Source organism: Streptomyces sp. TSRI0281, from assembly GCF_001905125.1.
In the GTDB taxonomy this organism is placed as follows: Bacteria; Actinomycetota; Actinomycetes; order Streptomycetales; family Streptomycetaceae; genus Streptomyces.
Window position 1 is genome coordinate 1,326,647 of record NZ_LWLE01000001.1, and the last position, 57,671, is coordinate 1,384,317.

At 70.1% G+C, this 57,671-nt stretch carries 38 protein-coding genes, 3 pseudogenes and 1 riboswitch (1 of these 42 cut by a window edge); of the genes and pseudogenes, 30 read left to right on the forward strand and 11 right to left on the reverse strand.

What is annotated here, in order from left to right:
* A protein-coding gene (locus tag A6A29_RS06240) for a serine/threonine-protein kinase (RefSeq protein WP_073718835.1) crosses the window boundary here: on the forward strand, positions 1-1,268 show its 3' portion. Its footprint begins 976 nt before the window's first position; only the last 1,268 of its 2,244 coding nucleotides appear in the window; its start codon lies off the left edge, out of view; the stop codon is at positions 1,266-1,268.
* Positions 1,269-1,353: 85 nt separating this feature from the next.
* Here A6A29_RS06240 and A6A29_RS06245 read toward each other — a convergent pair whose 3' ends face one another.
* Positions 1,354-1,914 (reverse strand): hypothetical protein, encoded by a 561-nt coding sequence (locus A6A29_RS06245; RefSeq protein ID WP_073718836.1) that lies wholly within the window; start codon positions 1,912-1,914, stop codon positions 1,354-1,356.
* A 292-nt stretch (positions 1,915-2,206) separates the two neighbouring features.
* On the opposite strand from A6A29_RS06245, the gene A6A29_RS06250 reads away from it, so the two are divergent.
* A complete protein-coding gene (locus A6A29_RS06250; RefSeq protein WP_073718837.1) occupies positions 2,207-4,978 on the forward strand; it encodes a SpoIIE family protein phosphatase/ATP-binding protein in 2,772 nt (923 codons plus the stop codon).
* Between the two features lie 168 nt (positions 4,979-5,146).
* Here A6A29_RS06250 and A6A29_RS06255 read toward each other — a convergent pair whose 3' ends face one another.
* The 4 genes from A6A29_RS06255 to A6A29_RS06270 form a co-directional block, all read right to left on the reverse strand.
* Positions 5,147-6,679 carry an ADP-ribosylglycohydrolase family protein gene (locus A6A29_RS06255; RefSeq protein WP_143196951.1) on the reverse strand — a complete coding sequence of 511 codons (1,533 nt, stop codon included), beginning with the start codon at positions 6,677-6,679 and terminating at the stop codon, positions 5,147-5,149.
* Complete coding sequence (locus tag A6A29_RS06260) at positions 6,640-9,120, reverse strand: glycoside hydrolase family 2 protein (protein WP_107468132.1); 2,481 nt, start codon at positions 9,118-9,120, stop codon at positions 6,640-6,642. The genes A6A29_RS06255 and A6A29_RS06260 overlap by 40 nt, the downstream gene beginning before the upstream one ends.
* Complete coding sequence (locus tag A6A29_RS06265; RefSeq protein ID WP_198953011.1) at positions 9,117-10,697, reverse strand: FAD-dependent oxidoreductase; 1,581 nt, start codon at positions 10,695-10,697, stop codon at positions 9,117-9,119. Before A6A29_RS06265 ends, A6A29_RS06260 begins: the two co-directional genes overlap by 4 nt.
* A 756-nt stretch (positions 10,698-11,453) precedes the next feature.
* Positions 11,454-12,545, reverse strand: a complete 1,092-nt coding sequence (locus A6A29_RS06270) for a substrate-binding domain-containing protein (protein ID WP_079182588.1) — start codon at positions 12,543-12,545, stop codon at positions 11,454-11,456.
* Between the two features lie 186 nt (positions 12,546-12,731).
* On the opposite strand from A6A29_RS06270, the gene A6A29_RS06275 reads away from it, so the two are divergent.
* From A6A29_RS06275 to A6A29_RS06300, 6 genes are all read left to right on the forward strand, one after another.
* The gene (locus A6A29_RS06275) at positions 12,732-13,733 is read left to right on the forward strand and encodes a carbohydrate ABC transporter permease (protein WP_143196952.1); all 1,002 of its coding nucleotides are present in this window, start codon (positions 12,732-12,734) and stop codon (positions 13,731-13,733) included.
* Entirely contained in the window at positions 13,730-14,581 is an 852-nt protein-coding gene (locus tag A6A29_RS06280) for a carbohydrate ABC transporter permease (protein WP_073718842.1), read from the forward strand. The genes A6A29_RS06275 and A6A29_RS06280 overlap by 4 nt, the downstream gene beginning before the upstream one ends.
* Positions 14,578-15,201: a hypothetical protein gene (locus A6A29_RS45170; protein WP_073718843.1), complete on the forward strand. Its 624-nt coding sequence runs from the start codon at positions 14,578-14,580 to the stop codon at positions 15,199-15,201. Before A6A29_RS06280 ends, A6A29_RS45170 begins: the two co-directional genes overlap by 4 nt.
* 74 nt (positions 15,202-15,275) lie before the next feature.
* Positions 15,276-16,559, forward strand: a complete 1,284-nt coding sequence (locus A6A29_RS06290) for an ABC transporter substrate-binding protein (RefSeq protein ID WP_206745366.1) — start codon at positions 15,276-15,278, stop codon at positions 16,557-16,559.
* A 411-nt stretch (positions 16,560-16,970) separates the two neighbouring features.
* Positions 16,971-20,321 carry a fibronectin type III domain-containing protein gene (locus tag A6A29_RS06295; protein WP_079182590.1) on the forward strand — a complete coding sequence of 1,117 codons (3,351 nt, stop codon included), beginning with the start codon at positions 16,971-16,973 and terminating at the stop codon, positions 20,319-20,321.
* Entirely contained in the window at positions 20,318-21,310 is a 993-nt protein-coding gene (locus tag A6A29_RS06300) for an acetylxylan esterase (protein WP_073718846.1), read from the forward strand. The genes A6A29_RS06295 and A6A29_RS06300 overlap by 4 nt, the downstream gene beginning before the upstream one ends.
* A gap of 161 nt (positions 21,311-21,471) precedes the next feature.
* Here A6A29_RS06300 and A6A29_RS06305 read toward each other — a convergent pair whose 3' ends face one another.
* The gene (locus A6A29_RS06305) at positions 21,472-23,280 is read right to left on the reverse strand and encodes a flavin-containing monooxygenase (RefSeq protein WP_073718847.1); all 1,809 of its coding nucleotides are present in this window, start codon (positions 23,278-23,280) and stop codon (positions 21,472-21,474) included.
* Positions 23,281-23,482: 202 nt separating this feature from the next.
* Between A6A29_RS06305 and A6A29_RS06310 the strand changes: the two genes are divergently transcribed.
* The gene (locus A6A29_RS06310; protein WP_073718848.1) at positions 23,483-24,502 is read left to right on the forward strand and encodes an SMP-30/gluconolactonase/LRE family protein; all 1,020 of its coding nucleotides are present in this window, start codon (positions 23,483-23,485) and stop codon (positions 24,500-24,502) included.
* Between the two features lie 14 nt (positions 24,503-24,516).
* Here the strand turns inward: A6A29_RS06310 and A6A29_RS06315 are convergent, their stop codons facing one another.
* Both A6A29_RS06315 and A6A29_RS06320 read right to left on the reverse strand, forming a co-directional pair.
* Positions 24,517-25,107 (reverse strand): TetR/AcrR family transcriptional regulator, encoded by a 591-nt coding sequence (locus A6A29_RS06315; RefSeq protein WP_073718849.1) that lies wholly within the window; start codon positions 25,105-25,107, stop codon positions 24,517-24,519.
* Positions 25,108-25,138: 31 nt separating this feature from the next.
* Positions 25,139-25,885 (reverse strand): SDR family NAD(P)-dependent oxidoreductase, encoded by a 747-nt coding sequence (locus tag A6A29_RS06320; protein WP_073718850.1) that lies wholly within the window; start codon positions 25,883-25,885, stop codon positions 25,139-25,141.
* 145 nt (positions 25,886-26,030) lie between these two features.
* Between A6A29_RS06320 and A6A29_RS06325 the strand changes: the two genes are divergently transcribed.
* On the forward strand, positions 26,031-26,444 hold the full coding sequence (locus A6A29_RS06325) for a winged helix-turn-helix transcriptional regulator (RefSeq protein WP_079182592.1): 414 nt from the start codon (positions 26,031-26,033) through the stop codon (positions 26,442-26,444).
* Between the two features lie 114 nt (positions 26,445-26,558).
* Here the strand turns inward: A6A29_RS06325 and metE are convergent, their stop codons facing one another.
* Positions 26,559-28,877, reverse strand: coding sequence for a 5-methyltetrahydropteroyltriglutamate--homocysteine S-methyltransferase (metE, locus tag A6A29_RS06330; protein ID WP_073718852.1), 2,319 nt, complete (start codon positions 28,875-28,877; stop codon positions 26,559-26,561).
* 163 nt (positions 28,878-29,040) lie between these two features.
* Positions 29,041-29,257, reverse strand: a riboswitch (cobalamin riboswitch).
* A 221-nt stretch (positions 29,258-29,478) separates the two neighbouring features.
* Between metE and tsaD the strand changes: the two genes are divergently transcribed.
* The 5 genes and pseudogenes from tsaD (at position 29,479) to A6A29_RS06355 (ending at position 32,664) form a co-directional block, all read left to right on the forward strand.
* On the forward strand, positions 29,479-30,543 hold the full coding sequence (tsaD, locus tag A6A29_RS06335) for a tRNA (adenosine(37)-N6)-threonylcarbamoyltransferase complex transferase subunit TsaD (RefSeq protein WP_073719040.1): 1,065 nt from the start codon (positions 29,479-29,481) through the stop codon (positions 30,541-30,543).
* A gap of 80 nt (positions 30,544-30,623) precedes the next feature.
* Positions 30,624-30,866, forward strand: a pseudogene (locus A6A29_RS06340) (CoA-acylating methylmalonate-semialdehyde dehydrogenase); the annotation flags it as partial.
* A 5-nt stretch (positions 30,867-30,871) separates the two neighbouring features.
* A pseudogene (locus A6A29_RS06345) lies at positions 30,872-31,469 on the forward strand (acyl-CoA dehydrogenase family protein); the annotation flags it as partial.
* Positions 31,468-31,879 (forward strand): annotated as a pseudogene (locus A6A29_RS06350) (NAD-binding protein); the annotation flags it as partial. The pseudogenes A6A29_RS06345 and A6A29_RS06350, both read left to right, overlap by 2 nt.
* Before the next feature lie 26 nt (positions 31,880-31,905).
* Complete coding sequence (locus A6A29_RS06355) at positions 31,906-32,664, forward strand: enoyl-CoA hydratase (RefSeq protein ID WP_073719041.1); 759 nt, start codon at positions 31,906-31,908, stop codon at positions 32,662-32,664.
* A 111-nt stretch (positions 32,665-32,775) separates the two neighbouring features.
* Here A6A29_RS06355 and A6A29_RS06360 read toward each other — a convergent pair whose 3' ends face one another.
* Together A6A29_RS06360 and A6A29_RS06365 are read right to left on the reverse strand one after the other, a co-directional pair.
* Positions 32,776-33,234 (reverse strand): hypothetical protein, encoded by a 459-nt coding sequence (locus tag A6A29_RS06360; RefSeq protein ID WP_073718853.1) that lies wholly within the window; start codon positions 33,232-33,234, stop codon positions 32,776-32,778.
* Positions 33,235-33,567: 333 nt separating this feature from the next.
* A complete protein-coding gene (locus A6A29_RS06365) occupies positions 33,568-34,122 on the reverse strand; it encodes a hypothetical protein (protein WP_143196953.1) in 555 nt (184 codons plus the stop codon).
* Between the two features lie 388 nt (positions 34,123-34,510).
* On the opposite strand from A6A29_RS06365, the gene A6A29_RS44670 reads away from it, so the two are divergent.
* The 15 genes from A6A29_RS44670 (at position 34,511) to A6A29_RS06440 (ending at position 57,602) form a co-directional block, all read left to right on the forward strand.
* Positions 34,511-34,738 carry a hypothetical protein gene (locus A6A29_RS44670; protein ID WP_143196954.1) on the forward strand — a complete coding sequence of 76 codons (228 nt, stop codon included), beginning with the start codon at positions 34,511-34,513 and terminating at the stop codon, positions 34,736-34,738.
* Positions 34,739-34,958: 220 nt separating this feature from the next.
* Complete coding sequence (locus tag A6A29_RS06375) at positions 34,959-35,198, forward strand: phosphopantetheine-binding protein (RefSeq protein WP_073719042.1); 240 nt, start codon at positions 34,959-34,961, stop codon at positions 35,196-35,198.
* Positions 35,195-36,046 carry a siderophore-interacting protein gene (locus A6A29_RS06380; RefSeq protein WP_073718856.1) on the forward strand — a complete coding sequence of 284 codons (852 nt, stop codon included), beginning with the start codon at positions 35,195-35,197 and terminating at the stop codon, positions 36,044-36,046. Before A6A29_RS06375 ends, A6A29_RS06380 begins: the two co-directional genes overlap by 4 nt.
* Before the next feature lie 104 nt (positions 36,047-36,150).
* The gene (locus tag A6A29_RS06385) at positions 36,151-37,149 is read left to right on the forward strand and encodes an ABC transporter substrate-binding protein (protein WP_073718857.1); all 999 of its coding nucleotides are present in this window, start codon (positions 36,151-36,153) and stop codon (positions 37,147-37,149) included.
* Entirely contained in the window at positions 37,146-38,168 is a 1,023-nt protein-coding gene (locus A6A29_RS06390; RefSeq protein ID WP_073718858.1) for a FecCD family ABC transporter permease, read from the forward strand. The genes A6A29_RS06385 and A6A29_RS06390 overlap by 4 nt, the downstream gene beginning before the upstream one ends.
* Positions 38,169-38,230: 62 nt before the next feature.
* Positions 38,231-39,160 carry a FecCD family ABC transporter permease gene (locus A6A29_RS06395; protein WP_241838357.1) on the forward strand — a complete coding sequence of 310 codons (930 nt, stop codon included), beginning with the start codon at positions 38,231-38,233 and terminating at the stop codon, positions 39,158-39,160.
* The gene (locus tag A6A29_RS06400) at positions 39,157-39,942 is read left to right on the forward strand and encodes an ABC transporter ATP-binding protein (protein WP_073718860.1); all 786 of its coding nucleotides are present in this window, start codon (positions 39,157-39,159) and stop codon (positions 39,940-39,942) included. The genes A6A29_RS06395 and A6A29_RS06400 overlap by 4 nt, the downstream gene beginning before the upstream one ends.
* A 1-nt stretch (position 39,943) precedes the next feature.
* A complete protein-coding gene (locus A6A29_RS06405) occupies positions 39,944-49,918 on the forward strand; it encodes a non-ribosomal peptide synthetase (RefSeq protein WP_073718861.1) in 9,975 nt (3,324 codons plus the stop codon).
* The gene (locus A6A29_RS06410) at positions 49,915-51,336 is read left to right on the forward strand and encodes an MDR family MFS transporter (protein ID WP_073718862.1); all 1,422 of its coding nucleotides are present in this window, start codon (positions 49,915-49,917) and stop codon (positions 51,334-51,336) included. The genes A6A29_RS06405 and A6A29_RS06410 overlap by 4 nt, the downstream gene beginning before the upstream one ends.
* A gap of 125 nt (positions 51,337-51,461) precedes the next feature.
* Positions 51,462-51,890 carry a hypothetical protein gene (locus tag A6A29_RS06415; RefSeq protein ID WP_241838331.1) on the forward strand — a complete coding sequence of 143 codons (429 nt, stop codon included), beginning with the start codon at positions 51,462-51,464 and terminating at the stop codon, positions 51,888-51,890.
* 254 nt (positions 51,891-52,144) lie between these two features.
* On the forward strand, positions 52,145-54,169 hold the full coding sequence (locus A6A29_RS06420; protein ID WP_073718864.1) for a CocE/NonD family hydrolase: 2,025 nt from the start codon (positions 52,145-52,147) through the stop codon (positions 54,167-54,169).
* Positions 54,166-55,161 carry an ABC transporter substrate-binding protein gene (locus A6A29_RS06425; RefSeq protein ID WP_241838332.1) on the forward strand — a complete coding sequence of 332 codons (996 nt, stop codon included), beginning with the start codon at positions 54,166-54,168 and terminating at the stop codon, positions 55,159-55,161. The genes A6A29_RS06420 and A6A29_RS06425 overlap by 4 nt, the downstream gene beginning before the upstream one ends.
* Before the next feature lie 80 nt (positions 55,162-55,241).
* Complete coding sequence (locus A6A29_RS06430; protein WP_073718865.1) at positions 55,242-56,240, forward strand: ABC transporter ATP-binding protein; 999 nt, start codon at positions 55,242-55,244, stop codon at positions 56,238-56,240.
* A complete protein-coding gene (locus A6A29_RS06435) occupies positions 56,237-56,944 on the forward strand; it encodes an ABC transporter permease (RefSeq protein ID WP_107468134.1) in 708 nt (235 codons plus the stop codon). The genes A6A29_RS06430 and A6A29_RS06435 overlap by 4 nt, the downstream gene beginning before the upstream one ends.
* 4 nt (positions 56,945-56,948) lie before the next feature.
* Positions 56,949-57,602, forward strand: a complete 654-nt coding sequence (locus A6A29_RS06440; protein WP_073718867.1) for an ABC transporter permease — start codon at positions 56,949-56,951, stop codon at positions 57,600-57,602.
* Positions 57,603-57,671: the final 69 nt, after the last annotated feature.

Here is a 57,671-nt window from a genome sequence, read left to right on the forward strand (position 1 = left end):
GATGGCGGCCCGTGCTCGCGGCCGCGGTCGCGGTGGCAGCGATCGGCGGCGGAGTCGCCGCGGTGACGGCCGACGGCTTCGGGGGCAACAGCGGCGTCGACAAGGACAACGGCGTTGCGGCGCCGGGTGCCGCACTTCCGGCCGGTTTCGCACCGTGGCGCAAGATCGTGCCGGGGGGCCGCGAGGACATCCCCGACGAGCTGCGCTGCGTCGCGCACGGCGACGCGCTGTTCTGCGGGGGCGGCGGAGTCGTGGCGACCCGTATCAGGGCCCAGGACGGCTCGCGGGTGTGGACGGCGAAGAGTCCGGGCGTCCCCGTCCAGGGCATGCACCTGGTGGGCGCCACCGACGACACGGTGCTCGGTTACCGCTTCGCCGACCAGGACGCCCCGCAGGGCCCTCCCAGTGAGGTGGTGGCCATCGACGCGAACACAGGCCGGGAGCTGTGGTCCGTGCCGTCCGGCGCTCAGTCGACGGCTGTGACGGGTCGGACTCAGGACGCCGTGGTGGTCGGCTCCGCCGTCGTGACGGTGGACTCCTCCAACTCCCGCTTCGAGGCCCGGGACGCGCACAGCGGCAAGGTGGCCTGGAGGACGCGGTTTCCCGCGGGCCAGCGGTGCGCCCCCGTTCCGGCGGGCGCTCAGCTCTACGCGATGTGCGCGACGGACACGGAGATGGATGCCTTGGAGGTTCGCCGCCCCACCCTGCACACGGTCGACCGCGCCTCGGGGACACTGGGCAGGCCCATCGCGGTCAACGGCCCCGCCGTGCCGATGGGTGCCGCCGACGGCAGGCTCGTACTCCTTCAGAGGCACATGGAGGGAACGGCACTGACCGGCTACGACGGCGTGGCGCGGGTCGACCCGGCCTCGCGAAAGGTCACGTACTCCCGGCTGGCCACGACATACGCGGGGACGCCCGGTATGGCGGACGGCACCGTCTACGTGAGCGGGCAGACCGGTCTCGTCACGGCGCTCGACCCCGCGACCGGCCGGAAGAAGTGGTCCCGGCAGACGGGAGTGGAGGGCGCGTCGGGCCCCGTGGCGGGAGCCGGCGCGGTGTATTTCAGCTCGGCCACCGGCCGGGTGGTCGCGCTGTCGCCGCGCGACGGCGAACCTCTGTGGACAACGGATCCGCAGGCCGATGGTCTGACGGGCGAGCAGGGCGCGAGCCCGCGCGTGACCGTCGCGGGGCGTGCGCTGTTCGTCGCCGCGGCCACGAACACCCTCTTCGCCTTCGACACACAGAAGCCGCCGAAGTCGGGCTGACCCCGGCGGAACCGGCCGTCGGCCGCCTTCCTTGCCGTGCCGACTCGTGAACAAGGCCATCGGCGGCTCGGGGCGAGCGGGGCCGCTATCCGGGGAACGGGGCGACCGTCCGACCGCCGGCCAGCGCGTCGAGCCGTCCGGCCGCGTCGTCGTCGAGGAAGAAGAGCGTCATGGCCTGGCCGTTGTGCCGGACATGGAAGCGCCGGTTGCCCTGTTCCAACTCGTCGATGAGATAGCCGACCACCATCAGGTCGGCCCAGTCGTCCCTGACATCGATGGGCCAGTTGACCCGCCGGCCGTCGGCCGTGTACTCGATCCACGCCTCCTCCGTGCCGAGGTCGACGTGGTCCCGCACACCGGACAGGGCGTCCGGCCGGCCGGCGATCCGGCACAGTTGCCGGGCGATCGCCACGTACGAACCGGGCCCGCGGACGCACTCGGTGTCGAAGTGCCACGCCCGGTCGCAGAACCACCGCTCCCACGGCTCTTCCTCGACCGCGCACCCCAGCGCGAACAGCACCAGGTCGAACGGCTTGAGTTCGTACTCCTCACGCGGCCACGAGTGCAGCAGCTCCTCCACGGTGCGGCCGGTCGCGAGCGGCAGCCCCAGTTCCGCCAATATGTCGAGCTGATCTTCAAGACGCATGGCCGGGATCGTAGCCGCCACCTCGGACAGGGCCGAAGCACACCGTTACGGCGGGTGACGCGGTCCCACCACGCCCCTCTCACCCCGCCGAGGCCGCCGCGCCCGCCGCGGCCCAGGGCTCCCTCGGCCGAAGGCGTGACCGGAGTCCCGATGATCGCCCGGCCGCGGCGTGGCCTCGCCGAGACTCCTTCGTCAGCTCGTTGACCAGCCCAAACGCTCAAATAGGGTGAGGCAGTGCCCTTAGGGGGATCATTGCTTCCACACCGGTATTCCCAAGCCGTACGGAGACGGCATGAGGCACCCCAGAGCGACCCCCGGCTCCGGTTCAGGGCTGCGCCGTCTCCTGGACCTGCGCACTGCCGCCGGACAGGTGTTCGTGCTCCAGGTCGTGATCGTGGTGCTGCTGGTGGCGGCCGCTGTGGCGGCGCAGGTGGTCCAGGCCTCGCGGGACGCTACGCGGGAGGCCCGGCACCAGTCGGTGTCGGTGGCCGAGACATTCGCCAACGCTCCGGGTACGGCCGCGGCCCTGAAGAGCCGGAATCCGACGGCAATCCTGCAGCCGCGCGCCGAAGCGGCCCGGAAGAAGGCCGGTGTCGACTTCATTGTCGTCCTGAACACGAAGGGGATCCGCTATACCCACCCCGACCCGGGCCGGATCGGGAAGAAGTTCATCGGCACCATCGGGCCGTCGCTGGACGGCCGTACCACCGTGGAGAAAGTCAGCGGAAACCTCCAGCCCGACAAATGGGTGACGGTCGTCCAGGCGGTGGTCCCGGTGATCGGCGCCGACGGTTCGGTCGTCGGTGCGGTGTCCGTCGGGCTCACGGTCATGAACGTGACCGGCGTGTCCGATCAGCAGCTGCCGATCATCTTCGGCACCGGTGCCGCCGCGCTCGTGTTGTCCACCGCCGGGACGGCACTGGTGTCGAGGCGGTTGCGCCGGCAGACGCACGGGCTGGGCCCGGCCGAGATGACGCGGATGTACGAGCACCACGACGCGGTGCTGCACGCGGTGCGGGAGGGCGTGCTGATCATCGATGCCGACGGACGGCTGCTGCTGGCCAACGACGAGGCGCAGCGGCTGCTGAACCTCCCGAAGGACGTGGGGCGGCGGCAGGTGACGGACCTCGGTCTGGACGGGGACACCATGCGGCTGCTGGCGTCGGGTGAGCCGGTCACGGATGTCGTGCATCCGGCCGGGGACCGCCTTCTCGCCGTGAACAAGCGCCCCACCGCCCCGTACGGAGGACCGGCCGGCAGCGTGGTGACATTGAGGGACACCACGGAGCTGGCGGCGGTCACCGGGCGGGCGGAGGTGGCACGGGAGCGGCTGAAGCTGCTGTACGACGCCGGGGTGCGGATCGGGACGACACTGGATGTGGTGATTACGGCCCAGGAGCTGGCGGAGGTGGCGGTGCCGCGGTTCGCCGACTCCGCCGTCGTGGATCTGCTGGACGCGGTGACACGGGGGCAGGAGCCGGTGCGGGAGTCCTGGGGGCGTATGCGCCGCACGGCGATCAGCGGGGACCGGGAGGCGTCGCCGCTGTACCCGGTGGGGGAGCTGATCACGATGGTGCCGGCGACCCCGCAGATGCGGGCGCTGGCGTCGGGGCGGGCGGTGCTGGAGGCGGATCTCACCCGGGCGGAGGGGTGGCGGGAGCAAGATCCTGACCGGGCACGGAGGGCGCTGGCGTACGGGTTGCATTCGCTGGTGACCGTGCCGTTGCGGGCGCGCGGTGTGGTCCTGGGGATCGTGACCTTCTGGCGGGCGGATGATTCTCCGGCATTCAACGAAGAGGACCTTTCGTTCGCGGAGGAACTGGCGGCTCGGGCGGCGGTGGCCATCGACAACGCGCGGCGGTTCACGAGGGAGCACGCGATGGCGGTGACGCTGCAGCGGAGTCTGCTGCCACGGGTGCTGCCGGAGCAGGACGCGTTGGAGGTGGCATCGCGCTATCTGCCGGCCCGGGCGGGGGTGGGCGGGGACTGGTTCGATGTCATCCCGCTTCCCGGCGCCCGGGTGGCGCTCGTCGTCGGCGACGTGGTCGGCCATGGTCTGCACGCGGCCGCGACGATGGGCCGACTGCGCACCGCCGTGCGCAACTTCTCCGCCCTCGACCTGCCGCCCGACGAGCTGCTCTGGCACGTCGATGAGCTGGTCGCCCAGATCGACGGCGAGGAGAGCAGTGCCAACGGTCCGGCGGACGGGGAGAGCGAGGGGGTGACCGGTGCGACGTGTCTGTACGCGATCTACGACCCGGTGACGGGCGTGTGTACGGTTGCGCGGGCCGGACACCTGTGCCCGGCCGTGGCGTATCCGGACGGGAGCGTCACCTATCCGGATGTTCCGGCCTCCCCTCCGCTGGGCCTGGGCGGCCATCCCTTCGAAACGCTTGAGCTGCTTCTGCCGGCGGGGTCACAACTGGTGCTGTTCACGGACGGGCTGGTGGAGCGCCGGGACCGGGATATCGATGTCGGGCTGGATGCGCTGCGGGCGGCGTTGGCGGACGGAACGGACCGTACTCCGGAGGAGACCTGTCAGGCGGTGATCGACGCGACGATGCCGGAACACCCGGCCGACGACATCGCCCTGCTGGTCGCGCGCACCCGGCTGCTCGCGCCGTCGAGGGTCGCGGAGTGGGACGTACCGGCGGACCCGGCGGCCGTGGCGCCTGTACGAGCGGAGTGCGGCGCACGGCTGCGGGAATGGGGGCTGGAGGAGATCGGGTTCAGCACGGAGCTGATCCTCAGTGAGCTGATCACCAACGCGATCCGGTACGGGTCGCCGCCGATCAGGGTGCGGCTGCTGCACGACCGCACGCTGATCTGCGAGGTTTCGGACGGCAGCAGCACGTCCCCGCACATGCGACGGGCGGCGACCACGGACGAGGGCGGGCGCGGACTGTTCCTGGTGGCGCAGTTCGCGCACCGGTGGGGAACGCGTTATGTGCCGGGCGGCAAGATCATCTGGACCGAACAACCCCTCCACGACGGAGCGGTTGTCGACACGACGAGTGCCACATCGGCTGACATCCTCCTCGACCGGTTCGACGACCCCCTCTGATCAGCCAAGGGCTGTCCCGTAGTCTTTGGTGGATCAGCGCGCGGCGTCGGATGCGGTGCATCGCAAGGCGGCGGGACGTCTGCATACGGGGTGTATTCGGGCGTTCCGACAACGCCGCGAGATGCCGTAGCTGCCGTCCCGCGCCCGCCAAGGATTACGGGGCAGCCCTTAGACCGCACCCTTTTCCGGAGGAACGCGCAACGCGTCCGGGATCCACTCCTTCGTTCGGGAATCCGCGATCGCCACGACCCACTCACCCACGTGGCCGGCCTCCGGACGGTGAAGCACCACTGTCAGCTCATGGGGCCCTGCACCGAGTTCGACGTCGGCGAAGGTGTTCATGCGCGGCATGTGCGGGGCCGGGAACATCGCGCCGCCATCACGGCCGAACAGCCAGTCGCCGTCCAGCCAGACGCGAACCAGAAGATTGCTCGCGACCATCACGCGCACGTGCTGAACCCCTTGGGCGTCCAGCGGGTAGCGAAGGAGCATCAGGTCATTCTCGAAGCTCTCGGCAGGCAACTGCGACCAGGTGCCTTCGAGCTCCACGTCGGCGCTCTCGCCGGTCGACACAGGCGCCGGTGCGTGAGAGGGGGGCATGAACCAGTCGTTCAGTGCACCGAGTTCACCCGCGCGCGTCGACCAGCTCCGGGTGACCCGCACAGCCTTCGAGCGCGGATCCCAGTCGTGTTGTGCTTCGCGAGGTACGAAGGTGACGCGTTCGCGCAGCCGGAGAACGAGATCGGTGAACTCCTCGATCGTCGCCGGAGCGTCGAGGTTCACGATTCCCGGGCTGAGTACGAGATCCGAGCCGATGGGCGCGAGCCATTCTCCCGGGATCGACGTCGGCGAGAGAATTCCGAGCGTCGCACCGACCGACGCGGCCGAGCTGTCCGTGTCCTTTCCGCAGTTCGACGTGATGAGGATCGACCTCGCGAAATCACCGCGCCCCGCCAGGAGACCCAGCACGACGAAGCCGGTGTTCATGAGCACATCGGTGAAGTCCTGCGACGCGAACCGGCTCAGGATCCGCGACCGGACGTCTCGCCAGTCCGGGAACTCCTCGCACCATGCGCGCGTGGCGATGACCACCCGGCCTATTCCGGAATCGCGGGGAATGACGCCGAGACCCGCGTCGAGCAGATCATCGACGGTGCCTCCCGAGAAGGCCCTGCTCTGCAGTGCCGCCAAGAACATGGGAGCGATGATGCCGTCGCCGGCGTGATCGACGCAGGCGTCCCGGTAGGCGTACTCGGCGGCTGTCGCCGGGTCGGACGGTGCCAGACAGGCCCAGATCTCACTGCGAATGGCCGCGCCCTCACCCTTGGTGAACCAATTGTCGAACGAGCCGCTGAACGGGGGGAGAATTCCCTCGCGAAGGTTGCGCTTGGCGACCCCGTACTCGTTGAAGGGGAACTCGACGTGTGCCGTCCACGCCGCTGCCAGCGCACTTGAGGTGACCGATGGCTCCGCCTGCCCGGCGAGAACGCACGCCCAGACGACCTGCAGATCGAGATCGTCGTTCGGCACCATCCCGGTCGGTACGGGCTCGTAGAACGTCGCGGCCAGCGGACCGTCGAGGCCCTCGAAGGGCTGACCGAGTGTTCCTCCGATCGCTTTGCCGAGCCAGCATCCGAGAACGGCTTCGCGGCTGATTGCATTCATGCTTTCCCCTGCTTGCTTCTGAGGTCGTTCGCGCAACGCAATTGCGGCGAAACGGCAAAGTCATCGGGGTTGCCCGAGAACTCCGTGGTGATCGAAATGGATGCCCTCTCGCCCGGAAGCAGAGTGAGGAGCATGTCGTCGGCGACAGCCGCGGGATCGATTCGATCCGCGAAGAGCGAAACGTCCCGCAGCAAGCTCTTCGCTTCGATGTCTACGCGGTAGCCGTTCGGTTCGGCGACGACGGCCGCCGAGTAGACGGGATCCGGGTACGCAAGGTTCTTGTCGGCGTCGAAGAACCAGGTGGCCCGGCATCCATCGGCGTCCGCGACAATGAGTTCGCGGGTGGGGTTCACCGCCTTGCTGACGGTCGGCTCAAGTGCGAGACGGACGACCGATCTGGCCTCGACCGTGAAATCGGCGTACTGCGCGGCCGATTCGACTCCGTCGAAGCTCATCCGACGCACGCTGGTCGATACATGCCATGGCTCGTCGCGCTCGTTGACCGCCACCAGTTGAAGCGCCTCGTCGAGCGGCTGCACGGTGAGAAGCCGGTCGGCGTACGCATTCCGCAGCGCGTACCACGACGGCTTGAGCCGGGATGCGCTGTCGATGACGGACCACGACAGCGCCGGCCAGCAGTCATTGAGCTGCCACAGCACTGTCCCCGCACACAGCGGTGCCAGCGACCGGAAATGCTCGACACCTGTGGTGATGGCCCTCGCCTGGTTGAGCTGTGTGGCGAACAACCAGTCGTCGAACGTGTCCGGATCGCCGAAGTGGGCGTCGAGTCCCCTCCGCAGCTTGAGGTCGCCGTCCGCGGCCTTCTGGTGATGCTGCAGTGTTGCCGAGTGCCGGCTCAGTTCGGCCTCTCCGACCGAATCGAGGAGTGTGCGGTACGCGGCGGGTGCCTGATAGCCGAACTCCGCCACGAACCGTGGTCGGAGATCGCGATAGGCGAGGTAATCCTGGGAGTTCCATACCTCCCAGGCGTGCGACGTGCCGTGTGCCGGATCGTTCGGGTGCACGTCGGGGCTGCCGGAGTACGGGCTGTTCGGCCAGTACGGCCGAGTCGGGTCGAGCTCATCCAGCCACTGCGGGAGGAGCTCCATCCAGTACCGCTCGCCCCAGTCGCGATCGCCGAGCACCGGCTTCCATTCCCAGTCCTGGTAGCCCCAGAGGGTCTCATTGCCACCGAACCAGAGCGCCAGGCTCGGATGTGAGGCGAGGCGCACGACGTTCTCGCGCACCTCCGAATCGACCTCCCCGATGAGCTCGGGGGTCTCGGGGTAGGCGGCGCACGCGAACAAGAAATCTTGAGCGATCAGGAGGCCCAACTGATCGGCGACATCGTAGAACTCCTCCGCCTCGTAGGTGCCTCCGCCCCACACGCGCACGAAATTGACGTTCGCCGCCGCCGCTTGCTCCAGGCGCTCGCGGTACTCCCGTCGGCCCACCCTGGTGGGAAAGCAGTCGTCGGGAATCCAGTTGACACCGCGCGCGAAGACACGCACACCGTTCACCACGATCGTGAACGGAGACCCTTCGGCGTCCGGCTCCGACTCGATCTCGACGGTGCGGAAGCCGATCTTCCTCTCCCAGCGGTCCAGCGGTCGGCCCGACCGGTCCACGAGGGTGATGGCGAGGTCATGGCGCGTGGCCTCGCCGTATCCACGTGGCCACCACAGCTCGGGCGAAGCGACCTCCGCCCGCACGGTGACCGCGTTCTCTACATCGTCCACCGGGAACGACAGAACGCTCCCGCCGATCTCCAGCAGGAGACTGAGTCCGGCAGAGTCGGCGCCCGGCCGCCGACGCAGCTCCACCTGCGCGGCGACCGCGCCGACGCCGTCCTCGACGGTGACGGCGGGAACGACCGTTCCGATCCGCGCCGCGCTCCAGATCTCCATGGTGACGGGCTTCCAGATTCCTGCGGTGACGAGCGTCGGGCCCCAATCCCAGCCGAAGTTGCTCGCGGTCTTCCTGATGAACGGGTACGGCTCGTCGTAGGGATTCGGCAGCGGCCCGATCTCGTCGCAGCGCGCGAGCGCTCGCGCGTAGGGTGACTCGAAGCGCACCTCCAGCAGGTCCGCGTCGCCCGTGAGCCTGTTCGTCACATCGATGCGCAAGCTCGTGAACATCGATGTCGTCCCGCCGACCACGGAGCCGTTCAGCCGCACTTCGGCGAAGGTGTCGAGCCCCTGGAAGTGCAGCTCGACGCACTCGTTGTCCGCGGTCACCGCAGGCAGCTCGCACCGGTAGATCCAGTTGCTGCGCCCGATCCAGTCGGTCAGGCGCTCGTTGTCGCCGATGTACGGGTCGGCGATGAGCCCGGCCGCGAGCAAGTCGGTGTGTACGGAGCCGGGAACGGTGGCGGGGACGTCGTTGACATCGATGCCGGCTCCCGACCGGGTCGCTGGTTCCCTGCTCATCGTCCAGGAGTCCGAGAGGGGAATCGTCGTGCGCATGCCTTCCGTCATCGTGTGTTCCTCGTTCTGATGTCATCCGGCCACGCGAGCGGAATGCCGAGCCGGGTGCTGAGCAGGGACTGGAAGTCGGCGAGATGACTCTCGCTCGATCTCACCGCGCTCGGCGTCAGGCCACTGATGAGGCAATGGGCGAGCAGGGCGCCGGCGGCCTCGCCGATGCTCCATTCGACAGGGTGGAGGCGGTATGCCCCGTTCGTTACGTGCGTCGTGCCGATGTTCTTGTTCGCAGCGAGCAGGTTGCGCACCCGCACCGGGATCAACGCGCCCATCGGTATCTGGAAGGGATGGCAGGCGACATCCACATAGCTGCGGCCGGCGGCTGTCGGATGCAGGTCGATTCTGTATCCCCCGATTCCCACCGTGTCGTGGAAGACCGCGGAACCCCGCCCTTCGGTGGCGTCGAGCCCGATGTGCTGCTCCAGGACCGTGAACTCAGCGGTGATCCGCCGTGATTCGCGAACGTAGATGGCCTTGGCCAGCCCGTCGCCTGTGCCCATGATGTCCGGGCGGAGGCGCAACTCGGGATAGCCGGTCTCACCGTCGTGCCGAGGCGCCTCCGTTTGCAGCCAGTACAGGAACGACAACGACAGCTCTTTCGACCGCTCCAGCACTGTCGGATCGACGGCCGAGTCACTCGTGATGAGCGGGGCTTCCCAGTAGTCGGTCTGGGGCCAGTTGACGAGCGTCACGTCGTTGCCGGTGAACGACGTATCGAACTGCCTCTTGGCGAGGATCCGGCGATAGCGCCAGAGGTCCTTCTGCGAATCGTCGTCGGGGTCGCCGTCGAAGATGCGTCGGACGCGTGGTTCGAGGGTCTGAGGATCGAGATCTGTCCACGAGAGCTGCGGGCCGGGCCAGAACGCATCATGGTGGCGTTTCCAGTGCTCGAAACGCTCCGGACGATCCACGGTGTGGTCCTCACCCGGTCGGTACTCAAGCGCGAAACACCATGACGGTGCCTGCTGGTCACGGTGGTCGGCGTGCTCCGACGCGTTCGGCTCACCGGTGTCGTCGCGGCTCTCGGCCCCGATCACGTGCTCGATCCCGGAAAGGGGGAGCAGATCGCCGAGTTCCGTCGCGTCGATGAAGTAGGGGGCGCGAATGACGACCTTGTTCCCGCCCGGATCCGCCACGGTCGCCGAGAGCACGCGGTCGCGGTCGCCCTCGACTGCGACGGGTGCGTGGTGGAGGAGCACGGTGAGGAGCCCTGCGGCTCGCGCGGGGGCCAGCAACTCGTCGATCGCGGCGACGGCGACTCTCGGCTCATGGCAGAGGTCGCTGACGAAGCCCAGACCGGGGTTCAGAAGCGGGTCTTCGGCCACGTTCGCCCGCAACGGGTAGGCCCGCTTGTAGTAGGCGCGGATTCGGTTGCGAAGGGTGCGGTAGGTGGTGCTTGAGCGGGTCTCGATCCATGGATGCTCGTCCGGCGGGACTGCCTGTGACGTCATCTGGCCGCCGAGCCAGTCCGTTGCCTCCGTGAGTACGACCGTTCGTCCGAGGGCGGTCGCGGTCAGGGCCGCGGCAACTCCGCCGAGGCCACCGCCGATGACCGCGACATCCGCCGAGATCTCCCGCTCACTCAACGGTTTTCCCCTTCGACACGTGGCCGCCTGCCGAGGGGATCGGTCACGGGTTCACGGGTGTCCCGTCGGTCGTGGTGGTGGGCTGCTTGTGTCGACGTCACTGTCTTCGACTCCTCCTGGCGTCATCAGTCTTGCTGGCTGATGCGTATCAGACTAGACCACGGCGCCGGCGAATCGATTACCTCTTCGCGTTTTCCTGTGACGGGTACCGGCGTACACGTGAATGTCAACAAGGGGCTTGCGAGGGCCCTGGCTCCGCCTCGCCGGTGGGAACCGCGCCGCTTCCGCGGGCTGTTGGAGACCGGGGCGGTCAGCCTGCCGGAGGGCGCCGGGGAGACGGGCCGGACCGGAAGCCGGTCCGCCGGTGCCTCTCGGCGCCGCGCCCGGAGACGCCTCCCCGCCGGTCGCCGAACGGGCGGTCGCGGGTAAGGGCGATCGAAGAGTTCGTACCGCTGGTCGACTCGACGCCGCGGGGGGAACAGCGGCGACGAGGGCGGGACTTCATCGAGGAGATGGGTGCGGCCTTCGCGGCCTGGCCACCCGCTTTCGCCGCGGGGAAGCCGCCTTCGCGGCCTGGACACCGCCTTCGCCGCAGGGGCGCCGCCTTCGTGGCCTGGGCGCCGCGGCGGGAGCGAGCGGCCGGGGAGGCCTGGCGGCTGTGGGCGTACGTCCGTACGCAACCGGGCAGGCGCGTCCGCACGCCACCGACTGGCGGCGTGCGGGAGCTCGTCCGTGCTCGGGTCAGCCCCGAGGCCGGTCGAGCGTGTCGTCCTTGAGCGGGAGGCACGGCAGCGAGCGGTGCGTCGGGCTGTCGACTCCGTCGAGGACGCTCACGAGCAACTGCACAGCTTCCGCGCCGAGCTGTCGTCTGGGTGCCGTGAGCGTCGTCCACCGCCTCGTCGTGTCACTGTCCGCTTCCGAGAGCGCGACGACCGAGAGGTCGTGGGGAATCGTCAGACGTTGACTGTCGGCGAGAGTGGTGACCCACAGCAGTTGCGGAGACTCCTCGGCGAATACGGCGGTCGCTCCACGCAGGTCGAAGGACGCGGCGTCATGCTGCGCGGTCCCGATCACGCGGGCGCGCAGCCGGTGTCGCGCCATCGCCTGCTGATACCCCTCGCGCCTGGCCGTGGTCGCCTCGAACCGCACGTCGTCCTTGAGGTAGGCGATCTCGGTGTGCCCGAGCGCGATGAGCTTCTCGACGGCGTTGTCCACTCCCGCCCGGTAGTCGGGACTGACGAACGGGATGTCGACACCCTCGATCGTTCGCTGGCCGATGTGAACGAAGGGGTAGCCGCTTTCCGCCAGGCGCTCGAGTTCGCTTCGCTCCCTGTCGAGACCGAGCAGGATCGTCCCATCGGCGACGGAGAGTTGGGAGGCACCCTTGACGAAGAGGGGGCGCCGTCCTGTCGCCTGGTCCGTGGCAGTGAAGAGCAACAGGTTGTAGCCGTCGAGCACCGCCTGCTCCTCGATCCCGACCAGGAACTCGTGGTAGAAGTTCATCTGGCTGATGGGAAAGATCGGCTCAAAAGTGTGCACGCCGATGAGTCGGTTGCGTGCTCCTCGCAGCTGACGGGCCGCGGCGCTCGGCACGTAGCCGAGTGCTTCGACCGCGGCCATCACCTTGTCCCGAGTCTCCTGGGCGATGCCGTAGCGATCGCCACTGCCGGTGATCACGGAGGACACCGTCGCCTGGGATACGCCGGCAAGTCGGGCGATGTCGGCTTGGCGCGCTGGTCGCCTCGGTTGGTTTGACATGCCTCGACAGTATCGGCTGCGTCTCAGGTTTCGAACCTTGACTTTGCCTGCCTCTGCTGATTTTCTGTTACGCATCAGATCAGGCTGAATCGGGGCGATGAAGCGCGATCGGACGAGAACTGGGCCCAAGCCGCCCGAGCCGAATTCTGCTTGCGGCTGCGCCCGCGCCTCCGATGACGTGGCGCTGAATCGGACCTTGTGAACGTGGGACGCAGCGGAGTACTTCGCCGGTCCCGCAGGGAGTGCGATGGTGGAACTCTGGTGAGCAGAGCCAAGACGAAGACAAGAGCCGACAGTAGAGAAGACGGGCGTCGGGCCGCCGCGCCGCTCCCCTCGCGTCGCCCGCGGTGGCAGTCGCGGGAACGCCTCGTCGGTACGTTCATGGCGCTGCCGTCGCTGATCCCACTCGTACTGTTCGCGCTGCTTCCCGTCGCGTACGTGGTGTTCCTGAGCTTCACGCGATACAACGGCGTGACGTCGCCCGAGTGGATCGGCCTGGACAACTACCAACTCATGTTCAAGGACCAGTCCTGGTGGCAGGCGGTTCTGATCACCTTGGTCTTTGCCGTCGGACAGATCGTGATCGGGCTTCCGCTCTCATTGCTTCTGGCCATGATGCTCAACAGCGGGCTCAAATGGCTGGGGCTGTTTCGAGGGCTCTTCTTCCTTCCCTATGTCATCTCCATTGCCATCATGGGCATCGTGTTCTACTTTCTCCTCCGGCCTGACAACGGGGTGATCAACGGGATACTCCAAGGGCTGAACCTGATCTCGACCGACGTGGACTGGCTGGGCAGTCAGGGAACGGCCCTCGCGAGCCTGGTCCTTGTCGGTGTGTGGTCGAACTTCGGAATCAACATGGTGTTCTTCCTCGTTGCGCTGCAGACGGTGCCGAAAGACCTGCTGGAGAGCGCTCAGCTGGACGGCGCGAATGCGGTCCAACGCTTCCGGCACGTTTCGCTGCCGCTGCTCGCACCCATCACTCGCGTTGTCGTCGTGCTCTCGATCGTCTTCTCGCTTCGTTCATTCGACCTGGTGAAGACGCTCACCGACGGTGGGCCGGCAGGTCAGACAGACGTCATGTACACCTACCTCTTCGACTATTTCTTCGGCACCGACCGCGGGAGCCAGTACGGGTATGCGTCCGCACTCGCCGTCGTCGCCAGCGTCATTGCGGCGATCGTGTCGCTCGTGTACATGGCGGTCTCCCGTGACCGGGGGGCACGGGAACACACCGCGACAGCCAAGAAGGGCAAGCGATGAGTCGTCGGAAAACCTCAAGAGCCGCACTACGACTACTCGTCTACCTGTTCCTGACCGCGGTCGCGATCGTCACGCTCGTCCCTCTGGTCTATGCGTTCTTCGCGTCGTTCAAACCGTCGGCCGAGATTCTGACGAGTGGCTCGCAGCTCTTCCCGACCACCTGGACGCTCGACAACTATGTACGCGCGTGGGAGAAGGGCGGATTCAGTCAGTACCTGCTCAATTCCGTGGTCGTTGCGGCCGGTGTTGTCGGGATCGACATCTTCGCCTCTTCCATGCTCGGCTACCTCCTGGCCCGACGAGCCGTGCCCTTCCATCGCGCGATCTTCGCCGTGATGTCATTCACGCTCTTCGTCGGCGTCGGCACAGCCACTCTCTATCCGCGTCTCGAGATCGCGCAGATCCTGGGCGTCGACAACCTCTTCGGCGTCATTCTTGTTGAACTCTCCGGAATTGGGATCATTCACGTGTTCCTCATCCGGGCATTCTGTGAGAGTCTGCCGATCGAGCTCGAGGAAGCCGGCCGGCTGGATGGCCTGGGGCTCTTCGGGGTGTATTCGCGGCTGGCACTGCCGCTCATGCGTCCGATTCTGGCGACGACCGGGGTCCTCGCATTCCAGGAAGCCTGGAACAACTTCCAGATCCCGTATGTGTTCACGATCAGCGATCAAGAGCTCAGGACGCTGGTGGTGGGCGTGTTCGCACTCAGGAGCACCTCGGAGGGCACGCAGGCGTACGACCTGATGCTTGCCGGAGCGATGCTGATCGTCGTGCCCATCGTCATCCTCTTCTTCGTGTTCCAACGCTTCTTCATTCAGGGGATGACCGAGGGGAGCGTCAAGGGATGAACCGTTCAGTGATCGTCAGCGGGATCACCAGAGCGTGTTCAGTTTTCAGCTCGCTCGCCTGGCTCACCGTGCTCTGGGCGCTCTGCTCGTTGCCTCTCGTCACCATCCCCTTCGCGACGGTGGCTCTCTACGACGGTGCGACACGGCTGCTGGACGGCGATGGACCGAGCTGGCGGCGATTCCTGTTCACGATGGGGAACCGGGCCACGACGACCGTCTTGGCCACGGCGTTCATCGCGATACCCGGTGCGCTGGCACTGAGCCTTGCGTGGCTGGCACGAAGCGGGGCAGGCCCCGCGGCGTCCGGCGCCGCTCTGGCCGCGACGGCCGTCACGGCCGTGCTGATGGTGCTCGCCCCGGTCGCATGCCTCACCGCACCCACGCCGGAAGGGGTGGTCCGGCAGATCGGAGTCCTGGCCGTGAGCCGGCCGGTCCGCGCTGTCGCCGCACTCATCCCCTGGGCGGCATCCATGATCATCTTCACGATCTGCCCGCCCCAGCTCATCATCGTCTTCGCCTTCGTCGCCGTCAGCCTCGGCGCTGTCGGCAGCGTGGCGATACTCGCCCCCGGACGTACAGGGCCAAGCCCTCACACATTCGTCCGGGCAATCCCGCAGTAGACACCAAAAGGAATCACGCAATGAGAACACGGCACTTCACGCGTTGGGCAGCGGTTGCAGGGGCGGGCGCGTCAATGGTTCTTCTCGCCGCATGCGGATCCGGTACCGGAGCGTCCGACGGGACGGTCAGTGTGTGGATTCAGAACGGCGCCCAGTCCAAGGCGATCGCGACCTTCCTCGAGCAATGGGGCAAGGACAACGACACCGAGATCGAGGTCACGGTTCAGGCTTCGGACTCCTACCTCGACGCGCTCCAGCTGGCACTCAAGACCGGCAAGGGCCCTGATGTCTTCGATGCCTCGAATGCTCAGGTGCTGGCCCCGGCAGGGTTCCTCCAGCCGCTCGACGATGTTTTGAGCGGTGACGACCTGGCGGCATACGAGAGCGCGCTCCAGAAGCCGTCGCCGTACATCTACAACGACAAGATCTACGCGGTTCCCACCACCGCCGACACGACCAGGCTCGCCTACAACAAAGACATCTTCGCCAAGGCCGGTCTAGACCCCAAGAAGCCGCCGGCCACCTTCTCCGAAGTGACATCGGCGTGTGCGGCCATCGAAGCGAGCGACCAGGGCGCCTACTGTTTCGGTCTCCCGCTCAAGTGGGTCGGCTGGGCCGGCTGGATGCTGGACCCCGCCATCACGAACAGCGATGCCGATCTCACGGGCAAGGGCATCTTCAACGTGGAAGCACAGGAGTACCAGAGCGAGAAGTACAAGCCCGGTGTTGAGCTGTACCGGGAGCTCATCGCGAAGAAATGGGCGTACCCGGGAGCGAGCTCGCTGGAGAACGACGCCATGAGGGCGGCCTTCTCGAACGGCAAGGTCGGGATGTTCATCTCCACTTCCTGGGATGTCGGGGTGCTCAACGAGACCAATGCGACGAAGGTCGATTGGGCTGCTGCCGCGGTGCCGGCTCCGGACGAGGCGAAGCCGGTCCGTCAGGCCATGAACGCGGGCACGCCCTATGCCATCAATGCGTCGAGTGGGAACGCGGCCGACGCCGCGGATGTGCTCAAGACGCTCATCGGTTCCGACCTCAACGCGAAACTCGGCAAGACCGGACTGACCTTCCCGATCCGCAAGGATGCGGCCGCGGCCGCAGAGGCATCCGTGAAGTGGCCCCAGTACTCTGATTACACCCCGTCACCGTCCGACGAGGCGTGGTTCGTTGCTCCGACGGCGCTCCTGAATGTGCAGGGTGAGAACTTCCGGGATTCCCTCGCACGCCTGATTCTCGGCACCGAGAACATCGATTCGGGGCTCGCGTCCGTCGCGAAGACCTACAACAACGCATTCAAGGATGCCGTTGACGCCGGGCAGATCGAGACGAAGAACTTCTCCCGCGCCGGTTCCTGAGGTCTTGACGGTGGTGTCGGTACGGTGAGCGTCGGTCCGGACCCTGCCAGGCACACGTCGACGAGCTGGTGCCCGAGTTGGATGCGCGTGCGGACCAGCAGGCCGCGGTAGTCGGTCCAGCTGCCTCTTCAGCAGCCGCCACACAGTCGCCACCGGCACACTCGCCCGGAGACGGCGGGCGAGCCCCGCTCCTTCGTCGGCCGAGCGGAACGCAGGTCCTCCGGACCACCCTCCCGCCGAACTCGACGCCGACGTTCCACCGCTCGCTCGCCCTGCGGCTCTTGCGCGATCACCGCACTTCTCCCACCCGCCGCGAACCGCCCTCCGGCCTGCCGCCGCACCTGTTCGCGAGAACCGAGCCAGTAGCACCGCTGCGCATCAACACCTGTTCGAGACAAAGGGGTCGAGATCATGGAAGCATCACGCAGAACAGTCATCCGAGCAGGGCTGGCGGGCGCCGGTGCGGCACTCATCTCGGTGAGTGGAGCACCAGGGCGTGCGTTCGGGGTGAACGCGAGCGCCGGGGAACCGCTCACCGTGAACATCGACCCGGGTACCGCTGCCCCCCTTGCACCGAACTTCGGCGGCTACAACCCCGACTTCCAAGTGGTCGGAATGAATTTCGGGGACCCGCAGGCAGCGAGTCTTGCCCGGGAGCTCCGTACCGGAACGCTCCGGTACCCCTCCGGCACGGATGCGGACTACTTCGACCTTCGCAGCGGAGACGTGCGCCCGGAGTGGGCCGCACAGTTCTTCGGCAAGATGACCGCCTTCGACACGTCGCAGGACGACGCGCATGTCATCGGTGCCAAGCCGGATCTGCATCGCCTCGCGGGCTTCAAGGCCCTGCTCGACGACATTCGGGCCGACACCGTGATCATCATCAACGGTTTCACCGACACCCCGGAATCCGCCGCCGCGATCGCCGGCTACTGCCTGGCCAACAGCATCAGGGTCGCGGCATACGAGCTGAGCAACGAAGGGTGGCTGCTGCCGACCTTCTTCATGGACGCGACGGACTACGCCGCGCGCATGAAGCCGTACTACGACGCCATCAAGGCGGTTGATCCCGCCGCCCAGGTGAATGTCATGTTCTCGCAGGGCGAGGCCCCGGCGTGGGATCAGGCGCTGGGCGCCTACCCGGACAAGTACTGGGACGGGATCTCGTTCCATATGTACGGCGGCGGTGATCGGTACAGCACGTTCGACGACGCGGTGAAAGACCTCAACACCCGCCTCGCCGACCGTACGAACTCCTACGTCGACAGCTACTACCTCGCCAAGGGCCGCCCGGACATGCGGGTGTTCGTCAGCGAGTTCAACTCGACTCCGAGCACCATGACCGCGCTGTCGACATCGGGCATCATCCGCACGCTGTACAACGGGATCTTCGCCGCCGAATTCGTCACACGGCTCTCAGCGCATCCGAATGTCGATCGGGTCATGCTGCACGGCCTGGTGCAATTCGGTACCACCTTCACCAAGCCCTACCTCGACACCATGAAGTCCGTCCATGAACGCGGCGAGACCCTGGACACCACCGGCTTCGACTACGGGATCGTCAGACACGGGTCCGCGCTGGGCCTCGCCGTGTGTCTCGACGCGATCAACAGGAGTTCGCACACTCTCACCACCTCCACTTCCGAGGCCGTCGTCACCGTGCCGAAGCACGGGGGAACAGTTCCGGCCGTGCACACGCAGGCGTACGTCGGACTCGACGGATACGACTCGCTCGTGATCACGAACAAGTCGGCCACCGCGCATGCGCTCACCCTCCAGTGGGGCGGCGTGACGCTGCCCGGTCCGTTCGACACCCTGTTCATCAGCTCGGACGACCCCCGTGCGGAGAACACAGCAGCCGCGCCCGGCTCCATCGCCATGACCGAGGGAAGCGCCTCCGGCGTCGTGGAGGTGCCGGCGTACAGCGTGATGAGGGTGCGCTGGAGGCGAGCCCGCGCGAGCCTCGACCCGGCTTTCGTCACCCGCAACGGAGCCAACATCCTCAGCACCCGGCCGAACGGCAGACGCGTCACCGTGGCGTGGACCCCGGCCCTCGGCGCCGGTGACTATCTCGTACGCTGCCGGGACGCGAACGGAACCGTCGTGAAGCGTCGCGTGACGAGGAAGACCGAAGCCGCCTTCGCCGGGCTCGCGCTGGGCAGGGCCTATGAGTTCACCGTCACGCCACTGACCAAGAAGGGGCAGGGCGCGGCATCACCGCCCTGCCATGTGCTCCTCGCCGCACCCTCCGCCCCGCTTCTCGATGTGGCGGCGCCCGGCGATGGCTGTGTCAACGTGTCGTGGCAGCCCGTTGTCGGGGCGAACAGCTACACCGTGCGTCACAGCGCTAACGGCAGTGAGCACACCATCGACGCGGGGAACGCGATCGGCCTGCGTGTACGTGGCATCGCGAACGGCGAGGCACGCACCTTCACGGTGCAAGCGGTGAACGGCTACGGCGAGTCCTCGGCATCCAACGCACTGGTGGCGACCCCCGGTGCCGATGTGCCCTACGCGCCCCACACCGTGCTCGCGGCTGCCGGGAGCGGTGGCACCGCGGTGTGGTGGAAGCCGTCGTACAAGCGCATCGCGAGCTCGAACCTTGAGAGCGGCTCGGGTGACTGGACTCTGAACGGCCCGTGGGAGGTCGTGAGCCTGCCGGGGGCCGACGGTCCGCTCGCCGGCGGAATCGGGATGTCGAAGCGGCTCGCCATCAGTGGCTCCGGCCTGGCTCTGTTCGGACCCGACGTGGCCACGCACCACTTCGTCGGTGCGGAACTCGCCTTCTCACCACCCTTGTCCGGCTCGGCAGGACTCGTACTCCGGTACTCGGACGCCAACAACTACCTGTTCGCCGTCTTCGACTTCGCGACGACGAAGCACTGCATCGGCCGTGTGCTCAACGGTGAGACGACGATTCTCGGCTCGACCCCCGCGATCACCGACCCGTATGCGATGCCGACGGCCGGACGACAGGTCACCTATCGCTTCGAACTCAATGCGGCGACGCTCGCACTCTTCCGCGACGGCGGCGAAGTGCTCCGGGTGAGCTCAGGCAGCCTCCAGGACTCCGCACCGGGCCGTGCCGGTGCCATCTCCGACGGATCGTCCGTGAACGTTGATCGCTTGCATGTCGAGGCAGACACCGCGACCGGTTTCGATGTGCTCCGTGCCGAGGGGCCGGCCGGTCCGTACACCGTCGTCGCGAGCAACCATCCGGACCTGAGTCTGGTCGACACGGCGAGTTCCGGTGCGGGCGGCTACTACAAGGTCGTTGCCGTCACCGGCGGCGTGCGATCGGCCGATGCCTCGCACCCCGCTCCGTCCCGGCTCAGGAACATCGCGCGTGAGGCGACGATCACGGCGAGCTCCACCCTCGCCGGCACCGCCACCGCGAAGCTCGTCGACGGAATCACCAACCTGGATTCGAGCCGGTGGGTCTCCCAACCGGGCGAGCCGCATGACCTCGAGTTCGCCTGGGCGAGCGCGAAGACGATCGGCCGGGTCTGCGTGCACACGGGGTTCATGGCCAACAAAGGATTCCAGGTGGCGGATTTCGAGCTGCAGCAGTGGGACGGCGCCACGTGGCGAACCGTCACCGCCGTCGTCGGCAATGACCGGGATGTCTACGCGGGGACCTTCAACGACCTCTCCTTCGTTCCCGTCACGACGAAGAGTGTGCGGTTGCACATCACCAAAGCATGTGCGGCACCCGGTTACACGAATGCGCGCGTTCTCGAAGTGGAGATCTACGGAAAATGACCCAGGAACGCCCTACCCATCCGATGGCACCCCTGGGGCGGGAGCACGACGAGACGTTCTCCTCCGCCGACTTCGAAGACTTCTGGGACCGGACGCTTGCGCAGGCTCGCGGCTTTGAGCTCAGCGTCCGAATCGACCGCATCGACTCTCCGGTGAAGACCATCGACGTGTTCGACGTGTCTTTCTCCGGCTTCCAGGGCGAAGAGGTCAAGGGCTGGCTCCGCAGACCTAGAGGACGCCCGGAACAGGCCGCGGCCGTCGTCGAGTTCGTGGGCTACGGCAATGGGCGCGGCGAGCACATCGACAACCTGCTGTGGTCCTCGGCCGGATACGCCCACCTGACGATGGACACGCGAGGGCAGGGCAGCGTACACAGCCCCGGGCACACCGCGGACTCCCACGGATCGGGTCCGTCCGTCCCCGGTTTCGCCTCGCGGGGCCTCACGGACCCGGCCCACTACTACTACCGCCGACTCATCGTCGACGCCGTCCGCGCGGTCGACGCGATGCGGAGCCTCGACGGGATCGATCCGTCGCGGGTCGCGCTCTTCGGGGCGAGCCAGGGCGGCGGAGTCGCGCTCGCGGTCGCCGGTCTGGTCCCCGATCTCGCCGCGGTCGTGGCGAAGGTCCCGTTCCTGTGCGACATTCCGCGCGCACTCGCCCTCGCGGAATCCGGGCCGTACATGGAGATCGTGGAATGGCTCGGGACCCATGTCCACCGGGAACAAGAGGCGATGCGCGCCCTGTCGTACGTGGACGCTGTCAACTTCGGCCCCCGTGCGACAGCGCCGGCGCTCTTCTCCGCCGGGCTCCGTGACACCGTGTGTCCGGCGCCGACGGTCTCCCGCGCGTTTGACGCGTATGCGGGCGGCAAGGAGCTTCGCATCTGGAAATATGGCGGCCATTCCGGCGGTGGCAGCACGGAGGACCTTGATGTCCTGCGCTTCCTCGACACTCACCTCGGCGGACAGCGGCATCGCCCCGCATGACGCCGTCGGTCGGTGCGGCCGGTCCCCGGCATGACGGTTCCGGAGGGGTGAGAGGGTTTGCCTCCTCCTGGAGTGTGCGGCGCACGTGAGGCGATCGCATCACCGGCGACCGGTGTGTGCCGCACAGCCCGGAAGGCCGCCCAGGACGGGGCAGGCAATCGCTAGGGACGAGCGGGAGTCCTGGTCCGGAGGATCCCGTCCAAGGACTCCTCGCGCCATCGCCTCAGGAGGTCGTGGAAGGTGCACGCGCCGTGGGGGTAGGCGAACGGGCCGTTCGGCCGGCCGCGCCCTTCGCGGTTGTAGTAGCCGGGGGTGCACTCGGCGTGGAACCACTCGTGGTCGGGGGCGTCCTCGGCCAGCGCGGCGATCCAGGCGTCCTCGGACTCGCGGGACGGTTCGATGAGGGCGCCCCCGGCTTCGGCGGCGGCGACGAGAGCGGCGGCATGGACAGCCTGCTCGTCCAGGATGTGTGTGTAGTTGACGCTGCTGGCGTTCTGCAGGGAGCCCATCAGGATCAGGTTCGGGAAGCCGTTGCTGGTGAAGCCGTGCAGCGTGCGCGGACCCTGTCGCGCCCACGCGTGCAGCAGTGGGGTGCCGCCCCGGCCGTGGACGGGGAGCTTGCCGGACAGGACGCCGGAGGTCCCGACGGAGAATCCTGTGGCGAAGATCAGGCAGTCGAGTTCGTACGCGGTGTCGCCGACCACGACGCCGTTCTCGGTGATGCGCTCGATGCCGTGGGTGTCCGCGGTGTCGACCAGGGTGACGTTGTCGCGGTTGAACGCGGGGTAGTACCGGTCGGAGAAGGTGGGGCGCTTGCAGGCGTACCGGTACCAGGGTTTGAGCCTCTCCGCCGTGACCGGGTCGGTGACGGTCTGTTCGACGCGGGCGCGGAGCTCGTTCATCTTGGCGGCGTCGGCCTTCTCGTACGCGGCTTCGAAGGCTGGCCGGTCGCCCTGGCGGCGGAAGCTCGGCAGGAGCTTCTCCAGGAGTCCCGCCGACGTGGTCCAGCGGTCCGCCACGAGATCCTGTTCGGCGGTCTCGCCGGAGACGATACGGAGGTAGTTCTCGCGGCGCTCGCGTGCCCAGCCGTCGCGGTCGGCGCCGACGTCCTGGGCGGTGGTGCGGCGGTTGGCGCGCACGTCCACGGTGGAGGGGGTGCGCTGGAAGACGTAGACGTGTCCGGCGTCCTCGGCCAGCAGGGGGATGACCTGGACGCCCGTGGCTCCGGTGCCGACGATGCCCACCCGCTTGTGCGAGAGGCCGCTCATGGCGCCGTCCGCGGTGCCGCCGGTGTAGGCGTAGTCCCACCGCGAGGTGTGGAAGGTGTGGCCCGTGAAGTCCTCGATGCCGGGTATCCCGGGGAGCTTCGGCTCGGAGAGGGTGCCGGTGGCGGTGACGACGTACCTGGCCCGGAACGCGTCGCCGCGGTCGGTGGCCACGATCCATGTCCCGGATTCCTCGTCCCAGGTCAGCGAGGTGACCGCCGTGGAGAACAGGGAGTCCGGGTAGAGGTCGAACTGCCGTGCCACCCGCACCGCGTGGCGGCGGATCTCCTCACCGGGAGCGTACTTCCACTCCGGTACGTATCCGGTCTCGTCCAGCATCGGCAGGTACACGTGCGACTCGATGTCGCAGTGGACGCCCGGGTAGCGGTTCCAGTACCAGGTGCCCCCGAAGTCGCCGCCCTTCTCCACGATCCGGACGCGCGCCACACCTTGTTGCCGCAGCCGTGCCCCGGCGAGGATGCCGCCGAATCCACCACCGACCACGGCGACGTCGACGGTGTCGCGCAGTGGCTCGCGCGCGGCCGGCTCCCCCGCGTACGGATCGGCGGCGTAGTAGCCGAACTCGGTCTCGGTGTCGCGGTATTGGCGGGCGCCGTCGGGCCGTACGCGTCGTTCACGTTCGAGGCGGTACCGCTGCCTCAGTGCGGTGAGGCCGTCGGGTATCGACGCTTGAGGAGGTGTCATGCGGGGACCTCGATCCTGCCGGTCGGACCGTCCCGGAGTGAACGGCCGTCCGCTACGGTAGCAACTACCGGACAATGGTGTCCGGTTGAAGGGCGGGCCCACCGCGACACTCGGCCGGAACACGTCCGCGCGCCCGGTCGGGCGCTTGCGTACCTTCCGGCCCGTGGCACCCGCACCCGGCGGACAGGAAGAGTGATCCCCCATGCGACGACTCCCGATCCGATCCCTTGCCGTGCTCGCCGCGATGGGCGCGCTGGCCCTCACCGGATGCGGTACGGAGCCCGGTGACCCCCATGACCGAGCGGCCCCCGCAGGCACGGACCGGACCATCCGCGCGCACAAGGTCATGCGGCTGACACAGGTGCACGAGGAGACCGGGATGACCCTGCTGGAGGGGCCGACCTTCGACAAGGACGGCCACCTGATCGTCGTCGATGTCACCGCGCCCGCGGGCAAGCCGAAGGTGATACGCGTCGACGTCGAGAAGAAGACGTCGCGGGCGCTCCACACCGACGCCCGAGGGGCCTACACCTCGGCACAGTTCAGCCCCTACGACGGACGGCTCTACCTGACCGACTACGCCCACGGCGAGGTCGTGAGCCTGGCCCCGGACGGCAGTGATCCGCGGATCTTCTTCTCCGGCAAGGTCGACGGGGCGCAGATGAACCCCGACGACATCGCCTTCGACGAGGAGGGGAATCTGTACGTCAGCGACTCACGCGGCCTGTCCGAGGGAGTGGCGCACGGGCGTGTGGTGCGGATCGGCCGCGACGGCGGGAAAGCCACCGTCCTGGCCGAGGATCTCGCCGCGACGAACGGCATCTCGTTCGACGCGGACTACCGAGGGCTGTGGATCAGCGAGCTGACACAGAACCGGATCTCCTACCTCCGCCTCGACGGAAAGGGCGGGGTGGCTTCGCGGCACACCGCTGTCCGCGTCGACGGGGGGATCGCCCAGACCGACTCGATCGCCGTCGACGCGGACGCCAACCTCTACCAGGGACTGCACGGCCGGCCCGCGATGGTCGTGTACGACCAGCACGGTGAGCGTCTGGCGACGGTCGAGATACCCGCCCGCGACACAGGGCTGGAGTCGGTGACCAATGTGGCGATCACGCCCGGCGGGACCACGGCGTACATGACCGTCAGCGGGCCCGCCGGGGGGTACCTGTACGCCTTCGACGCGCCCGCGGAAGGCATCCGGCAGTCCAACGGCGGCTGACAGCGCTCCCGCACTCACCCGTCGAAGGGCCGCACCGGTCCCACCTCGACGCCGAGCAGCCTCCAGGCGGCCAGGGCCCGGCGTTCCCGCTCCTCACGGGTCGGGCCGGTGACGGCGCCGGAGACCATGGCGACCGCGAGCATGAGGTCGTCCGCCGCCCCCAGTCGGTGACCGTCCGTCAGGTGCCCCCGCAGGCCGCGCTCGACCCGCTCGGAGAGGGCCAGGGCGTGGGCGCGGATGCCGGAGCGGCCGCCCGCTCCATCGACGTGTAAGAGGCCGATGAAAGCCGCCGACTCCGTCAGGTGCCACGTCATCACACCGAGGGCGTCGGCCAACGTCGCGTCCTGGGCCGCGGCTGCCTGCTCGACCTGCCGCACGTTCTCCTCCAGAACCGCGGTCGCCACGGCGGCCCGGTCGGGAAAATGCCGGTACAGAACGCCCTGCCCGACCCCGGCCCGGCGCGCGATCGCGGAAAGCGGGGCGTCCAGCCCGTACTCCGCGTAGATCTCCCGGGCGGCGGCGACCAGAGCGGCCCGGTTGCGGGCGGCAGCCTTCGGCCCGTCGTTCGCGGGACGCCGTTCGTCCGGCATGGGGTGCTGCGTCACCCCGGAAGCGTACCGGCCGGACGGAGCGGGCTCATGCCTGCCGAGTGTGCGCACCGCCTTCGGCGCCCGCGGTGTCCGGCGCCCCGTGGGCCCGCTGGTCCACGAGGGCCCGGAAGGCGTCCGGGTCGCCGATGATCTCCTCGGCACGGTCCCGCCGCTGATACAGGGTGTAGTACCGGGCCCCGATGGCGTCGGGGTCGGCCTCACCGCCACCGGGGACGATGCCGCAGGCGATGGTCACGGTGCCGACGTGGACCCCTTCCGGAGCGAGTTCGGTGTGCAGGGCGTGTGCCCAGTTCCGCAGCCCAGCCATGGCCATGCCGACGTTGGCCAGGAAGGGAGCCGGGACCGTTGAGGAGACGCCCGTGGTGAGCAGCAGCGTGCCATTGCCACGGGCGCGCATCTCCGGCAGTACGTGCCGCACGGCGGTCACGGCTCCCAGAGCGTGCAGTTCGAACTGTGCGGTGGCCGAGGCGACCGTGGTCGCGGCGGCGTGCGTGATGGCCCCGGTCGGGCTGGGGCTGTATTCCAGGACGTCGATCGGACCCAGCGCGCTCCTCGCCGCGGTCAGAGCCGCGGCGAGGGCCTCGCGGTCGCGGATATCGGCGGGGAAGGCCGCGGCGGTGACGCCCAGCGCGGTCAACTCATCGACCAGGGCGTCCAGTTTCGCCTTGGTACGTGCGATCAGTCCGACCCTGAAGCCATGGCGGCCGAACGCACGGGCCACCCCCATCCCCAGCCCCGGGCCCGCACCCACAACGATCAGTGTCTTTGCCACCAAGGTTCCTTCCCGACCGGAGCGTCGGACGTAACACCGGCCCGAGCCCCAATACTTACGTATTGTTCGTAGCCTCATGCTTCGTTACTACGAGGAGAGGGACAAGACGGCACATTGCTGTCAGTCACGCACACGGAGGTAACCGTTGTCTCCCATCCCGGACAGCTCGTCGGCGGCCAGGACCGAGGGGCACGAGCGAGGCGAGACCGAGGAAGAAGCGTGCCGACAGGTGCTCCAGATCCTTGGCGTGATCGGCGACAAGTGGAGCATCCTGGTCATCGGCCGGCTCCGCGACCGCACGCTGCGCTTCGGTGAGCTCCACCGCGCCGTCACCGGCATCTCGCAGCGGATGCTCACACTGACGCTGAGGCAGCTCGAACGGGACGGACTGCTGACCCGCACCGTCTATGCCAGCGTTCCTCCCCGCGTGGAGTACACCCTGACCGGACTCGGCTCGACACTGCTGGATGCCGCCACCGCCTTCGGTGAATGGGCTGCCTCGCACCGGAAGGAGATCGGCGACAACCGGCGCCGCTACGACGACACGCCACGGCCCTGACCCGAAATCCCGTCCTCGCCTCCGTTGTCGTGCGCTGTCCGCCGTGCCGCGGCCGGGGTGCCCGTAGGGGCCGGGGCGCCGGTCGGCGCCCCGGCCGCTTGGGCACCTTCGCGGTCAGGCCGAGGGCAGCTCACCGCGGACGGTGCGGGCCGCGGTGACCAGGTTCTCCAGGGATGCCCTGGTCTCGGGCCAGCCGCGGGTCTTCAGACCGCAGTCGGGGTTGACCCAGAGCCGTTCGGCGGGGATGGCCTTCAGCCCCTTGCGGAGCAGGGCGGCGGCCTCGTCCGCGTCGGGCACACGGGGGGAGTGGATGTCGTACACCCCGGGGCCCGCCTCGCGCGGGTAGCCGTGGGCGGCGAGTTCGCGGGCGACCTGCATGTGGGAGCGGGCGGCCTCCAGGCTGATGACGTCGGCGTCGAGGTCGTCGATGGCCTGGACGATGTCGCCGAACTCGGCATAGCACATGTGGGTGTGGATCTGGGTGTCCGGACGCACCCCGCTGGTGGTGAGCCGGAACGATTCGGTGGCCCAGTCGAGGTAGCCGGCGTGGTCCGCCGCGCGCAGGGGCAGGGTCTCGCGCAGGGCGGGTTCGTCGACCTGGATAACCGAAGTTCCGCTCGCCTGGAGGTCGTTGACCTCGTCGCGCAGGGCGAGGGCCACTTGGCGGGCGGTGTCGCCGAGCGGCTGGTCGTCGCGGACGAAGGACCAGGCGAGCATGGTGACGGGCCCGGTCAGCATGCCCTTGACCGGGCGGTCGGTGAGGGACTGGGCGTACGAGGTCCAGCGCACCGTCATCGCTTCGTGGCGGGAGATGTCGCCGGCCAGGACCGGCGGGCGGACGTAACGGGTGCCGTACGACTGGACCCAGCCGTGCTGTGTGGCGAGGTAGCCGGTGAGCTGCTCGGCGAAGTACTGGACCATGTCGTTGCGTTCGGGCTCGCCGTGCACCAGGACGTCGATGCCGGTCTTCTCCTGGAAGGAGATGACCTCACCGATCTCGGCCTTGATCCGCTCCTCGTAACCGGCCGTGTCGATCCGGCCCGCGCGCAGGTCGGCGCGGGCCGTGCGCAGTTCGGCGGTCTGGGGGAACGAGCCGATGGTCGTGGTCGGCAGCAACGGCAGCCCGAGGAGCGCCCGTTGAGCTGCGGCACGCTCCTCGTACGGCTGGGAGCGTCGGCCGTCGGCGTCCGTGATGGCGGCGGTCCTGGCCCGTACGGCGGGGTCGTGGGTGAGGGGGGAGTGGGCGCGGGAGGCGAGGTCGGCCCGGTTGGCGGTGATCTCCGCGGTGACGGCGCCCGTGCCCTGTGCCAGGCCCTTCGCGAGTGTGACGACCTCGGCGGTCTTCTGTTCGGCGAAGGCGAGCCAGCGAAGGATCTGAGGGGCGATGTCCCTCTCCGGTGCCGTGTCCAGCGGGACGTGCAGCAGGGAGCAGGAGGCGGCGACGTCGACCCGGCCGGCGAGGCCGAGGAGGGTGGCGAGGGTGGCCAGCGACTTCTCGTAGTCGTTGATCCAGATGTTGCGGCCGTCGACGACACCCGCGACGAGCCGTTTGCCGGGAAGCCCGCCGGCGGCGGCGAGGTCTTCGAGGTTGGCGGCGGCGGCATCGGTGAAGTCGAGGGCCAGGCCGTCGACCGGGGCCTTCGCCAGGACGGGAAGGGCCTCGCCCAGCCGGTCGAAGTAGGAGGCGACGAGTAGCTTGGGGCGGTCGGTGAGGCCGCCGAGGTCACGGTAGACACGGGAGGCGGCGTTCAGTTCGGCCGGAGTGCGGTCCTGGACCAGCGCGGGCTCGTCCAACTGCACCCATTCCGCGCCGGCGGCCCGCAGATCGGCGAGGACTTCCGCGTACACCGGCAGCAGCCGGTCGAGCAGGGTGAGCGGATCGAAACCGGCCGCCACCCCGGGGGCGGGTTTGGCGAGCAGGAGATACGTGAGGGGGCCGACGAGCACCGGACGGGCGGTGTGCCCGAGCGCGAGGGCTTCCCTCAGCTCGGTGACCTGCTTGGTGGAGTCGGCGGTGAAGACGGTGTCCGGGCCCAACTCGGGTACCAGGTAGTGGTAGTTGGTGTTGAACCATTTGGTCATTTCCAGCGGCGCCACGTCCTGGGTCCCGCGCGCCATCGCGAAGTAGCCGTCGAGTGCGTCGGCTTCGACGGCCTCACGGTGCCGCTGGGGGACAGCACCGACCATGACGCTGGTGTCCAGGACGTGGTCGTAGTAGGAGAAGTCGCCGGTGGGCACTTCGTGCACTCCGGCATCCGCCAGTCGCCGCCAGTTGGACCGGCGCAGGCCGACCGCCGTCTCCCGGAGGGCGTCGGCGGTGATCCGGCCCTTCCAGTAGCCCTCGATGGCCTTCTTCAGCTGCCGGTTCGGGCCTTGGCGGGGGTAGCCGTACACGGTGGCCTGTGCTGCCGCGGCTGCGGGCTGGGTTGTCACGGAAATCTCCTTCGCGAGATGACTCCTTGAGATCCCGGAGACGGGACACGGACGCGAAGGGGTGACGAACCGGACGGATCCCGCGTACGCCACTGGCGTGGGGTTCCGTCTGGTATGTGCGCCGACCCGCCCACGAGGTCACCGGGATATCCGCACACGAGGGGTCGCGTGCGGGCAACGGGCAGGTCTTCGGACTCGTGGGCACATCTGCCGGGGGCAGATTCCTAGTGGCCGTCGCTTCCCGGATCCGACCGGATCCAGTGCGTATGACGGCGGTCGTTCCCACTCACCGCTGCGGGGCAGTCCCGGATTCCCACCGGGTTCCCTCTTACGACGCGTCTGCCTGGCGGACAGGGCGAACCAGCTGCACCGCCAGAGTAGAGGGCGGGCCACTTCCGGGGCGCCGATGTTCACCATCCGGAACGTGACATGAGACACGGGATCCGCCCGACGCGTCATGCTGAAAGGGGCGTGCCGCCGGCCGCTGCCCCGCTTTCCACGCACCGCGGGCCCCTCGCGGAACCGTTCCGGCCCGACGGCCTATTGCATATCATTTGCAACTACACTAGGTAGGCGAAAAGCCTGGGTGAAGGGGATGTCGATGGCGGCGGGGCGCATGGTGCTGGGGATCGAGTCGTCGTGCGACGAGACGGGTGCGGGGATCGTTTCCCACGGGCGTCTGCTCGCTCACGCGGTGGCGTCCAGCATGGACGAGCACGCCAGGTTCGGCGGCGTGGTCCCGGAGATCGCCGCACGGGCGCATCTGCACGCCTTCACCCCCGTCGTCGGGCAGGCCCTCGACCAGGCGGGCCTGCGGCTGTCCGACATCGACGCGGTGGCGGTCACCACGGGGCCGGGCCTCTCCGGTGCGCTCCAGGTCGGTCTCGCGGGCGCGAAGGCCCTGGCCTACGCGATCGACGCCCCGTTGTACGGGGTGCACCACCTGGCGGGGCATGTCGCCGCGGACACATTGGAGCACGGCCCGCTGCCCGACCCCTGTGTGGTGCTGATCGTCTCCGGCGGGCACACCTCCCTGCTGCTCGTACGGGACCTGGCCCGCGACCCGATCACGCATCTGGGGGACACCCTGGACGACGCCGCCGGCGAGTGCTTCGACAAGGTCGCCCGGGTCTTCGGCCTGCCGTATCCGGGAGGCCCGGCCATCGACCGCGCCGCCCGGGGAGGCGATCCGCGTGCGGTCGCCTTTCCCCGCCCGCTGACCGGGCGGAAGGAGGACCCCTACGCGTTCTCCTTCTCCGGTCTCAAGACCGCCGCCGCGCGCTGGGCCGAGGGACACTGCGGCCGTGAGCTGCCGGTGGCCGACGGCGCGGCCTCGCTCCAGGAGGCGATCGCGGATGTCCTGACCCGTACGGCGCTGGCCGCCTGCCGGGACCACGGCGTCGGGACCCTCGTCGTGGTCGGTGGTGTGGCCGCGAACTCAAGGGTGCGCGCGCTCGCCGAGGAGCGGTGCGCGGCCGCGGGCGTGCGACTGCGGGTGCCCCCGATGACCCTGTGCACGGACAACGGCGCGATGATCGCGGCTGTCGGCGACCTCCTCGTACGGGCGGGAGCCGAGCCCGCCCCCCTCGATGTGTCGATCGATCCGTCCGCGCCGCTGGAATACGCGGCCCTGACCCCCGGGGCGGCTGCGGCGACGGCCGCCTGAGGGCTGCCCGCCTCAGGATTCTGCGGGGCGAGCAACCGCTCGCGCGCGCCGGTGTCCTGCGCGCCGGGAGGAGCGGACGTCGCCGGTTTCACCGCCGCGTGGACCCGCGCCCTTTCCGGTCCCTCCTGGTCGGCGTCAACGTCCCCATTCCGGTCCCCGTCGCCTACCACACCTTCGGCGGCTGGAAGCGATCCGGCTTCGGCGACCTGAACCAGCACGGCCCGGACGCCATCCGCTTCCACACCCGCACCAAGACCGTCACCTCGCGCTGGCCCTCGGGCGCCAGGGAAGGCGCGAGCTTCACCCTCCCCACCATGGGCTGAGCGCCATGACCACCACCTCGCTCACCGAGGACCAACAGACCCTGAACGGGACCACCCTCGACTTCGCGCAGGACCACCTGACCCCCCATGCCGTCCAGTGGGACCAGGACAAGCACTTTCCGCTCGACACGCTGCGCAAGGCCGCCGGGCTCGGGCTCGGCGGCGTGTACGTACGGGAGGACGCGGGCGGCAGCGGCCTCTCCCGCGCCGACGGTGTCCTCGTCTTCGGGGCCCTGGCCTCCGGCTGCCCGTCCATCGCCGGCTACCTCTCCATCCACAACATGGTCGCCTGGATGCTCGACACCTATGGCGACGAGGGGCAACGCGCACGGTGGCTGCCCCGGCTGTGCGCCATGGACGACCTCGGCAGCTACTGCCTCACCGAACCCGACGCCAGATCCGACGCCGGGGCGATCGGCACCCGCGGTGCGGGACGCGGACGACTACCTCCTTACCGGCGTCAAGCAGTTCATCTCCGGGGCGGGCGCCTCCCAGGTGTACGTCGTCATGGCACGCACCGGGGGAGCGGGCCCCGACGGCATCTCCGCGTTCGTCGTGGACCGGGATGATCCCGGTCTGTCGTTCGGGCCGAACGAGCGGCGGCGGGCCCGGCGCCGGGCAGGCCGCGAAGATCTGCGACAACACGATCCTCGGCATCTCGATGATCGCGGTGAGCGAGGCGTTCGTCCTCGGCGAGAGTCTGGGCCTGTCCCACCGGGCCCTGTTCGACGTGGCCTCCACCGCGTCCGGCCAGTGCTGGGCCCTGACCGTCAACTGCCCCGTCCCGGGGCCCCGGCCAACCGCGCCTACCGTCCCGGCTTCGCCGCCGAGCTGATGGCGAAGGGCCTGGGACTCGCGGCCGACGCCGCCAGGGCCGGTGGTGTGCACGCGGAACTCGGCATGAGAGCGGCAGAGGTGTACGCGGCCTATGCCGAGGGGGCCGGGACTTCTCCGGGATCGTCGGAGCCATCAGGGAAAAGTCGGCACCGCACATGGTCCGGGACGGAGACGGCGCAGGACCACAGAGCCCTACGGGACGATCCGGGTCGAACGCACGGGGCGTACCGCACTTCTCACGCTCGACCGCCCCAAGGCCCTCAACGCACTCAATGTCCAGGTGATGAACGAGGTCGTCGCCGCGACGGCGGATCTGGACCGGGACCCCGGCGTCGGCTGCATCGTCCTTACCGGATCGCCCAAGGCATTCGCGGCCGGAGCCGACATCAAGGAGATGCGGCCCCACAGCTCCATGGACATGTACCTCAGCGACTGGTTCACCGCTTGGGACCGGCTCGGAGCGCTGCGGACTCCGACGGTCGCGGCCGTCTCCGGGTACGCGCTCGGCGGCGGATGCGAGCTGGCGATGCTCTGCGACATCCTGCTGGCCGCCGACACCGCCGTGTTCGGCCAGCCCGAGATCAAGCTGGGCGTCATCCCCGGTATCGGAGGCTCCCAGCGGCTGACGCGTGCGGTGGGCAGGGCCAAGGCCATGGCGATGTGTCTGACCGGTCGCACCATGGACGCCGCGGAGGCGGAGCAGGCTGGTCTCGTCTCACGGGTGGTACCCGCCGACGACCTCGTCGGCGAGGCGCTCGCCGTCGCCGAGACCGTCGCCGGGATGTCCCTGCCCGTCGCGATGATGGCGAAGGAAGCGGTGTCCCGGGCCTTCGAGACGACCCTCGCCGAGGGGGTCCGCTTCGAACGCCGGCTCTTTCACGCCGTGTTCGCGACCGCGGACCGGAAGGAGGGCATGGCCACCTTCGTCGACAAGCGACAGCTCGGTTTCACCCACTCCTGACGCAAGGGGGCGGCCGGACCGTGCCACCCGCTGAAGACGGGTGGCACGGCCGGCCGCACCGACATGCCGGTCCGCTGTCCCGATCCGGCACGTCGGCCGGTCGGGAACGGTTCAGAACACGAACGGGCCGGGCGACTGCGCGGAGGTCGCGTTGCAGGTCGCGGTGATGCCGAAGACCACAACCTTGAGGGATGTGGCCGCCAGACTGTCTCCCGGGGAGACCGTCCCGGCGAGCGGCCCCGTCGACACGGGACTTCCGGCGGGGATGGCCGGGTTGGAGTTACCGGTGAAGCTCACCGAGCCTGCGCCCTTGTTGCTGAGCGTGAGCGTTGATTTGACGGAGTTCGCGCCGATACTGATGGGGGCGGTGATGGCGGATGTCGAGACATTGATGGTCGCGGCCGTACCGCTCTGGGTGGCAGTGAGCGTCGCACTGCCCGAGCCGTACGAGCCGCAGTCGAAGGAGATGGTGGCGGTGGTGGGGGCGACCGCGCCGGCCGTGGGGGCCAGAACGAGCGTGCCCGCGGCGAGGGCGGAACAGACACCGAGCCGCAGTAAACCGTGCCTCATGATGTTTGCCCTTCATGTGGGGGGACTGCCGGCGCGCCGGGGCTGCGTGCCGCGCCGGAACCACCTTCCTGACGAACCATCAGCGAGGTGGTCCCCCATTGAGACACGGTCGCCTTGAGGCAACAAGACACATCGCCATGATTTTTGACATGCCACGGTCAATGGGGGCGTGGTGTGTCGCGCGGACCGCCGTCGATGGGGCCTGTGGCCCGGCTCCGCCCCGGTTGGTCCGGACGGCGCGCCGGTCTCGTCGGGCGATGGCGCCCGGGTGTGCCCGGTGCGGTCATCCGGCGCCGCCGGCGCTTCCGCCGACGGCTGGATGCGCGGCCGGTGTCACATGAACAGCAGGCCCGCGAGGGTGAAGTAGGCGGCCGTCAACGCGGTCAGCAGGAGGAGCGTGGCCCATGGGCGGGCGTGCCACCACGACAGCCGCACGCGGGGGTATTGCCTCTTCAGTTCCTTGGGCGAGAAGGTCTGCTCGTCCATCAGGGGTATGTCCCGAAGCCTGCGCGACAACCGCTCCACGTCGGCCGCGTGCCACAGCCGCAGGTCGAGCACATAGGGGCGGGTGGACTGCGAGGCGATGACCATGCGTCCGGGTGTGGGGGTGAAAGGGCCGGCGCCGAACGTGATCGGGTGCAGCGCGGTCAGGAACTCCAGAGGAGCGCTGTAGAGGTTCACTCCGACGGCGTTGTCGATCCGGAGTTCGTCGTCGATGACCGTGATCTGGGCCATCGAGGAGCGCAACGCCATCATCACGAGGGTGGTCGCCACCGGCAGGAGGATCAGCACCACGAACGGTACGAGCCAGCCCACCCCGAACTCGCCGATGGTCATGGCCCCCATGGAGCAGAGCGCGGGGACACCGATCACCCCGTACATCGCCAACCGTCGACGATAGACGGAATTGTCCGGCGTTACGACCACACGTGCACCCACCGCACCCACGGCATCCCCCTGCCCCGCGAACCTTTGTGCAAAGCATCGCACCCGCGCACTCCTCCGGGACAGGGTATGGGCCACCTCGCCTTGAAGCAGGCCCGCCCCGGCGGTGCGGGCGGGCTCGTGGTCGAGTGCGTCGGCGCTCCGGACGGGAGTGATCGGCGGGCCCGCGCGACGATATGACGGAAAGTCATACGAGGTGGACCGCGTCGCGCGAGTCGGTCAACGCCCATTCCGCTTTCCCGTATCCCCCACTCGTAGGTTAGGTTAGCCTTGCCTGGGTTGAGCGCGAGAGGGGGAGTTCATGGTGGCCTGGAACCCGAGGGGCCGGGGCTTGAGAGCCGACGTCGTCGAGGGCGGCGTGGACACCTGCTCCCTCGCCACCGCTGAGATGCCCTGCGAGGGCACGGGCGCGTACACCGTGGCCACCGCGCGAACCCGCCCCCTCGGCCCCGAGTCCGCCCGCGACGGCATCCGTTGCGGCGCCCTCCGGCCCGGCCCGACCAACACCCCGGCACCTCGACCAGGCGTCGGACGGACGGGGACGGCCGTGCACGGGTGATCGCCCATTTCGGGCGGGGCTCATCGCCGACGCCGTGCTGCTCCCGCTTCCCGGCCGCGCCCGGCACTTCGCCGTGCGGAGCCTGTCCGCCGACCTCCCCCGCGCACGCCATGGCCGGGCGGGCGCCCATGTCGCCCAGTGCCGTGGCGTCGTCCCCACCATGACCGCCGACCTGCTGACCGCCGGGCCGGTGCCCATCCCCGCAGGAGTGAGTGAACCGATGAATCAGACCTTGTCGCCCGAACGTGTCCGCGCCGACGTCGCGGAGCTGCTCGACTGCGACCCCGCGGACATCGCGCCCGAGGAGAACCTGGTCGACCTCGGCCTGGACTCGGTGCGGATCATGATCCTGGTCGAGCGGTGGCGCGCCGCGGGGGCGGCCACGCTGGAGTTTCCCGATCTGGCCGAGCAGCCCGAACTGGCGCACTGGACGGCGCTGCTGACGGGTGGTGCCGCATGAGCCGCGTCGATCACCGGCACCGGCACCTGGACCGGATCGCGGAGGTCCGGGCGGGCCGTCATGCCGAGAAGGTGGGCTACCCGATCGGCATCCGGGAGACCGAGGTCGTCCGTACCGCCATGGTCGGCTCCGGCCTGCTGCGGGTGACCCTGGGCGGGGCGGGCACCGAGGGGTTCGAAGCCCACGCGCCGGACGAGCACGTGAAACTGATCTTCCCGGATCCGGACGGCTCGCTGCGACTGCCCGAGCCGAACGGGGCGATGCTGCGCTGGCCGCGCCCGGCGCTCGTCTCGCGGGAGTACACCGTGCGCCGCTACGACCCCGTCGCGGGCGAGATCGATATCGATATCGCGCCGCACGACGGCGGTCTCGCGTCGGACTGGGCGCTTGCGGCCCGGCCGGGCACCGTCATGCACATCGCGGGGCCGCCCGGCGGGCTGATCGTCCCGGACACCTACGACCGCTATCTGCTGGCGGGCGACATCACGGCCCTGCCCGCGATCGCGCGCCGGCTGGAGGAGCTGCCCGGGAGCGCGAAGGGCTGGGCGTTCGTCGAAGTCGCCGATGCCGCGGAGGAGATCGCGCTGTCCGCGCCCGAGGGTGTTCAGGTGCGCTGGCTGCACCGCGGCGGCCTGCCGGCGGGAACCGGCGACGCGCTGGCACGGGCCGCGATGTCGGTGACCGTGCCCGAGGGTGAGCGCGTGTACGTGTGGGCCGCGGGTGAGGCGGGGCAGATCAAGCCGCTGCGCCGCTGGGTCCGCGACGAGTTGTGCCTGGACAAGGCCGACAGCGACATCACCGGTTACTGGAAGCGCGGCGTCGCCGACTTCGACGAGGACGACCACTGATCAACCGGCCGGACCGGGGCGGGCGTTACGCCCGCCCCCTGGCTTGTCCTGCCGAAAGGCCATCAACTAAGGTGAGCCTTACCTAACCAGCAAGGAGCAATCGCATGTCCATACGCAGATCGTTCGGCCTGGTCGGCGCTGTGTCGCTGACCCTCGTCCTGGCCGGATGCGGGTTCTCCTCGGAGGGCGGGTCGGAAGCCTCGGAGGAGGGCGGGACCCGGGTGTTCGCCGCGGACAACGGCAAGATCACCATCCCGGCGAACCCGAAGCGTGTGGTGGCCACCGGCTATGCCGTGCCGGTCATGATCGAGGCCGACGCGCCGCTGGTCGGTATCTCGTCGTGGAAGCGCGGTGAGCCGATGATGTCCAAGGAGGACCTGGCCGCGTACAAGAAGCTCCCCAAGGTGGCGGGGGAGCAGGCGGCCGAGACCAACTACGAGGCCGTGGCCGAGGCCGAGCCCGACCTGATCGTCATCGGGGTGCCCGCCCCGGTGCTCGGCGACATCGACATCAAGCGGCTGGAGTCCATCGCCCCGGTCGTGGCGATCGGTCCGACCGTGCCGTCCGCATGGCGCGAGCTGTCCCACAAGCAGGCCGACGCCGCCGGCGCGCTCAAGCGGTTCGACGCCGCGAAGGGCGCGTACGAGGCCAAGGCCGCCGAACTGGTCACGAAGTACAAGGACGTGCTGCCCCAGCTCAAGCTCGGCCACGTCGGCGCGTACGGAGAGGTCGCCAAGGGCACCTTCCAGCGCGAGTTCGGCGGTTCGTGGGGCACCAACATCGCCGAGGACCTCGGCGCGAAGTACTACGGCAAGGTCAAGGAGTCCGGTCCGGGTTCGCGCTCGGTCAGCGAGTACCCGTCCATCGAGGAGCTCCCGGCCGCGTTCGGTGAGGCCGACGTCATGACGTACTCGGTCAACGCCGACGGCAGCATCCCCAAGCCGGTCCAGTACGTCATGGACTCGAAGCTGTGGAAGAACCTGCCCGCCGTCAAGGCCGGGAAGGCCTTCCCGCTCCGCTACACCGAGGCCGCGACCTACGGGCAGGGGATGCAGACCCTGGACGCGATCGACAAGTCGCTCGCCCCGCTGCTGAACCGGTGACCGTCGCGGGCCGCGCGTCCGGGGCGGCGGAAACCAGGCGGGCCGTACCGCGGACCGGCCTGCTGATCGGCGGACTGGTGCTGCTGGCAGCGGTCGCCGTGCTCAGCATGGGCGTCGGGGCCCGCCCGGTCCCGCCCGCCGAGGTCGTGCGGGCGTTCCTGGACTTCCACGGCACCGACGACCACGTGATCGTGCGGGACGTCCGGGCGCCGCGCGCGCTGCTGGCCATCGCGGTGGGCGCCGCGCTCGCGGTGGCCGGCGCGCTGATCCAGACGCTGGCCCGCAACCCCCTGGCCGAGCCCGGCATCCTCGGGGTCACCGCGGGCGCCGGATGCGCCGTCACCGTCGGATCGGCGCTCGGACTGGCCGCCGGACAGGCGGGCGAACTGGGCTTCGCGATCGCCGGCTCCGTGCTCGCGGCGCTGCTGGTCGCCGCGGTCGGGCGGCGCTCACCCCTGCGCCTGGTGCTCACCGGTGTGGCTCTGACCGCGGTGCTCAGCGGCGTCTCGCTGGGCATGCGGCTGATGCTCCCGGACGTCTTCGACACCTACCGGTTCTGGTCGGTCGGGTCGCTGGCGGCCCGCGAACAGGCGCCACTGGCACTGCCGTTGGCCGCGATCGCCGTGTCCCTGCTCGGCGCGCTGATGCTGAGCCGCGCACTCAACGCACTGACGCTGGGCGAGAGCGTGGCGCACACCCTGGGGGCGGGCGTGGGCCGGGTCCGGGCCCTCGCCCTGGTACTGATCACCGTGCTCAGCGGGGCGGCCACGGCGGTGGCCGGGCCGATCCTGTTCGTCGGGCTGATCGTGCCGCACCTGGTCCGCAGACCGGCCGCGGGCTCCGTGCCGTGGCTGATCCTCTACACGATGGTGCTGGGTCCGATCCTGCTGCTGATCGCCGACATCGGGTCGCGGGTACTGCTGCCCACCGGCGAGGTTCCGGTGGCCATCGTGACCGCGTTCCTCGGCGGCCCCATGCTCATCTGGGCCGTTCGCCGCTACGGGGCGGGGTCGCTGTGAAGGCGCTCGCACCGAGGGCCGAACGACGCACGGTGGTGCTCTGCGCCGTGCTGGTGACCCTGATGCTGGGCCTGGGCCTGCTCGGGCTCTGCTACGGGGCGTCATGGTCCACCCCCGGCGAGGTGTTCGCCGCGCTGAGCGGGTCGGACCCCTCCGTGGTGATCCGGGACTGGCGGTTGCCGCGCGTGCTCGCCGGACTGGTCTTCGGCGCCGCGCTCGGTGTGGCGGGGGCGATCTTCCAGAACCTCACCCGCAACCCGATGGGCAGCCCGGACGTCATCGGTCTCGACGCGGGCGCCTACACCGGCGCCCTGGTCGCCATCACCGTGCTGTCGGGCACCTCTGCGCAACTGGCCGTCGGCTCGGTGCTCGGCGGGCTGGTCGTCGCGGCCGCGATCTATCTGCTGTCGTTCGAACGGGGCTTCTCCGGGATGCGGTTGGTGGTCATCGGAATCGCGTTCAACGCGATGGTGACCGCGATCAACTCGTGGATCGTGCTGCGCGCCGAACTGGAGGTGGCGATCGCCGCCGTCGGCTGGAGCGCCGGCTCGCTCAACGGCGTGGGCTGGGCCGACCTGGGAATCCCGTTCACGGTGATCGCCGTCCTGCTCACCCTGATGACCGCGCGGGCGCACGCCATGCACCAGGCATCGCTCGGCGACGCGATCGCGGTGACCACCGGGGTCGGGCTCGACCGGCTGCGACTGCTGATGGTGCTGGTCGGCGTCGGCTGCACGGCCACGGTGACCGCGGTGGCCGGGCCGATCGCGTTCATCGCCCTCGCCGCCCCGCAGATCGGCCGCAGGCTCGCGGGCGCGGCCGGAGTGCCGCTGCTCCCGGCCGCGCTCACCGGGGCGGTGCTGCTCCTGGGCGCCGACCTGATCGCCCAGATGCTGCTGGCGCCCGTCGCGCTGCCCGTCGGCGTGGTGAGCACCGCGATCGGCGGTTGTTACTTGATCTGGCTGCTGACCAAGGAGGTGAGGCGCGCGTGACCGCACGCCTGACGGCGCGGGAGATCACCCTGCGCTACGGAGACCGCGTCGTGTCCACACGGCTGAGCCTCGACATCCCCGACGGCGCGTTCACCGCCATCGTGGGCCCCAACGCCTGTGGGAAGTCAACCCTGTTGAGCGCCCTGGTCCGGCTGCTGCGCCCCGACTCCGGTCAGGTGGAACTCGACGGCCGCGCGGTCGGCGGCTATGCGACCAAGGCGCTTGCCAAGCAACTCGGCTTCCTGCCGCAGGATCCGCTGGCACCCGACGACATCAGGGTCCGGCAACTGGTGGGCCGGGGGCGGTTCCCCCACCAGTCGATGCTGGCGCTGTGGTCGCCGGACGACGAGGAGGCCGTCACCGGGGCGATGGCCGCCGCCGGGGTCGGCGACCTCGCCGACCGGCCGGTGCAGGAGTTGTCCGGCGGACAGCGGCAGCGGGTGTGGATGGCCATGGTGCTCGCCCAGCAGACGCCCTATCTGCTGCTCGACGAACCGACGTCGTTCCTGGACATCACCCACCAGTACCAGCTGCTCGGCCTGTTGGCCCGGCTGCGCAACGAGGGCCGGACGGTGGTCGCGGTCCTGCACGACATCAACCAGGCATGCCGGTTCGCCGACCACCTGATCGCCATGAAGGACGGCCGGGTGGTCGCCGAGGGCGACCCCGGGGACATCGTGGACGCCGCGCTGATCAAGGACGTGTTCGACCTGCCGAGCGTCATCGTCCCCGACCCGGTGACCGGCACACCGATGATCGTTCCCACACTTCCAGGAGAGTAAGTTGAGCACCGCAAGCGTGTCATCGGACGGCCTCCTCGCCCTGACCAGCGCCCAGTTGGGCATCTGGAACGCGCAACGCCTCGAACCCGACTCGCCGTACTACATGGTCGGCGACGTGGTGGAGATATCCGGCAGCGAGCCGGTCGACGTGGACGCGCTGGCGGAAGCGGTCCGGGCGACCACCGAGGAGGCCGACACGCTGCGGCTGCGGGTGTACGACACCCCGGACGGGCCACGCCAGGCGGTGAGCCGGGAGCCGGTCGAGCCGCCCTCGGTGGTCGACGTCAGCGGCGCCCCCGATCCCGTGGCCGCCGCACACGCGCTCGTCGACGCCGAGCGGGGCCGGGCGGCCGAGGCATGCCGGGGGATGGTGGACCGGCCGCTGTACGCACGTACCGTCATCAGGCTGTCCGACCGCGAGGTCTGGTACACTCAGCTCGGCCACCACCTGGTCTTCGACGGTTACACCGCCGCGATGCTCGCCCGCCGCACCGCCGCCCGCTACACCGCCCTGGTACGCGGGACCGAGCCGCCGAAGTCGGCCTTCGGCGCCTTCGCCCGACTCGTCGCCGCCGACCGGGCCTACCGCGACAGCGACCGGTTCGCCGAGGACCGCGCGTACTGGGTCGAGCGGTTCACCCCGCTCCCCGACCTCGGCCACCTCGCTGATCCCGACACCGCCGCCGGTTCGCCCGACCGCACCCTGACCGCCCGCGCCGTCGTCACGCCCGAGGAGACCGCCCGGCTGCGCGCCTTCGCCGACGGGCAGGGCGTCACCTGGGGTGAGGCACTGATCGCCTGCTACGCCGCCTTCCTGCACCGCATGCTGGGCCGCACCGATGTGGTGTTCGCGCTGCCGCTGATGTGCCGGGCGGGTTCGACCGAGCTGCGTACCCCCGCCATGGCGGTCAATGTGCTGCCGCTGCGGGTGACCGTGCGCGGCGGGGACGGGCTCGGGGAGCTGAGCCGGCGGGTCGCCTCCGCCATGCGCGAGATGCGCGACCACCAGCGTTACCGGGGCGAGGATCTGCCGAGGGACCTCGGAGCACCCGGCGCCGGCGCGCTGCTGCACGGACGCGGGATCAACCTCAAGGCGTTCGATTTGGCGATCGACTTCGCCGGGGCCGGCGGTGTGATGCGCAACGTCGCGGGCGGTCCGCCCGAGGACATGGGCCTGAGCGTCCTGCCGACCCGTGACGGTGGGCTGCTGCTCGGCTTCGAAGTCGACGCCCGGTCCAACGACCAGGCCGCGGTCGACGGTCTGCTGTCCGGACTGCGGGCACTGCTGTCCGGGCTGACCGACGGGCTGCCCGTCGGGCGGATCGCCCTGACCGCCGACGTGGACCGGCCGCCGGCCGACTGGTGCCCGCCCGCGCTGCCCGGCACGCCGGTGGACGTGCCGACCGCGTTCGGCACGATGGTCGCCGCCGGTCCGGGGCGTACGGCCCTGGTGTGCGGCGACGACCGGCTGTCCGCGGCGGACCTGGCGGGCCGGGTCCACCGGCTGGCCCGTGCGCTGCGGGCCCGTGGGATCGGGGCCGACGACGTCGTGGCGCTCGCGCTGCCCCGTTCGGCCGACTCGGTGGTCGCCCTGCTGGCGGTGCTGGACGCGGGCGCCGCGTTCCTGCCCCTGGACGCCGCGTACCCGCCCGAGCGGCTGCGCGAGCTGATCGACGACACCCGGCCCGCGCTGGTCCTGACTGCCGGTGCGGTCGACGGGCTGCCGTGGAACACCCTGCTCGACGAGGCCGCCGCGCTGTCCGGCGCGCCCCTGACGGCCGATGAACTGGCCGGGCCCCGGCACCCCGAACACCTCGCCTATGTGATCCATACCTCCGGGTCGACCGGACGCCCCAAGGGCGTGCTCGGCCGGGCCGGCGGCCTGGCCTCGCTGCTGCACCACCAGCGTGCGACGGTCGTCGCGGAGGCCGAACGGTCCGCGGGCAGGCGGCTGCGCGCCGCGCACACCTACTCGTTCGCCTTCGATTCCGCGTTCGACCACCTGGTGTGGCTGCTGTGCGGGCACGAACTGCACGTCTACGACACCGAGACCGCCCGCGACGCCGACGCACTCCTCGCCGCGTACGCCCGCGACGGCATCGACATCGTGGACACCACGCCGTCGATGGCCACGCCGCTGATCGACGGCGGCCTGCTGGACCGGCGGCCGACGCTGCTGGTCCTCGGCGGGGAAGCCACCCCGCCCGCGCTGTGGCGGCGGGTCGCCGGGTCGGGCATCACCGCGCGCAACATGTACGGGCCGACCGAGGCGACGGTGGACAGCACCACCGCACCGATCGACGGCGACGAGCCGACGATCGGCCACCCGCTCGCGGGCACCCGGATCTATGTGCTGGACAGCTCGCTGCAGCCGGTGCCGCACGGCACCGCGGGCGAGCTGTACCTGGCCGGACCGCACCTGGCCCGCGGTTACCTCGGCAGGCCCGGAGCGACCGCCGAGCGCTTCGTCGCCGACCCGTTCGGCGCGCCGGGGGAGCGGATGTACCGCACCGGCGACCTGGCCCGATGGGTGCCCGGCCGGGGCCTGGAGTACCGGGGCCGGGGCGACGGACAGGTCAAGATCCGCGGCCACCGGGTGGAGACCGGTGAGGTCGAGGCAGCGCTCGCCGCGGTGCCCGGAGTCACCGCGTCGGCCGCCAGGGTGCGGTCGTCCCGGCTGATCGGTTACGTCGTGTCCACCTCGGTCACCGGGGACGAGGTACGTGCCCGTCTGGCCGAGCGGCTGCCCGAGCACATGGTGCCTGCGGCGGTCGTGGTGCTGGCCGAGCTGCCGGTGACGCCCAACGGCAAGCTCGACCGCGCCGCCCTGCCCGCGCCCGCGCTGCCCGGCGGCGGCCGGGAGCCGGGCACCGAGCGGGAGCGGCTGCTGTGCGCGGTCCTCGCCGAGGCGCTCGATGTCGAACGGGTCGGCGTGGACGACGACTTCTTCGCCCTCGGCGGGGACAGCATCACCGCGATCACCGTCAGCAGCAGACTGCGGGCGGTGGGCGTCGGGCTGCGTCCCCGGGACCTGCTGGCGCGCCGCAGTTTCGCGGCGCTGGCCGCCTCCGCCGAGCTGCTGGAGGACGTTCCCGAGCCGGCGGACGACCCGGTCGGGTCCGTGCCCGCGCCGCCGATCGTGCGCGGTCTCCTCGACCCGCATCCGGATGTGGACGTCGTCGCCGGCTACGCGCAGTGGACCGCCCTGCGTGTCGACGAACTCGTCCACGACGACCTGGTCACCGGCGTGCAGGCCGTACTCGACCACCACGACGCACTGCGGCTGCGGGCGGGCGGGGAACTGGAGATCCTGCCCCGCGGCGCCGTGCGGGCCGTCGTCGGCGAGGTCCACGGCGAGGACGTGAGCGCACTGGCCCGGCGGCTGGCGGGAGAGCTGGACCCCAGTACGGGCGACCTGCTGCGGGCCGCCCTGCTCCGCACCGGTGACGGCACGTCGGACCGGCTGGTCGTCGTCGTGCACCACCTCGCCATGGACGGCGTGTCCTGGCGCATCCTGCTGCCCGACCTGTACACGGCCTGCACGGGCGGCACGCTCGACCCGGTCGGCACGTCATGGCGGCGGCACGCCACGCTCCTCGCCGACCAGGGCCAATCCGGTACGCGCCGGGGCGAACTCGACCACTGGCGGACCGCGCTCGGCTCCGCGTCCCGGCTGGGCGCCCGGCCGCTGGACCACACGCGGGACACGGTGTCGACCGCCCACCGGTCGGTCACCGTGGCCTCGGCCGAAGCCACCGAGGCGCTGCTGACCACCCTGCCCGCGGCGTACCGCGCCGGTGTCGACGAGGTGCTGCTGGCCGCCCTCGTACTCACCCTGCGGAACTGGGGCCTGCCGGGCGACGCGGTGACCGTGTCCATGGAGGGCCACGGCCGCGAACACCTCGACCTGTCCCGCACCATCGGCTGGTTCACCAGCGAGTACCCGGTGCGCGTTCCCGCGTCCGACGACATCGGGCAGGCGCTGCGCGCCGCCAAGGAGGCCAGGCGCGGCGTCCCCGACGGCGGTGTCGGCTACGGCGTCCTGCGCCACCTCGACCCCGAAACCCGTGCCGAACTCGCGGCCACCCCGCCGCCGGACGTGCTGCTCAACTACCTGGGCCGGTTCGCCCCGCTGTCCGGAACCGGATGGCGCCTGCCCGAGCACGACGCCTTCTCGGTGAACGAGCCCGGCGCCAAGGCCCTGGAACAGGTGCTGGCCCTCAACTGCTTCGTCCATGAAGAGGGTTCACCACGGCTCGCCGTCGAGTGGACGGCCGCGACCGGGGTGCTCGGCACCGACGTCGTCGCGGCGCTCCAGAGCGCCTGGGCCGCCGCCCTGGACGCGCTCGCCGAGCACGCGCTCCACACCCCGGGCGGCCTCACCCCGTCCGACCTGCCGCTGGTCGACCTCGACCAGACCGCCATCGACGCCCTCGAACGCACCGGCCGCATCGCCGACGTACTGCCCGCCACACCCCTCCAGGTCGGGCTGTCCTTCCACACCCTGGTCCGTGACGAGGACGACACCGACGTCTATGTCGTCCAGGCCGTGACCACCCTGGCCGGTGAGCTGGAGCCGGACCGGATGGCCGAGGCGGCCCGCGAACTGCTGCGCCGCCACCCCGCCCTGCGTGTGTACCTGGGCACGGCCGGGGACGACGTGGTGCAGGTGATCCCCGCCGATGTCGCCCTGGACTGGCGGCAGGACGACCGGTTCCCCGACGCCGCCCGCTTCGATCTGGAGCGCCCGTTCGACCCGGCCAGGCCGCCGCTGATCCGTTTCCTGCTGTCCCGCGTCGGGCCCGCCGAGCACAAGCTGGTGATCACGAACCACCACGCCCTGCTCGACGGCTGGTCGATGCCGCTGGTCGGCCGCACCCTGCTCGCCATCTACGCCGAGCTGAGCGGCGGCCCCGCCGCCCCCGTTGCCCCGCCGCTGTCGGAGTACTTCCGGTGGCTGGCGGGCCGGGACCGGGAGGCGTCGCTCGCCGCGTGGCGGGACGCGCTGGCCGGAGTCGACGACGCCACACGGCTGGCACCCGCGAGCACCGGAACCGGTGTCGAGCGGCCGGGCCGCGAAATCGTCGGACTGGGACGCGAGTTCAGTGACCGGCTGCGGGCGTTCGCCCGTGAACAGGGCGTCACTCTGACGACGGTGCTCCAGACGGCGTGGGGCCTGCTGCTGGGCAGGCTCACCGGGCGCCGCGATGTCGTGTTCGGCTGCCCGGTGTCCGGGCGGCCCGCCGAGGTCGACGGCGTGGAGTCGATGATCGGCCAGCTCGGCACCACCATCCCGGTGCGGGTGCGGCACACCCAGGACCAGACCGCGCGGGACCTCATGGCACACGTGCACGCCGACAGCGTCGCACTGGGCGAGCACCACCACATCGGCCTGCCCGAGATCCAGCGGGCGGTGGGCATCGGCGAACTCTTCGACACGATGCTGGTCATGGAGAACTTCCCGCTGTCCAGCCGGAAGCGCACTCCGCTCGCCCCCGGCCTCGACCTGGCGGGCGTGGACATCACCGACGCCACGCACTACGCGCTGACCGTCATCGTGATTCCGGACGAGGAGATCACGATCGGCCTCGGCTACCAGCCGCACGCCTTCGCCGCGGAGACCGTGCGCGACTACGGCCGCTGGCTGCACCACCTCCTGCGGGAGATCGTCGACGACCCGGCACGGCCCGCGATCCGGCTGTCCGCGCTCGACCCCGACGAGCGGGCGCGGATGCTGCGTACCGGCACCGCGGCCGTCCCCGCCAAGGCCCGCGGCCACTGGCTGGAGGAGTTCGCCGCCCAGGTGCGCCGCAGGCCCGACGCCGAGGCCCTGGTCTGCCGCGACCGCAGCCTCAGCTATGCCGAGCTGGACCGGCAGGCCAACCGGCTCGCCCACGCGCTGATCGGGCGTGGGGTACGGCCCCAGGACCCGGTCGCGGTCCTGCTCGGACGCGACATCGAGATGACCGTGGCGCTGTTCGGCGTGGCCAGGGCGGGCGCGGTGTACGTGCCGATGGACGCGAGCTACCCGCGGGAGCGGCTGGCGTACATGTTCGACGACATCGCCCCGGCAGCCGCCGTGACGACCGGCGCCGAACTGCCCGTCGACCGCGAGATACCGGTACTGCGGCTCGACGACCCGGCCACACTCGCGTCCGCGGCGGACACCGACCCGGCCGGGGCACGCGCCGGGCTCACCGAGGACGCGCTCGCCTACGTCATCTACACCTCCGGAACCACCGGGCGGCCCAAGGGCGTCGGCGTGACCCACCGGGGCGTGCCCGACCTGATCGCGCTCCAGGAGGAGGTCGTCGGCGTCACCGAGAACGACCGGTACCTGCACTTCGCGTCGACCGGCTTCGACGTCGCGTTCTGGCAGACCATGGTGCCCCTGCTCTCCGGCGGTACGTCGGTGATCGCACCCGAGGAGGTACGCGTCCCCGGCGACGAACTGCTCGACTACATCGTCGAGCACCGGGTGACCGGAGTGAACCTGCTTCCCTCGTTCCTGGCCGCGATGCCCGACGACCGCACCGTCGACCCCGACGTGTTCTTCGTCGTCGGAGCCGAACGCCTCGACCCCGAGCTGGCACGACGCTGGGGCCGGGGCCGCAGGGCGCTGTTCAACGCCTACGGTCCGACCGAGGTCACCATCAACTCCACGACCTGGCACTACGACCCGGACGACGCCGGGCCGCTGCCGATCGGCCGCCCCGACCCCAACGTCCGCGCCTATGTCCTCGACGGCGGACTCCAGCCGGTCGGCGTCGGTGTCACGGGCGAGCTCTACCTCGGCGGGCCGAGCCTGGCCCGCGGATACCTCGGCCGCCCCGGTCTGACCGCCGCGACCTTCGTGGCCGACCCGTTCGGCCCGCCGGGGGAGCGGTTGTACCGCACGGGCGACCTGGTGCGGTGGCGGCCGGACGGACAGCTGGTGTTCCTCGGCCGCGCCGACCACCAGGTGAAGGTCCGCGGCTTCCGGGTCGAGCTGGGTGAGATCGAGTCCACTCTGACCAGCCACCCCGATGTGCGCGCCGGTGCCGTGATCATGCGGGAGGGCAGGCTCGTCGGCTACGTCATCCCGACCGACGACGCCGACCTCGACACCGCGCGGGTGCGCGCGTACCTGGCCGAGGAACTGCCCGACCACATGGTGCCGACGGCGCTCGTACCGATCGACCGGCTGCCGCTGAGCCCCAGCGGCAAGCTCGACACAGCCGCGCTGCCCGCTCCCGAGACCGTGGCCGCCCCGCGGCGCGAACCCGCCACCGGGGCGGAAGCGGTGCTGCTCGGGGTGTTCCAGGACGTCCTGGGCACCGATGACATCGGCCCCGACGACAGCTTCTTCGCCATCGGCGGGGACAGCATCGTGTCGCTGCAAGTGGTGTCGCGGGCCCGGCGCCAGGGCCTCGGCCTGAGCGCGCGGGACGTGTTCGAGGGAGAGACGGTCGCCGGGATCGCGGCGCGGGCGCGCGCCCTCGACGGCGGTGCGGGACCCGCGGACGGGGACGCACCGCTGACCCCGATCATGCGGGACCTGCTGCGCCGCGCCGGCTCCGCCGCGGACGGATTCTGCCAATGGGTGGAGATCTGCGTCCCGCCGGGCGGCGACGAGCCGGCCTGGCGGGCCGTGCTCGACGCGCTCCTGGCCCGTCACGACGTACTGCGGGCCCACCTGGCCGACGACGTGCTGCGCATCCCGCCGGTCGGCACGGTGACCGGTGCCGAGGTGCTGACCCGTGTAGCGGCGGCAGAAGACCTGCGGGGCCCGGCCGACGCCGCGATCGCCGCCGCCCGGGAGTCCATGGACCCGCGCACCGGCCCCCTGCTGCGCGCGGTGTGGGTGGACGCCGGACCGGACCGGCCGGGCCGGCTCGTCCTGATCGCCCACCACCTGGTCGTCGACGGCGTGTCCTGGCGCATCCTGCTGGACGACCTGGAACACGCCCACTCCGGTGGATCACTGGCCCGGCACGGTCAGTCGTTCCTCGGCTGGGCGCGGTCGCTGCGCGACGCCGACCGGCGGGCCGAACTCCCGCACTGGCGGCGGATGAACACCACACCGGCGCTCACCCGCCCGCTCGACCCCGCCCGGGACACCGTGGCGACCGCGACACACCACGAGATCCGGCTCGACGCCGACTCGACCCGCGCCCTGATCACGACCCTGCCGGCCGCCTACCGCACCACGCCGGACGCCGTGCTGCTGACGGCGCTCGGCCAGGCGGTACGGGCCTGGCGCGGGACACCGCAGGTGCTGGTCGCGCTGGAGAGCCATGGCCGCCCCCGACAGGTCGACCTGTCCCAGACCGTCGGCTGGTTCACCGCCGTCCACCCCGTGCGACTCGACGCGGGCGACGACGTGAAGGCGGTCAGGGAACGGCTGCGCGCACAGGGCGACGGCCTCGGCCACGGCATTCTCACCGCGGCGGGCCTGCTGGACCCCGTGGCACCGGAGATCGCCTGGAACTACCTCGGCCGGTACCCCGGCGCCCCGGCGCGGGAGACGCCGTGGCAGGCACCCCCGGACGCCGACCCGCTCGGTTCGAACGGCTCCGACGCGATGCCCCTGCCGTACAGCCTGATGATCAACGCCCTGGTGCGTGACGACGCGCTCGGGGTCCGGATCACCTGGCCGTCCGCGCTGTTCACCGCAGCCGAGGCCGAGGAACTGGCCGAGAGCCTGCGGACCGCGCTCCTGCACGTCGCCGCCGCCCCGGAGATCAGGGCGCTCGACCAGGACCGTCCGGTCGCCGACATGCAGCCGCTGACCCCGTTGCAGGAGGTGATGCTGCGGCACTCGCGCACCGAGCGCCCCGACCCGTACACCGTGCAGTCGGCGTTCACCCTCGCCGGCCCGCTCGACACCGACGCCCTGCGCGACGCGGGCGCCGACCTGCTGGCCCGTCACCCGAACCTGGGTGCCGTGTTCCCCGCCTTCCTGGCGGTGATCCCCACGTCGCCCCGGCCGGACTTCCGCGTGACCGACGGGCCCGCCGAGGAGGTGCTGGCGGCGGACCTGGCCGAGCCGTTCGACCTCGCCCGGGGCCCGCTCTTCCGGCTGACCGTGATCCGGCGTGACTCCGAGCGCGCCGACCTGGTCCTGACCACCCATCACGTGCTCTCCGACGGCTGGTCGGCCCCGCGCATCCTCACCGAGCTGTTCGCGCTCTACACGGCGAGGGTCCGCGGCGGGGCTCACGGTCTGCCCGCCCCCGTACCGTTCGGCGACTACCTGGCCTGGTGCGCCGACCACGAGCCCGATCTCGGCGCCTGGGCAGCCGAGTTGGAGGGTCTGCCCGAGGGCGACTATCTGGGCGGCGGCGAACCCGGTCCGGCCTGGCAGGAACCCGAGGTCATCGCGTTCGACGCGGCACTGGTGGCCGGCCTCACCCACTTGGCCGCCCGGCGCGGTCTGACCCTGAACACGCTGGTGCAGGGCGCGTGGGCGGTGCTGCTCGCGCGGCGATCCGGCCACACGGACGTCTGCTTCGGCGCCATGGTCTCCTGCCGTCCCCCGGAGCTGGAGGGTGTCGAGGAGATCATCGGGCTGTTGGCCAACACCGTGCCTGTACGGGCCCGGCTCGGCGGCACGCTCGCCGACACGCTCACCGGCCTGCAGGCCGGACAGCGGGCGCTGGTCGAGCACCACCACGTCGCCCTCACCGACCTGGAACGGCTGACCGGGCGGCGCAGGCTGTTCGACAGCCTGGTGGTGTTCGAGAACTACCCGGTCGACCCGGACCGCCTCCGTGAACCCGCCCCCGGGCTCACGGTCGTCGCAACCCGCTTCCGGGAGGCCACGCACCACCCGGTGACCCTGACCGTCATGCCGGACGGCGACGGCTGGACCGGCGTGTTCGCCCACCGGGCCGGAACGGACGTCGACGGGCTCGCCGAGGAACTGCTCGACCTGCTGCGCACCCTGGACAAGCACCTCGACAACGACGTGCTCGCTCTCCTGGAGGGCCGATGAGCGGGAAGACCGCGCCGCCGGACGGGAACGTCGCGCCGGCGGACGACCGCGTGGACAGGCAGTTGCTGCGGGTCGCGTTCATCCTGGTGCTCGGCACCTTCATGGCCACGCTGGACGCCACGATCGTCAGTGTCGGCATCGACAGCCTGACCGAGGAGTTCGGCGCCTCCGTCGCCGAGATCCAATGGGTCACCACCGCCTACCTGCTGGCCGTTGTCGCCGCCGTACCCGCGTCCGGCTGGCTGGCCGGCCGGTTCGGCGGCCGGCGGACGTGGCTCGTCGCCGTGGGGGTGTTCCTGCTCGGCTCGATTCTGTGCGCGTCGGCCTGGTCGGTGACCAGCCTGATCGTGTTCCGGGTGATCCAGGGCCTCGGCGGCGGGCTGCTGCCCGCGACCGGGCAGGCGCTGCTGGCCCGCGTCGCGGGCCCCGGCCGCACCGGGCGGGTGATCAGCGTCGTCGCCGTCGTCCCGCTGCTGTCACCGGTGTTCGGCCCGCTGGTCGGGGGCTCCATCCTCGAAGTGGCGCCATGGCCGTGGCTGTTCCTGGTCAACCTGCCGATCGGAGTGGTCGCGGCCCTGCTCGCCCGCCGCCATGTGCCCGTGGTGCCGCCGTCGACGCGGCGTACGGCCTTCGATCTGCGGGGGGCGCTGCTGCTCTCGCCCGGCCTGGCCGTGCTGGTGTTCGGGCTGACCGAGGTCGCCCACGGCCGCACCCTCCCGGCCACGGTCGGCGTGGTGGCGGGGCTGGCGATGCTGACCGGCTTCACCGTGCACGGGCTGCGGACCCGCCGCACCCCGCTGGTCGACCCCCGGCTGTTCGCCCGGCCGCCCTTCGGCGCCGCCGCCGTCGCGCTGCTCGTCCTGGGCGCGTCGGTGTTCGGCACGATGTTCCTGCTGCCGCTGTACTTCCAGACCGGCCGCGGAATGTCGGCGTGGGAGGCCGGGCTGCTGCTCGCCCCCCAGGGGCTGGGCGCGGCGGCCGGGTCGGTGCTGGTCAACCGCACCATCAACAAGGTCGCGCCGCGGACCCTGGTGGTCACCGGCATCGTGCTGATCCTCGCGGGCACGGTTCCCTTCACCCAGCTCGGCCACGAAGTCCCGGACGCCGTGATCGTCTCGGCGCTCGCGGTCCGCGGCGTCGGGATGGCCATGGTCGGCGCGCCCGTGATGAACATCGTCTACAGCCGCATCGAGCCCGAGCAGCTTCCGCGCGCGGCCGGAGCGCTCAACCTGCTCAACACCGTGGGCGGTTCGGTCGGCACCGCTGCCCTCGCCGTGGTCCTGCAGAACCGGCTGTCGGCCCGCGGCCCGGACATCGCCGCGGCGTTCGGTGACACTTTCTGGTGGGTGCTCGGCTTCTGCCTGATCGCCGCCGCCGGAGCCACGAGGCTGCCACGGACCCGGGCCGGGAAGCCGTGATGCGCCCACTCGCCGACACCGGGCCTTGTGGACCGTCCGGCCGTCCGTCACGATGGTGATCGTGACGACCTGCCGAAAGGCCCATGCCGCGTAGGCGGCCCGGCGCGCTTCGCGCCGAAGCTCCGGTGGCGCCGGTCCCAGGCCCCTGGACCGAACGGATTCCGGGTCTCTCCGAGCGCACCTGCGCCGAGATCCAGCGCAGGGAAAGCGAACACGACGACCCTGCGGGCGGCCTGTGGCGTGGCGCGGTCGAAGCCGCGCTCAGGCACTACCGGGCGTTCCTGCGGCAACCCGGCCGCTACCTCGACCTGTGTTTCGAGGCTTCTCCCCATCCGGAGTCCTCGCTCGTCAACGTGGCGAACGCCCGGGACCTCCTGCAAGAGGCGCTGCGCTCGCTGTCCCCGTCCGCCCGCGCCGAGCTCGGGCGGCTGGTGGCGGCCCTCGATACCGAGCTGCGACGTCGGACCCTGCCCGACCCGCTCGCACACCGGCGCGTTCGGTGCGGTGACGGATGGTGGCACCGGCGGCTCTACGACGGTGAGTTCCGGTGGTGAGGGGCTTCGGACGGCACCGTTGCGTCTCAACGCCGGTGGTACGGAGCGGAGGTCGGCCCCGCCCACCTCCGAGAGGGTGGCCGAAAAGGGTGGGTGGGAGGTGTTTCTCGGGCGCCCCGTCGGTAGAGGGGCATCGTCCGTCTACCCCCGATGCGCCCTCGCAATCCTGTGCTCTTGTTCACCGTTAAACAATTCCGGAATATCCAGGAATATACGTCCAGTTCATCCCAGCTGCTCGTCTATCGTCCGGGATCATGAGCACCACCAGTACCTCGCAAACCACCGCACGGCACCCCGTACGCGTCCTGCGCCACGTATGGATTCCTCTCAAGGACGGCAACAGGCTCGCCGCCCGGGTGTGGCTGCCCGCCGACACCGAGGGGCCGGTTCCAGCCGTTCTGGAGTACATCCCGTACCGCAAGAACGACGGCACCGCTCCCCGCGATGTGACCCTGCACGCCCAGTTCGCCGCCGCCGGATACGCGGCCGTGCGCGTCGACTGCCGGGGCAGCGGCGACTCCAGCGGCATCATGCTCGACGAGTACCACGCCACCGAACTCGCCGACGCCCTCGAAGTCCTCGACTGGATCGAGGGCCAGGACTGGTCCGACGGCCAGGTGGCGATCATCGGCAAGTCCTGGGGCGGATTCAACGGCCTCCAGATCGCGGCCCTCCAGCCGCCGCAACTGCGCTGCATCGTCACCGTCTGCTCCACGGACGACCGGTACGCCGACGACGTGCACTACGCGGGCGGTTCCCTGCTCGCCTCCGAGATGCTGCCCTGGGCCGCGACCATGCTCGCCTACAACGCCCGCCCCGCGGACCCCGCCGTGCTCGGCGACTCCTGGCGTCAGGAATGGCTGGACCGGCTGGACCGCACGGTCCCGTACGCCGAGGAGTGGCTGAGCCACCAGCGCCGGGACGCCTACTGGCAGCACGGATCGGTCTGCGAGGACTACTCCGCGATCAAGGTGCCCGTCTACGCGGTCGGCGGCTGGCTCGACCCCTACCGGGGCGCCGTCCTGCGGCTCATGGAGAACCTGGGGGTGCCTGCCAAGGCCATGCTCGGGCCCTGGGCGCACACCTACCCCCACCAGGCCGAACCCGGCCCGGCGATGGACTTCCAGAGCGAGTGCGTACGCTGGTTCGACCGCTGGATGGGCGGTGTCGACGACGGCATCATGGACGAGCCGGCGCTGCGCGCCTGGATCCCCGACCCCGCCCCGGTCGGCTCCGACCTCACCGGGCGTCCCGGCCGCTGGGTCGGCGAGCCGTCCTGGCCCGCACCCGGTGTCGAGGCGCGCGAGCTGCCGCTGAGCACGCTCGGCGCAGCCCCGGGCACCGCGGTACTCCGCTCGCCGCTGACCATCGGCGCCAGTGGCGGCGACTTCCTCAAGTTCGGTGATGTGCCCGGCCAGTACGCGGACCAGGCCGCCGACGACGGCCGGTCGCACACCTTCACCGGTCCCGCCCTGACCGAGCGGCTGGAGATCCTCGGCACCCCCGAGGTCACCCTCCGGGTCACCAGCGACCGGCCGCAGGCGCAGCTCGCGGTGAGGCTGTGCGAGGTCGCCCCGGACGGCAGCTCGAAGCTGGTCACCGCGGGTTTCCTCAACCTCACCCACCGCGACGGACACACCGATCCGAAGCCCCTGGAGCCGGGCCGCGCCTACGAGGTGTCGGTGCCCCTGTTCGCCATCGGGCACGCCTTCGCCGCCGGAAACCGCGTCCGGGTCTCCGTCTCCGCCTCGCTGTGGCCCTGGCTCTGGCCCTCACCCGAGGTGGTGGCCCTGGAACTGGACACCGCCCACGGCGCCCTGACGCTGCCGGTACGCGCGCCCCGCCCCGACGAGGAGGCGGCGCTGCGCCCGTACGGTCCGCCGCGGGCGGTTCCCCCGCACAGCATCGAGACGGCGCCCATCCCCGGCGACCGGAAGGTCAGTCACGACGCCGAGACCGGGGAACAGGTCATCGTGACCACCCCGGCGGACGGCACCATGACGGACCACACCGACGGTCTCACCCGTTCCGGCAAGGATCTCAACCGCTTCCGGCTGGTCGAGGGCGATCCGCTGTCCGCGACGGTGGAGAGCGAGCGTGAGGAGTTCATCAGCCGGGGCGACTGGGCGACGCGTGTGCGCACCCGGTCCCGGATGACCGCGGACGCCAACGACTTCTGTGTGGTCAATCAGCTGTCCGCGTTCGAGGGCACCGGAGCGGCGGAGCGAGAGATCTTCACCCGGACCTGGTCCTTCACCGTCCCCCGGGACCAGGTGTGACAGGCATCCGCCGCGCGTCGGCGGTCCTGTCCACCCTGGTCGGCAAAGTACGCGGAACGGGTTCCGCCCCCACCCGGCGCTCCCGGCTCCGCCGTCCGGCGAGGGGAGCGGCGGCCGGGCTGCTGGCTTTCGCCTCTCTTGTCGCGCTCTCGGGCTGCGGCAGCGCCGTTGCCACGGTCGGCAAGCCCACCGTGGTCATCGGGGCCAAGCAGTTCACCGAGCAGTGGATCATCGGCGAGCTGTACAAACAGGCGCTGACCGAGGCCGGTTACGACGTCGAGCTGAAGTCGAACATCGGCAGCACCACGATCATCGACGGCGCGCTCACCTCCGGCCAGATAGACATCTACCCCGAGTACACCGGGGTGATCCTCCAGGTGCTGGCCAAGAGCGATTCGATGCCCCCGACCGCCGCGGCGACCTTCCGCGAGGCGAAGGCGTATCAGGAGACCCGCGGGCTGACGATGCTCGACCCGACCCCGTTCCAGAACCGCAACGCGGTCGCGGTCAAGCCCGCGTTCGCGAAGAAGCACGGACTGAAGACCATCAGCGACCTGGCCAAGGCGGACCATGTCGTCTTCGCCGAGTACCCGGACAACATGGAAGGCGCACTCGGCTACCACGACATGGTGAAGGCGCACGGACTCACCAACACCGAGGTGAAGTCCCTGAACATCGGCCTCCAGTACCCCGCGCTGGACAACGGTCAGGTCGACGCCGCCGACGTCTTCACCACGGATCCGCAGCTCGCCCGTGGCGACTACACGATTCTGGAGGACGTGAAGGGCTACTACGGCTACCAGAACGTGGCCCCCGTCATCCGCCAGGGCGTACAGGAGGAGCAGGGCCCGGGTTTCGCCGAGACGCTCAACCGGCTGGACGCGCTGCTCACCGACGAAGCGGTACGTGAGATGAACCGGGGCGTCGACACCGTACGGCTCGCTCCGTCCGAGGTCGCGGCGGAGTTCCTGCGGGTCAACGACCTCATCTGACCGGCGGGGACCGAATGTCCCGCCGCACCCCTCGTGTCCGCGACCGTCCGCACCCCGTCGCCCTCCAGGAGAAGGCCCCCATGAGCCAGGAAAACCAGAGAATTCCCGCCGGCGCGCAGGAGATCGTCTTCGACCATGTCGTCAAGACCTACCCCGGCAGCACCGCGCCCGCCGTCGACGACCTGTCGCTGACCGTCCCCGCAGGTGAGATCTGTGTGCTGCTCGGTCCGTCCGGCAGTGGCAAGACCACCGCACTGATGATGGTGAACCGGCTGGCCGAGCCGACCGGTGGCGACATCCGCATCGGTGACCGGTCCATCCGCGACCTCGACCCGATCCAGCTGCGCCGCTCCATCGGCTACGTCATCCAGCAGAGCGGGCTCTTCCCCCACCTGACGATCGCGGCCAACATCGCCACCGTCCCGAAGGTCCTCGGCTGGGACCGGAAGCGGGTGACGGACCGGGTGGCCGAACTGCTCGACCTCGTCGGGCTGCCGGTCGCGGAGTACGGATCGCGCTACCCCGCCCAGCTCTCCGGCGGCCAGCGGCAGCGTGTCGGCATCGCCCGAGCGCTGGCGGCGGACCCACCGGTGATGCTGATGGACGAGCCGTTCGGCGCGCTCGACCCCCTCACGCGGGAGCATGTGCAGGACGAGTTCCTGGCGCTGCACGAACGCATCCGCAAGACCGTGATCTTCGTGAGCCACGACATCGACGAGGCCGTGAAGATGGGCGACCGCGTCGCGATCTTCCGCGAGGGCGGCAGACTCGCCCAGTACGACACCCCGCAGACGCTGCTGAAGGAGCCGTGCGACGACTTCGTGGCCCGCTTCGTCGGCGCCGACCGGGGCCTGCGGCGGCTCTCCCTGATCCGCCTCGCGGACCTGGAACTGACCCCCGGGACCACCACGCCCGCGGCCGGGACCGAACTGCCCGGCCTCGCCGCCGACGCCACGCTCCGCTCCGCGCTCTCCCTCATGGTGGCCGAGGGCACCGACGCCGTCCGGGTCACCGGTGACGACGGCACGGTCCTCGGCACCGCCTCGCTGGACGCGATACGGAAGGCGGGCGCGGCATGATGGGCGGCCCCGTCATCCCCGACTACGGGGACCCCAGTACGTGCGTGGCCAACGACGCCACGTTCTGCGCGGACTGGTTCGCCGACCACTGGTCCAGTCTCTTCTGGCCCGCGCTCGTCCAGCACATCGAGCTCACTCTGATCGCCGTGGTGATCGGCTTCGTCATCTCCTTCCTGATGGCCGTACTCGCCCACTTCCAGGGCTGGTTCGCGGCCCCGGCCTCGGCCGTGTCGTCCTTCCTCTACACGGTTCCGCCGCTGGCGCTCTTCCAACTCCTCGTACCGGTCAGCGGATTCTCCGTCCTCACGGTGGAGATCGCGCTCATCGCGTACAGCCTCTACCTGCTCTTCACCACACTCCTCACCGGGCTGCGCGAGGTGCCGGAGGACGCCGTGCGGGCGGCTCGCGGCATGGGGCTGACCAGACGGCAGATCCTTTTCAAGGTCGAACTGCCCCTGTCCCTCCCGGCGCTCGTCTCCGGGCTGCGCGTGACCACCGTGATGACCGTCGGGACCGTCGCCATCGCCGCGTACGTCATCGACGCCGGTCTCGGGTCGCTGATCCTCAAGGCGCTCCAGTCGCCCTTCAACACCCAGTTCGTCGGCGCGGGCGCGCTCGCCGTCGCCCTGGCGCTGACCGCCGACGGCCTGCTGGTACTCGCCGGACGGCTGCTCACCCCCTGGGCCCGAAGCAGGAGGGCATAGCCACATGGACACCTTCATCGGCTCGTTCACCTTCATGCACGAGCGGCTGCCGCTGATGCTGGAGAAGACCGGTCAGCACGTGTGGATGTGCGCGGTGGTCATCGCCGTCTCGCTCGTCGTCGCCGTACCGGCCGGACTCTGGCTCGGGCACCTGCACCGCGGTGAATTCCTCACCACCAGCATCTCCAACATCGGGCGCGCCCTGCCCAACCTCGCCGTCATCGCGATCGGGCTGGGCATCTTCGGCCTCAACTTCACGAACATCGCCGTGGCGCTCCTGATCACGGCCGTCCCGCCGATCCTCAGCCAGGCGTACCTGGCCGTGGACCAGGTCGACCCGGACACGGTCCGCGCGGCGCGCGGGATGGGCCTCACCCCGGTACAGGTGCTCATCAAGGTGGAGCTGCCGCTCGCGCTTCCGCTGCTCTTCGCGGGCATCCGTATCGCGGTGGTGTACGTCATCTCCGCCGCGACGCTGGCCACCGTGGCCGGTGGCGGCGGGCTCGGTGACATCGTTCTCGGCCAGGCCAACTACGGGCTGGAGGGTGTGATCGCCGCCGCGCTCTGGGTCGCGGCGCTGGCCCTTCTGGCCGACGGCCTGATCGGTCTGGTCCAGCGGCTGCTGGTGCCCAAGGGCCTCCGCGACTCACGGGCCTGAGCGGCGGACACGACCGGGAGAGACCGGCCCCGGGCACCGGCAAAAGATCCTGCCGGGGCCCGGGGCCTT

What these genes read in the sequence shown, in the direction of transcription:
- A6A29_RS06245 (WP_073718836.1), bottom strand. Translation starts at nt 1,914, where the DNA reads ATGCGTCTTGAAGATCAGCTCGACATATTGGCGGAACTGGGGCTGCCG.
- A6A29_RS06250 (WP_073718837.1), top strand. Translation starts at nt 2,207, where the DNA reads ATGAGGCACCCCAGAGCGACCCCCGGCTCCGGTTCAGGGCTGCGCCGT.
- A6A29_RS06260 (WP_107468132.1), bottom strand. Translation starts at nt 9,120, where the DNA reads ATGACGGAAGGCATGCGCACGACGATTCCCCTCTCGGACTCCTGGACG.
- A6A29_RS06270 (WP_079182588.1), bottom strand. Translation starts at nt 12,545, where the DNA reads ATGCGTAACAGAAAATCAGCAGAGGCAGGCAAAGTCAAGGTTCGAAAC.
- A6A29_RS06280 (WP_073718842.1), top strand. Translation starts at nt 13,730, where the DNA reads ATGAGTCGTCGGAAAACCTCAAGAGCCGCACTACGACTACTCGTCTAC.
- A6A29_RS45170 (WP_073718843.1), top strand. Translation starts at nt 14,578, where the DNA reads ATGAACCGTTCAGTGATCGTCAGCGGGATCACCAGAGCGTGTTCAGTT.
- A6A29_RS06290 (WP_206745366.1), top strand. Translation starts at nt 15,276, where the DNA reads ATGGTTCTTCTCGCCGCATGCGGATCCGGTACCGGAGCGTCCGACGGG.
- A6A29_RS06295 (WP_079182590.1), top strand. Translation starts at nt 16,971, where the DNA reads ATGGAAGCATCACGCAGAACAGTCATCCGAGCAGGGCTGGCGGGCGCC.
- A6A29_RS06300 (WP_073718846.1), top strand. Translation starts at nt 20,318, where the DNA reads ATGACCCAGGAACGCCCTACCCATCCGATGGCACCCCTGGGGCGGGAG.
- A6A29_RS06305 (WP_073718847.1), bottom strand. Translation starts at nt 23,280, where the DNA reads ATGACACCTCCTCAAGCGTCGATACCCGACGGCCTCACCGCACTGAGG.
- A6A29_RS06310 (WP_073718848.1), top strand. Translation starts at nt 23,483, where the DNA reads ATGCGACGACTCCCGATCCGATCCCTTGCCGTGCTCGCCGCGATGGGC.
- tsaD (WP_073719040.1), top strand. Translation starts at nt 29,479, where the DNA reads ATGGCGGCGGGGCGCATGGTGCTGGGGATCGAGTCGTCGTGCGACGAG.
- A6A29_RS06360 (WP_073718853.1), bottom strand. Translation starts at nt 33,234, where the DNA reads ATGAGGCACGGTTTACTGCGGCTCGGTGTCTGTTCCGCCCTCGCCGCG.
- A6A29_RS06375 (WP_073719042.1), top strand. Translation starts at nt 34,959, where the DNA reads ATGAATCAGACCTTGTCGCCCGAACGTGTCCGCGCCGACGTCGCGGAG.
- A6A29_RS06380 (WP_073718856.1), top strand. Translation starts at nt 35,195, where the DNA reads ATGAGCCGCGTCGATCACCGGCACCGGCACCTGGACCGGATCGCGGAG.
- A6A29_RS06385 (WP_073718857.1), top strand. Translation starts at nt 36,151, where the DNA reads ATGTCCATACGCAGATCGTTCGGCCTGGTCGGCGCTGTGTCGCTGACC.
- A6A29_RS06395 (WP_241838357.1), top strand. Translation starts at nt 38,231, where the DNA reads ATGCTGGGCCTGGGCCTGCTCGGGCTCTGCTACGGGGCGTCATGGTCC.
- A6A29_RS06410 (WP_073718862.1), top strand. Translation starts at nt 49,915, where the DNA reads ATGAGCGGGAAGACCGCGCCGCCGGACGGGAACGTCGCGCCGGCGGAC.
- A6A29_RS06420 (WP_073718864.1), top strand. Translation starts at nt 52,145, where the DNA reads ATGAGCACCACCAGTACCTCGCAAACCACCGCACGGCACCCCGTACGC.
- A6A29_RS06430 (WP_073718865.1), top strand. Translation starts at nt 55,242, where the DNA reads ATGAGCCAGGAAAACCAGAGAATTCCCGCCGGCGCGCAGGAGATCGTC.
- A6A29_RS06435 (WP_107468134.1), top strand. Translation starts at nt 56,237, where the DNA reads ATGATGGGCGGCCCCGTCATCCCCGACTACGGGGACCCCAGTACGTGC.
- A6A29_RS06440 (WP_073718867.1), top strand. Translation starts at nt 56,949, where the DNA reads ATGGACACCTTCATCGGCTCGTTCACCTTCATGCACGAGCGGCTGCCG.